This is a genomic window from Gardnerella bretellae, from assembly GCF_048545135.1.
Taxonomy (GTDB): Bacteria; Actinomycetota; Actinomycetes; order Actinomycetales; family Bifidobacteriaceae; genus Bifidobacterium; species Bifidobacterium greenwoodii.
The window spans coordinates 230686-288356 of sequence record NZ_JBKQXU010000003.1 but is presented as its reverse complement, the minus strand read 5'-3'; the positions used below and the strand labels follow the sequence as shown (position 1 = coordinate 288356).

Genomic DNA, 57671 nt, shown 5'->3' with positions numbered 1-57671 from the left:
AAGATTTATTGCCCTTCCAGCTTTCTAAAGCCTCACGAACAAGCTTTTCTCCAGTTTGCTCCTCACCACCAGAGCAGTAATACGCCCATGCGGTATCAATATGCGTACAGCCAGCATCAAGAGCTGCATGAATGGTTTCAATGCCCATGCTGTGTCCAAGATTGTTTTCGATTGTAAGCGGCATTTCACCAAAGCCAATGGCTGTTGTGTCAAACGACCCCAGTGTACGATGCATAACCATATTTACCTCTTATCTAAACAGTTTTAAAATGCCTCCAAATGCAAGCGCAATTTGAAGGCATTTCGTAAGTTATTAATTTATTTATTACCGATTAGCATTTACTTTTCGATAATTTTATGCGATTAATCTTCCTCAAATGGGTCAAAATCGCGGCGCACGCGACGACGAGGACGCTCGGTACGCTCTTCGCGAGCAGAACGATACTCATCATAGTGATCGTCATCTGCAGCGTAGCGAAGATTGCGATCGGAGCCACGGCGAGCTTCCGAATTGCGTCGGCTATTGCGCTCGTCGCGCTCTGCACGATCGTCACGATCTGCGCGATTGTCGCGATTGTCGCGCTCGTCACGCTCCTCGTAACGGTCATCGCGATGAGAAGACCTGCGCGGACGGTCATCAAAATCGCCGTCAGCGTAACGGTCGTCGCGCTCCGAACGATCTGCACGATCCGAACGACGATCATCTCGACGAGAATTGCGATCTTCGTAACGGTTGTCACGATCGGAATAGCGGCTGTCACGGCTGTCACGGTCGTCACGATCATCGCGATCATCACGCATGCGACGACGTGGACGATCATCTCTATCCGAACGATCACGGCTGTCGCGATCATCTCGACGGCCACGTCCACCGCGGTAATCATTACGAGAATCGCGATCGTCACGAGAACCGCGGCCGCGATTTTCGCGAGGAGCTGGAGCAGAAGATTCTTGATCTTCAAAACCTGGGATTGCCAAGGAAATCTTGCCGCGCTCATCTACGCTTTGAACGATAACCTCAACATTATCGCCTTCCTTAAGCACATCTTCCACAGTGTCAATTCGCTCACCATTAGCCAAGTTGCGAATTTGCGAAATGTGAAGCAAACCGTCAGTTCCAGGAGTCAAATTAACGAAAGCACCAAAGCTCGTAGTCTTCACAACCTTACCAGTGAAAGTTTCACCAGCCTTTGGAACGCGAGGATTTGCAATAGAATCAATGATTTCCTTTGCTTTCTGAGCAGCTTCGCCGCCTTCGGAAGCAATATAAACTGTACCATCATCTTCAATAGCAATCTCAGCACCAGTTTCTTCCTGAATTTGGTTAATCATCTTGCCCTTAGGGCCAATGACTTCGCCAATCTTATCAACAGGAATTGTGGTTGTAATAATGCGTGGAGCGAATGGGCTCATTTCTGCTGGGCAATCGATGCACTCGTTAATAACTTCAAGAATAGTTGCACGAGCTTCGTGAGCCTGCTGCAAAGCGGCAGCCAAAATGTCTGCAGGAATACCATCGAGCTTAGTGTCGAGCTGCAAAGCAGTAATGAACTCGGAAGTACCAGCAACCTTAAAGTCCATATCACCAAATGCATCTTCAGCACCGAGAATATCAGTCAAAGTCTTGAAGATATGCTTTCCATCAACATCTCCAGAAACCAAGCCCATAGCAATGCCAGCAACTGGAGCCTTCAAAGGAACGCCAGCAGCAAGAAGTGAAAGCGTAGAAGCACAAACGGAACCCATAGAAGTGGAACCGTTAGAACCAATAGCCTCAGAAACCTGACGAATAGCATATGGGAACTCTTCGCGGCCTGGCAAAACTGGAACCAAAGCCTTCTCTGCCAAAGCACCGTGGCCAATTTCGCGACGCTTTGGAGAGCCAACGCGGCCAGTTTCACCAGTGGAGTATGGAGGCATTTCGTAGTTGTGCATGTAGCGCTTAGTCTGTGGGCCAGAAAGCGCATCCACCTGCTGCTCCATCTTAAGCATGTTCAAAGTTGTTACGCCCAAAATCTGGGTTTCACCGCGCTGGAAGAGTGCAGAACCGTGAACGCGAGGCACAACATCAACTTCTGCAGAAAGTGTACGAATATCGCGCAAACCACGTCCATCAATTCGGTAATCTTCCGTCAAAATACGACGACGAACAATTTGACGCTGCAATTCTTTAAACGCGTTGCCGAGTTCCTTTTCTTTCTCAGCTTCGTCCATATCAGTGAATTCTTCTGCGATTGCAGCACGCACGCCTTCCTTAATTTCAGCGATGCGATCTTGACGAGGAAGCTTTTCTGCAATAGAAAGAGCCTCATCCAAGTCTTTGTGTGCGATTTCGTCAATACGCGCGTAAAGTTCGTCCGTATATTCTGGGAAGAGCTGGAATTCCTTGGTTTCCTTAGCTGCAATGCGCTTCAACTCATTTTGAGCGTCGCAAATAACCTTAATAAATGGCTTTGCAGCTTCCAAACCACCGGCTACAACTTCCTCATCCGGCTTAGTTTGACCTTCATTATAAATCAAATTCCAAGCGTTCTTGCCGGCGCCAGCCTCAATCATTGCAATAGCAACATCGCCGTTTTCAATCACTCGGCCAGCCACAACAATTTCAAATACTGCACGCTCACGTTCGCTCCAACGTGGGAAAGCAACCCACTGGCCGTCAATCAAAGCCAAACGAACACCAGAAACTGGGCCTTCAAATGGCAAACCAGAAATCATAGTAGATGCAGAAGCCGCGTTCAAAGCGATTACATCGTAAGCATCGTCAGGATTAATAGACAAAATAGTTTCCACAACCTGCACTTCGTTACGAAGAGTGTGTGGGAACAGTGGGCGCAATGGGCGGTCGATAATTCGGCATGCCAATGTTGCTTCGTTAGAAGGACGTCCTTCACGGCGGAAGAATGAACCTGGAATCTTTCCAGCGGCATACATCTTCTCTTCCACATCAACAGTAAGTGGGAAGAAGTCGTAATTTTCCTTCGGACTAGATCCTGCAGTCGTCGTCGACAAAATCATGGAATCGTCATCCAAGTAGGCAGCAACAGCACCGTCTGCCTGTTGTGCGAGTCGACCAGTTTCAAAGCGCAGCGTGCGCTTACCAAATGAACCATTATCAATAACGGCTTCTACAGCCTTAATTTCGGGACCCTCCACGGGTTCCTCCTTTTCTTAACTTACCTAATCAACCAACATGCGTAATAACATTGGCGACTTCGCGTTGTTATTATCCCTAACGATTTTTCGCAATCCTTCACGCCAATATTTCGTAGTGTTTTTTGTTTCGGTTACTTCAATCATCCGTATTTAGTTATGCTTCAATCTTAAATTATTTTAATCTTAAATTATTCTTCAATCTTTAGTTATGATTCAATTTTAAATTATGCTTTCAATTATGTATATACAAAAGCCCGAGCTTAAGCCCGGGCTAAAAGACTATCGACGCAAGCCGAGTCGTTCAATCAAAGAACGATAGCGATTGATGTCAACACGCTTCAAGTAATCTAGAAGACGACGACGATCACCAACCATGAGCAACAAGCCACGACGAGAATGATGATCGTGCTTATGCTCCTTCAAGTGCTCAGTGAGGTCAGAAATGCGCTTGCTAAGCAAAGCAACCTGCACTTCTGGGGAACCCGTGTCACCCTCGTGCGTCGCGTATTCGTTGATAATGTTCTTCTTATCTTCAGCCGTTAATGCCACGGCGTCCTCCTTAATATCACTGCGCGGTGCCACAACCTTCTGTTGTAGCGCTTGTGAATCCGCGGGCGTTACACGCCGAATTTCTATCATACAACCACTCGTCAACAAGTTGAACTACACATATGACATCTTTTAATCATATTCATAATTATGCGTCACATACATATCAGATATAGACAGTGCGTGATTAAACAATTCATATTTTGCTTTTGTAATGTTGCTCGTAGCGTTCTTAAATTTAAAATAATCAAAAAGCATTGTGGTTATCAGCGGTATGCCTTCGTCCGACAGCTTATCTTGACAATCATTACATGAAAGTGGAGCAGATTCTTGTATATTAGGTTCATGGCCAGGAGATTTTTTATGAGCAATTTCCAACGATTCTGTAATTGACCCATCAATATCAAGAGCATAATCCAAATCGTAATATTGTTGATAGTACGATTCTTTTGCGCCATTTAACATATTAAAAACGCATAGCCATACAATGATGTACACTGCCACGCATCGCAATACGATATACCAGCGCTTATTGTCTCGATTACTGTGAAATAAACCAATATGTAATTTCATATACACCTATATCTAAAAATCTTTTAGTAAAGACTCTGTAAACCAACCCAACGAGTCTTCCCACCATAATGTTTATTAGCCATTTTTACTGAAGTTGAAAAAGGCCAATCATGCCTATTCACAAACAATGCTTTTGCTATATCGCTTCATAATAAAGCCACTTTCTTTTAAAGAAGAGCGTATACATCACCCGGTATAGCACTAGATACGATTATCGTCAACAAGTTGTTATCGTTAATCAAAATTTGCCGTACAGAATATTACATTGCGGCCATAAAGCCACCAAATATCACAACTATAATTGCCAAAACTTCAACAGCGTAAAACATAATAAAAGATGCCCAGCTGCGAGTTAGTACATTTAGACGCGATTTTTTAGGAATAATAACAAGCAAACCAACGAATAATACAGCAAAAACGGCCACAGCAAATCCTGCAGAAATAATGCCAAGATTAGCTGCGTTAGCAAGCCCGGAAGCAGGACCATAAACTACGTAAGTTGAATACCAAAAACTCATACTTAACATACACAATCCCGCAATAAGCTGTTCAAAAGCTAGAAATACAACAAAAATAAATCTCCAAACCCAGCTACTTGATTCAATTAAAGCCATTGCAAGACTTGTAAAAGCAGCAACTGTAATAACCCAGGAAATAAAAACTACTCCTTGAGCAGACAGTCCTGCACAATGCGAAACAACCCACGACGTATATTGAACAGCAAGAGTGCGCCCAACCCAATACGGTAGAACAATTGCGAGCAATAATATTCCTAAATATATCCACCAACGCTTAGGATTCGCATGTTTACGCGAAAAATCGGCAATTGATAATTCTGTTTCAGGCAAATCTGAGCTTAAATACTCATCTGATACTTCTTTTACAGGCGCAGCATTTTTTGTGGGCGCGTCATTTTTTGCGGGAACATCATTTTTTGCAGGCGCAGCACTTGTAGAAGATGTTGGACGTCGTCTTACTTTTATTGGCGTAAAGCTTTTAGGACTCTCACTATGTTCATCGTTCAATGTCATAAGATAATTCTCCTGCCAATCTTTAGCATTCGCCCAATCCTTCGCAAGTTTAAGCACACCTGCGTAACAGTAATAATACTTTATCAATACTTTATTATTGTATTCAATAACTTGCGCAAGAAGTAGTGCACTTAACATGTTTGCCGTTTATGCCGACTGCTAGTCTCATTGTAAAGGCATGTTTTGCATGCGTTTTGCTTAAAAAGCGGCGTTTAGTCGCAAAAAATACGACGGGATATCATGGGATTTATTCATTTTATTGTCAACTTACTTAAGGATCCACGCTCCGCTATTGCAAGTTGGATTGCGATGGGTACAGCTCCAGCATTAGGTCTTATTTTTCTAATTATTTTTATTGAAACAGGCGTAGTATTCTTCCCATTTTTGCCGGGAGATTCCTTGCTTTTTGCGGCTGGTTTCTTTGCAGCTCCCGATGCTCAAACCGGTCACAGCGCACTGCCTCTTCCACTGTTGCTTGCGGTTGTTTGGCTAGCGCCTATTATTGGCGATCAGTGCAACTATTTTATTGGCCATTTCTTCGGCCGCAAGATTGTAGAATCCGGTAAAGTTAAGGCTCTTACTCCAGAGCGCGTTGCTAAAACCGAAGCAATGATTGAAAAATGGGGGCCTTTAGCCGTATTTTTGGGCAGATTCTTCCCATTTATTCGCACGTTCATGCCGTTTATTTCCGGCGTATCCGGAATGCGCTGGGTTCGTTTTACACCATTTTCTATTCTTGGCGGAATTATATGGTCCTCACTTTTCACGCTTCTTGGATACTTCTTTGGAAAGATTGATTTCGTACAGAAGAATTTTGAATTAGTGATTGTTGCCATTTTACTTATTTCACTTGTTCCAACTTTTATTGGCTTATACAAGGCACACAAAGCAAAAAAGGCATCTAAATAGACTGTACTTACGACACTCATGCACACTGCACTATAAGAAATATTGTTTTTATACAAGATTTGTAGTACAGTGTGCAGAGTCGTAAGACAATATATTTTTTAATTTTGGGGCTATAGCTCAGTTGGTAGAGCGCTTCGTTCGCATCGAAGAGGTCGTGGTTTCGATTACCATTAGCTCCACGAAGCCCACTGCATTCATTCCACCGCAGTGGGCTTTTTTATTCGCTTACCCCTATTGCGCACTTAATCATCTTCCTTACTACTTTTATGCTTTTTGTAGATTATTCCAGCTCCAAGAGCCACGCATAACAATGCCACAACGATTATTCCAACATACGCAAGCACTACTAGCAGATTTGACGAGCTTCTTCCACTTGTGTTTTTATCATTCAAATCGCTGCTCAAATCATCATTAGATACTCCATTAGAATCCGCTTTATTTGCATTATTTGCATTAGAATCTTGCACTTGAGAACTTGCTACATCATCATTTTTATTGTCTTTTTTGCTCCCATTTTTCTTCTTTTCTAATGCAGAAATCTTTTTTAAACTGTGTGAAATCTGCACAACTTTCACATTGTTGTATCTTAACTCTGTTATGTTTCCTGCATAATCTACAGCTTTTACAAGAACATCGTGTGCCACCCCATCAGGCTTCATTTTCAAAGACAGCACTGGCTTATTAGCCGACTTTCCTCGCCAAATATGCTTAGCTTTGCCGTCAACATTAAATGACACTAATTTCAAAGCCATATTATCTTTTGCACTAATTCTCACTAATTTTCCATCTTTTTCAGTTTTGTAAACTGAATTTTTACGCATATCAAATGCTGTTGCAAGAGGAGCAAGATGATCTACAGTAAATCGCAAAGACGCAGAAGATGCGCGTAGCGCTCCGTTAGACTCACCTGCTACTCGCTCGTTAGAGGAATGATTACCTGCTTTGTCTACGGAATTAATTAACACTCTGTAATTTGCGTTATCCGCAAAATTGCGTTGAAAAATAGTGTATGTTAAACGAGGCCAACCGCGATCTGTGCTTACAGCTACAGAAAAATCGTTTTTGCTTAAGTTTCTTTCAACGCCGTCTTGCACAACGCTTACTTTTGCAGGATGTGCCAAAGAGCTTGCATTAACTTCTTCAATACGAACATATTTCGCATGCTGCAACTGTTTGTTGTTCATTGCAGCAGTTGAACCATCTAATCTAAACGTTGATCCGGAGCTGTTAATAGAAAATTGCATACTTCCGTGAATCTCATGATTTACCACATCTTTTGCACTCCACTGCAACTGATAAATATCGTCATCGCTTGGACCGCTATAAAAAGCTTCGTACTGGACTTTTGCACTGTTATTACTAAATTTTGCAGAAGCCGGATTTACATTCTGACCACCGCGAACGCGATGCAGCCAGCACTTTACACTTTTTGGATTCAAATAATTATCACTAATAACAACCGTTGGTTTTACTCCACGAGAATAAGCTCCACCATTACTAACACCGGTAATTGAAACAGTTGGAATGCGAGTATCAATAACAAAATTGTCACTACGCGAAGAGCTGAAATTTCCCGACAAATCTTGAGCAGCATATTTAGCTTCCCAAAAAGCATCTTTATTAAACGAAATATCTGCATACCAAATATTTGGATGCAAACTGTCGTTTTTAAACTGTTGAGCAGTTAGATTAATAACTTGTTTTCCGTTCGCTTTAACAGTTGCTATTGGCGAAGAGTCTCTAAGAAGATAAGAAAAAGCAAAAGAATCATCGTCTATTATTACCCTAGCTGAACGATTCGCCTTAAAATATTTACCTCCGTAAACAGTATTGTTGTCGTAAGTAACTTTTAAACGCGGCTCAGTATTATCAATAACCACAAAGCGTGCAGAGTCTAGCATATTGCTACTTTGCGTTGAATCCGAAATATTTACAGCTAAAGCAGGAATATTTAGTATTGGCTCTTTAAAATTCATTTTATTTGTAGAAGATTTTGCTACGCGAGTAACACTAGACGCCTTATTTTCGTTCTTTTTATTTGCATTACTACCGCCCCATATGCGATGCGGCCGAATTGCTACGGGCGCAATTCGCACTGAAACGTCGCGCAAATCGTAAATTCCGCGACTTTTCAACTCAACTTTTACTACTCCTACCGGGATAGGGCGTAGTTGGTAGCGGAAATTAACTAAAGACGACAATACTTCTGTTTTAGCCAACTCAGCTTTAGAATTAGCAACTTTGTACCGTCCAATATTTACATAAACTTTGTGAATACGCTTTATTGTTGACGCATCCATTCCGTCAACCGTAACAACTAGCAAAACTGGACGCTTAGTAAACATGTACTTAGCTTTAGAGCGAACTGTTCGCTGGTTTGGCATAACAGAAATATGCCGTATGTGCAAATTGCGATCAGTGTTGACATTCTGCGTTTTTACATGGTTTTCTGTTGTTACACTAATATTCTTTGTTTGAGCGTAGGAAGCATTAATCGGCAGCAATACTGCAACAATGCTCATAAAGAAAAATGCAGAGATGCAAACACCTGCAATAAATCTTGCTAAAGGTCTTTTAATAAGTTTATTAAAAGACATCTCTGCCTTCCCCCACAAAGAATGTTTCACCTTAGCAAACCCTTCTCGATTTTGCTGTTTCATATATTCCCCCTTTTGTTAATCCCTTATTTGTTTTATTTTGTTATTACTTTGCTGTTACTTTGTTCTACTTTTATTACCTTTTATTAATTTTTATTACTTAAATTATTTTTCTGAAAAAATTGAGTTGATTTCATCTTGAATTTGACGCACACTATCAAGCGCAGCTTTTTGCCTTTTTGCAACATCATCATTCGAAGCATGTGCCTGATCAAGAAGATTTTTCGCATCATCACATAACTGTTGAACTTCTTGCTTACTAAAACCACTTCCGCGCAACATCCGCATCCAAGAATGTAAGGATTGCAGCACCAATTCACCAGTATCAATGCGAAGTATGTTCACATTATTCTGCTTCGATATTTTTATAAGATTCAGCAAATAGTTCACATACTGTTTATACGTTTCTTCATTTGGAGCATCTGTACTAACATCAACAAGACGAGCGTAGCAATCAGAAATAGCAACATAAGCCTTAAACATACTTGCTTTATTACTTGCTTCCTTGTGTGCTTCGTGCACTTGATTTTTCACTAAAGCTGATTTGGAAGCTGCCAATGCGTCAACAAACCAAGCCCTCGCCACTCGCATGCGCGAAAGCCTTTCCGTATTCGCAACTTTCCCAGAAAATCCTGCAAAATAGTACCAATACGCTTTACCAATATCGCCAGAAATACTTGCCCAATCGTTGCTATTTGAACGCAGCTGATGATCATACTTACTTATTAAGCTCATAAAATCGCGCTCCTCAACCGCACTCCACTGCTGATCTGCAAGTTGCGAGCGCAGCAAAACGCGCAAAGGTCTAAAAGACATTTGCCGAACGTAATGCTTTTGCAACATACTATTTTGGATTTTCATAGCGCGCGAAATATAGCGTTTAGCAAAATCGGAGCTACTTTCACGTTCTGCCATACGTATTAGAGAATCGTAATCTGCTTTATTTTTCTTTATTAATTTCAGGCGACTTATTTTCTCTTCTACACTTAAAGTTTTGTTCGTAGGCTTAACCGCTGCATTGCTGCTAAAAATAGGCAGGCAGTTGAATAATACGACCACAAAAAATAGCAGCAATGCAGATAAGCCTGCAGTTTTTACAGGAGTGCTAATCTGCAGGCTACGCTTTCGTCTCTTTATAGAAGATTCTCGACTTTTTCGCCTGCTAATAACAGAATTTTTATTATTTAATGAACTTCTATTGCTGCTTAATCCGCATGACTCTAGCGCAGAAAGCATCTCTTCGCAATCTTTATACCTGTGGGAAGGGTTAGAAGTAGTTGCCAGTGCAATAACAGATACTAGATTCTCAAACAATTCGCGATTTTCGCTACTTACAGTTACAGCTTGCAGACCTGCTTTAGAAGCATCGCTAGGAAATAACGCGTATCTCAATGTCATTCCAAGAGCATAAACGTCACTAGCAGGAGTTATTTCCTCACTACCATCTAAAACTTCAGGCGCTGAAAAACGTGGAGTTGCAAAACGCAAATCCGATTTCTCAAAACCTCTCATACTAGCAGATTGAAAATCAACAGATCCTTCGCGAGTATACAATTTGCTTGCGGCACCAAAGTCAATTAGACGAACTGTTCCGTCTTGCGAAATAATAACGTTTGAAGGTTTAAGATCACCATAAATAATTGGAGGATAATGCGAGTGCAAGTAAGCTAAAACCGAGCATAATTGCACTCCCCAGTTTTTAACCGTTGCAGGGTTTTGTAAACCTTCTTCGTCAACAATTGATTTAAGGGAACGTCCTTTTACATAATCTCGTACGGCATAAGCTCGACCATTTTCTTCAAAAAAATCGACGATTCTAGGTATTGCAGGGTGATCGCACTCTTTTAATACATCAACTTCAGCACGTAAAGATTGGACTATATTTTTGCGATACGATTCGTCACCTTGAAGCAAGGTTTCTTTTACAGCCCACTGTTTGTGCAGCACGGTATCAACCGCAAGAAATACGGTTGAAGTACCACCGCAACCCAGCTCTCCTAGTAACTGGTATCGCCCTCCTACACAAACCATCGTTAAGCCTCGCAATCTAAATAATGTAAATTGCTCGGCAAAATTTGGTTAATTTACTGAGCAATTAAATTACAATTGCGACTACTGTATCGATAATTTCGTGCATAAAAAAGCTTTTTTACCTATTGTGGTTAAAAGCTTAGAATCCTACAAAATACTTGGATTAATTAGTCAATATCCGCGCCAAGTGCAAGAAGTTTTCCGCGAAAATCAGCGTAACCGCGATCAATTAGCGAAATACCGCGAACATTAGATGGACCTTTAGCAGTAAGAGCTGCAATCAAGTGACTAAAACCGCCTCGCAAATCCGGAACGTCAATATCTTGACCGGTTAAAGGAGTAGGTCCAAAAATCACGGCAGAATGCTTGTAATTGCGCTGCTGGAAGCGGCAAGGAAGAGAACCCAAGCACTCACGATACAGCTGAACCATAGCACCCATTTGGACAAGAGGCTTAGTGAAACCAAAACGATTCTCGTAAACCGTTTCATGCACAATACTCAAGCCCTTCGCCTGAGTAAGCGCAACAACAAGCGGCTGCTGCCAATCCGTCATAAAACCAGGATGCACGTCGGTTTCAATAGCAACAGGATGCAAATCTCCACCCGGATGCCAGAATCTAATACCTTTATCCGTAACGTCGAATTGTCCGCCAACTTTGCGGAACACGTTTAAGAAAGTCATCATTTCCGGCTGAGTTGCGCCCTTAATAAACACGTCTCCGTGAGTAGCAAGAGCCGCCGAAGCCCAAGAAGCAGCTTCAATTCGATCGGTTAGTGAAGTATGCGTATAGCCTTGTAATTCTTTTACGCCTTCAATTCGGAAAGTACGGTCAACGTCTACAGAAATAATCGCACCCATTTTTTGCAAAACAGCTACCAAATCCATAATTTCAGGCTCAATTGCAGCACCCGAAAGCTCAGTTCGACCTTCTGCAAGAACTGCTGCAAGTAAAGTCTGCTCCGTTGCTCCAACAGAAGGATACGGCAGATGAATTTTAGTACCGTGCAAACCGTTAGGTGCAGTAATATGAATGCCATCCTCGTGATCTTTATCTACATTTGCACCAAGCTTTCGCAAGGTTTCAAGATGGAAATCAATTGGGCGACCGCCAATATTACAGCCTCCAAGCGCTGGAATAAACGCTTCTCCAAGACGATGAAGAAGAGGACCAGAGAAAAGAATAGGAATACGCGAAGAGCCGGAAAGAGTATCGACGTCTGCAACATCTGCGAGCTGCACTTTTGTTGCGTCGATTGTAACGATTCCTTCCGGACCATTTACGTCTACAGAAACACCATGCAAACGCAATAAATCTGAAACAACATGCACGTCACGAATTTCTGGAACATTTTTAAGCACAGACTTTCCAGGTGCTAAAAGAGCAGCAACCATTGCCTTGCTTACAAAATTCTTCGCACCACGCACTTTAATAGTGCCATTAAGCGGCTTACCACCTTCTACATGCAACACGTCTGCAGCATCAATGCCACTATTGTTGTTCTGTTCAGCCGTATTATGTGCGGACACGTTTACCTCTTTCGTTCGCGCTAAAAAACTATTAACTATCATACCGGCATACTTGCCAACGCGCTCAGATATATTGCTTAATAAAATACTAACTCCGCTAAACTCGCATTTTAATGGGTTTGATGCTGACGCCATCTGCGAATTAACTTAGTTAGCAATGATGGTTTTCGCAATAAATCAACCTCAGGTAAATCATGCTCAGATTCTGCGGTAAGACCATACGTATAAGCCTTTTTAGTTGATGGTTTGCCAACAAGATTGCCAAATTCCAGCATTTGCGTGCGCGGTTCAAATGGGTGACGAATATCAAATTCAAGCAAACGTACACCACGCTTTGCAGGCTCCGGGCCGTATGAACTAAATCCACAAGTAGGAGTTGCAATAAGAAGCATATTCTTTTCAGGCTCTTTACCAGCAAAAGCATTTAGATGATCGTGACCAGCAACAACAGCAAACGCGCCAACTTTAGCTAAAAGCGCAAACTCGCCGCTGTCAACATCTGGGCAACTAATACCCTCTCCCAAATAGCCGTCCGGAAGAACACGATTCTCGTCAAGAGCGTAGTAACGTCCAGAAAAAGTACGATACCCTTCAATTGCGCTTTCTTGTGCAGCAGAATCTTTAGAAACCTCACGAAGAACACGATAATACTGTTGCAACGGAAAATGCTGAAACACGAAGAAACGAGGCGGCAAAGAATCCGGAAGCTTTTCTACAAAATTAAGAGCCTTTTTAGAAGGCTGGCCGTAGCCGCCCGATTGAGAATAATCTCCTGAATCTATTAAAACAATTGAAAAAACAACATTTTCTTGACTTTCGTCCATAACTGGAAGAGCGAAAGTACCAGGCTCACAAGGCAATATAATCTGCTTGTGTAAAATACAATTCGTTGACTGCATTGCGCTTGATGAAGACGTATAGTTAGAAACACGATTCATGCAGCAAGAAAATTCACGATACAGTGAGTCAAGCTCCTCGTTACTTAATCCACACTGAAAATCATGATTACCATATGTTACAACCCATGGAATTTTGCGCTTTTCCAATGGTTCAACTAAGCGAGATATTCCGTTTTTAACCTGCTGAAGTAGCTGCTTCCTATCAAAGTCAGACATATTTTCAGACTTCTGCCAACGTCTGCGCGTAAAAGTGCTCGAAAAAACTTTTTCGTAGCCAGCAATCTGATTACCTGTAAACACAACCAAATCGGGACGCACGGCGCCGCAAGCAGATTCAATTAGTCGAATAGTATCCGACGACACTTTAGGAACATCTTGAACATCTGCACATTGAAGTACGCGAAACTTACCAGAAAGATGGAACTGTAAGCGTCCCAATCGCGCTGAAATTGATAAAGGAAGCTCTGCGTTTGCAGTAACTTCAGATTGTGCAGAATCACTCATACTTTAAGCATACGGCAGATACGAAACGACTCACTAAATTTTTTGCAGTGTTTTCAAAAATTCGCTAATTCTTGTAAAAATCGGTTTGCTTGCAAAATGATTGAGATTAGCAAAACTCGTTGATCCAACGAAAAAACAGGTGCAAACTGGTGAAGAATGGGTGGAAATCAGCAAAAATCAGCAAAAATCAGCAAAATAGTTACAAATTCACAGGAAACTTACAGGCAATCGCATTATTGCACTCAGCATAATGTGTTTATTATAGATACATCAAAAGGAAAACGAACTACAAACAAGTAGTTACGAAACCTTAAAGAACTTAACCTCTCTTCTTCTCTTTTCTCTAACCCCGGTCACGCGCCGGGGTTTTTGATTTTTAAACGTATGTGATTTTTAAACGTATGATTCTCAGAAATTTATATAGATAACAAAAAAGCCCTCGTTCTACGAGAGCTATTCGCTGGGGTACCTGGACTCGAACCAAGAATGGATGAACCAGAATCACCTGTGTTGCCAATTACACCATACCCCAATTGGCAGGCTTCGCGGCTCTTGGAACCGTTCCGTCTTCGTACCCCCGACCGGATTTGAACCGGTGTTGGCGCCGTGAGAGGGCGTAGTCCTAGGCCGCTAGACGACGGGGGCTTTCATTTATCGCTACGCCTCTTGACGCAACAAATAGCGACTTTACAACATAAAGCAAATACATGCAACCGCGGCGTGTCGAAAATATATTAAAACATAAAACAAATAAAAAGGCGGAAACGTAGCAATAGTGCCACACTCCCGCCTTATTAAAATTTTATTTGCGATTATAAATTATTTGTGATTTACAAATGCTCACGCAATCCAGCCAAACGCGCCAGAGTCATGTCCTTGCCCACAATTTCCATGGACTCAAACAGTGGAGGCGAAACGCGACGGCCAGAAAGAGCAACTCGCACAGGGCCAAACGCCAAGCGCGGCTTGTAACCAGCTTCCTCAACAAGCTTCTTGTTCAAAAGCTCATGCAAGGAATCAGTATGCCAATCAGAAGCATCAACGTCCTTCAAGGCAGCGAGCGCAGCGTCAAGAACCTCGCCTGCAGATTCCTTAAGCTGCTTACGAGCGTCGTCATCTGGAGCAATGTAGCCATCTTCACTAAGAAGGCTTCCAACCATTCCAGCAACCTCACCAAGCAAACGCACGCGAGGCTGAACAAGAGGAGCTGCAGCAGTTAGCACTTCACGCTCGCGGTCAGTTAAGGCATCCCAATTATCCGCACTAACTACGCCATCCTTATGCAAGTAAGGCACGGAACGGTTCAAGAAATCTTGAGGATCAAGCATACGAATATGCTCAGCGTTAATCGAAATTGCTTTATCCAAGTCAAAGTGTGCAGGATTTGCTTTAACGTCTCGCACATCAAACTTTTCAATCATTTCGTCCATAGTGAACACGTCACGATCAGGAGCGATCGACCAGCCAAGCAAAGCCAAGTAGTTCAGCAAGCCTTCTGGAATAAAGCCGTTATCTCTATGCAAGAACAAGTTGGACTCAGGGTCTCGCTTAGAAAGCTTCTTCTTACCTTCGCCCATAACATAAGGCATGTGTCCGTAAAGCGGAGTTTCCTTAGCAATACCCATTTCCATAAGGTAACGGTAAAGCACAATCTGGCGAGGTGTGGAGCTAAGAATATCCTCACCGCGCAAAACCACGTTCACATCCATTAAAGCATCGTCAACAGGGTTCGTAAGCGTGTAAAGCGGGTCGCCATTCGGGCGCACAATCACATAATCTGGAACAGAACCAGCCTTAAAAGTGATTTCGCCACGAATTAAATCGTTAAAAGTAATGTCTTCATTTGGCATCTTCAAACGAAGCGCAGGCTTACGGCCTTCGTCGCGGAAAGCTTGCTTCTGCTCTTCAGTAAGATTGCGATCGTAGCCATCGTAGCCAAACTCAGCTGGACGACCAGCAGCAATATTACGCTCCTTAATTTCTTCAGGAGTAGAGAAGGATTCGTAAGCGTATCCTGCTTCAAAAAGCTTTTGTGCTACGTCTTTATAAATTTCCATGCGCTGGGACTGGCGGTATGGACCATTATCTCCACCAACATCAATACCCTCGTCCCAATCAATATTTAGCCAACGAAGAGCCTCAATAATCTGCTGGTAGCTTTCCTCACTATCGCGCTCATTATCGGTATCTTCAATACGGAACAGCAACTTGCCGTGAGTATGGCGAGCCTCTGCCCAATTAAACAGCGCAGTACGAACCATACCCACGTGAGGTGTGCCGGTTGGCGAAGGGCAAAAACGCACACGAACATTCTTTGGAAGTTCAGGCTTTTCGGATTTTGCTGCAACTTGCGCAGCGTTTTGAGTTTCCTCTGTATCAGTCATAAGTTCCATTGTGCCGCGCGTTACGGACGGATTACATCAGTCCAAAGCTTGCGTAGATTCCTTATTTCCTTCTACATGCGCAAATTTTGCTGCTAACGCTTCGCGAGACTTTCTATCGTCCTCTTCTTTCGCAAGCTTCTTCGCAACTTCTGGATCCCACAACACATCTTCACGATGCTTTTGCCATTCCGCAGCTAACAAAGGCGACGCAAAATTAATTAAAGCGCTAATACTATTTTCGTTACTTTTGTTACTTTCGTTACTTTCGTTGCAGTCTACTTGCGAATTGCGCACGTAATCAACAAGCTCGCACCACTGAGTATCTTTAAACATCATGCGAGGCACTCCAGCACACTCGCATACTTCGTTAATATAAAGGAAAACCGGTAAAGTTTCTTTAATATCACTAGTTTTTGCAACTAGCTTGATAAGAATACACAAAACCAGCATAATTTTTTGCGACTCTACAGATTCCATGTATTTAGAAGATTGCTTTTTTGCGTATTCGATAGCGTTTTGCAAATCTTCAGCAACCCAATTTCCTTGCACTCCCAGCATATCTGCAGCGCTATTAATTGCATCAGCATCCGCAGAAGAGTGATAGGCAAGTTTATTAAAAATAGTTTCTATATTATTGACGTTATTATTGACGTCGTTTTCTAAAATTTCCGCTTCCGCTTCATCGTAATTAGGCTCGTAGCACGAATCCATTTCATCGTAGGCGTCCGCAGCCGCGAGCAAAGCGTCAACAATTTCTTGAGGTCTGCCCGGAATTTCATCCGCACCTTCGTACACAAATTCAGCATCCGGCACAGTAACGTCAAGATTCGTAAGCATTCGCGCTATTGCTCGCATTGAGCGCACTTCCAGATTTTCCGCGTATTTTGCGTCGTTATCTAAGTGTCGCGCTTCTGTTAACGGCCACAATGCGGTCAAATTTGCGGCAGATTGAGCTGCGTTCTTTAGATTTTCCGCGCTTTCATTTTTTGCGGTTTCAACTTCCGCGCTTTCAAAAGAATCTACCATCGAACGTCCCTTTACCTTCATCGCTTACTTACAATTCCTTTATATTACTTAACGTTTGCTGCAGGATCTACATACGTAATAGAAAGTACGCGCAAAGTCTTGCAATCGTAAGTAATAGAAGTAATTGACGCCAACGCCGTGTGGCGAAGAAGCATATTGTGCTCAGCATGGCCAGTTTCCAGCAGATGGCGGTAAGACCAAATCGGCGACTCATGCGTTACAGCCACAATTTGCTCGCCAGGATGCTTACGAACCTGCTCGCGCGCAAAATCACCAACACGAGTAGCAATACTGCGGTAGCTTTCTCCCCAACTTGGCTTCCACAAATTCGCAACAAGCTTCCAATTATTGTTTTTCCACAATGCACCTTCACCATAGCCGATGCGTTTTCCGCGGAAATTATTACCAGCTTCAATCAAGCGCTTATCTAAAATAATGTCGCTTTCATGAGATTGCACAGAAGATTGCACAGAAGATTGCACAGAATCCTCACCGCAGTGCGCTTTTACATAGCAAGAATCAGGAACAGCACGCAAAGCATCCTCGATTTCGCGCGCTGTTTCGCGAGTGCGATCAAGAGGAGACGAGTAGATTGCGCTAATCCCACGCATTTGCGGCACAGTTGCAATATATTGCGCAGTAGCTCTTGCCATTCGCACGCCTCGCACAGAAAGATGGAATCCCGGCAGACGCTCGTACAGCACATGATTCGGATTATCAACTTCCCCGTGACGCACAAAATGAATTGTTGTAGCCGGCATTACTAACTCCTACTTTTACTTCCAACCTTTTGGCGTATGATTCAGCGACCACTCACCCAACTTATGCGCAAAAGTATTGTCTTTAGCGGCATCATAACCAGGTTTTTGCGACTTTGTATCGTCTAAAAGCCACTTTCTAATAACAAAATTCCATATAGCTACAACTACTGTTGCAATAAGCTTGCCAATGTTTGTGCGAAGCATGTAAATTGCAGTGCCGCGCAAAGTTTGTGCCATTCCAAAAGTGCTAGCCCAAATAATCGCGTCGTTAATAAGCAAGCCAATAACCGCGGAAATAACGAAAATCAGCAATTCCAGCCAACGAGCCATGTCTTCGCGGTGCTTAAACACGTATTTCATGCTGGCAATGTAGTTAAAAATAAGCGAAATAATAAACGAAATAGTGCCTGCAGCAACATTATTTAAGTGCACAAGAAGCAACAAATTCAGAAGCGCAACATCAATAATAAGCGCGATAATTCCTACAATTCCGAATTTAACAACCTGTTCAATAAGCTTTTTCATATATTCCATTAAACACGCGACGGCTAACAATTAACATATAATTGTTACGTAATAAAACTTACTAAATTTAGCAAGGGAGCAATTATGCCAGTTATTCATACTCATGTTTCCGTAAGCACAACACCTGCCCAGCGCGACGCATTAAAAGCTGCTTACGGCAAGGCGATTAACGCAGTTCCAGGCAAAAGTGAGCATTGGCTTATGTGCCCGTTCGAAGATAATATGCCGATTTATTTTGCAGGAGACGATTCCAAACCTGCAGCTTACGTTGAAGTGAACGTTTTTGGCTCTAGCGTGCCTGGTTCGGCTTGGGAAAAGTTAACTGAGCAAATTATGGCGGCTTTGGAGAGCGAGCTTGGAGTGCCACAAGACCGCACTTACATTCGTTACACTGCAACCACCGACTGGGGTTGGAACGGCGGCAACTTCTAGGTAAAAACTGCAAAATATATTAAAGCCAATTACTTCTTAGTAGGAGCTGCCCCAACAGATTCACGCACGATGAGGGCAGTTCCTAGTTTTTTATGCGAAACAGGCAAAGCTTCTTCATTAAAACGTATTTGATCAATCAAACTTTCTGCAGCCAAACGTCCTTTCGAAGTAATTGGCTGATGAACCGTAGTTAATCTAGGCGTGCAAATTGTAGACAAAGGCAAATCATCATAACCAGTAATAGAAAGATCTTCAGGAACGCGTAATCCTTGCGCTTGAGCTGCTCCAAGCACGCCTAGCGCAATAATGTCACTAAACGACACAATCGCAGTAGGCCTACATTCAATATCAATGTCATTCCACATTTTGTTGAAAACATCAGCCCCACCCTGATATGTGCAAGGCGTTTCTATAACGGTAATCTCTTTATCTTCCGGCGATAAGTTGTGCTTTCTAAGCGCACGCACAACACTTGCCATGCGTCTACCAACTATTCCTTGCCATCCCGGATAATCAGTATGCGATTTCGTTTCAATTGCTGCAATACCAATATTCCTATGACCTAAATCAATAAGTCGATCTACTAAATCTTCAAAATCATGCTCGTCGTCGACTTCTACAGTTGGAACGTTAATAGGTTGAGCAGGATCAACAATCACTACAGGAACATGCTTATTCAAAATTTCAACAACTTCTGCACGCTCAGCTTCCAAGCCGCAAATTATAAAACCGCTTACTGCAGCTGTAGGAATAGCTTTTAACATTGAACCTCTTAATGGAGGGACAAGCATCAAAGTGTAGCCTTCCGACTGGCAAACCTGCCCAATGCCTTGAATCAAAAGTGAATAATAAGGATTTTGCAAAATCGTATCAATACCTTGCGGAAGCAACAAGCCCAAAGCATTCGAAGAATTTGTACGCAACGCTCTAGCTGTTGCACTTCGCACATATCCCATTTCTTCAGCAGTTTGCATAATATGCTCAACCGTCGCCTCAGACAGTTTTGACGGATCATTATATGCAAAAGATACTGCAGACTTGGAAACATTAGCTTTCTTTGCAACATCTTTAATAGTCACTCTACGAACATTCATAGCTTCCCCACTGCTTCACCTTCATACATTATGATGGATTTTTCTCCCATACGGTATTGATTACCTATTATACTTGGCACACCAAATAGCGCACGATCCATACGCACTGGCAAATCATCACAATTGATGTAAGCTCCAGATCCGCGATGCACTAAGCATAAGCACGCACGCCCTGAAGGCAAAGTACGCGTAACACACACAGTATGTTTACCTAAAGCAGCTACATGCTGCCTGCCATATTGGAGAGCAGCATTTTCTCTACGCAGACGCATTAATTTGCAAACTGTTTTACGAACAGATAAATTCCAAGCATTCTCATCCCAAATCATAGGAGCACGACAACCCGGATCATTTTCTCCTTCCATGCCATTTTCATCGCCGTAATACACCATAGGAGCTCCATCAGCAGCAAATAGCAGAACGTAAGCTAAATTCTCAGCGTCTTCAGCAGGTGTATCCCAAGCATATTCATGAGCCTTTGTGCGCGTAAGCAAGCGCTCAGTATCATGACTACCAAGCAAATTCAACATACAAGAGCGATGCTCTTCCGGAATATCGTTATACAAAGCATTCATGCCATCTGCAAAATCATAAGCATCCAAAGTTTCATCAGCGCAAAAACCTAGGACTAAATCACGAACAGTATAATTCATGGTTCCATCCATAAGTTCAGGAGTAAGCCATTGAGAAGGGTTACGCCATTCTTCAGCTACTAAGTATTTATCATCTCCAAAAGATTTCACTATATTATGGAAACCTTTCCAAAATGTTTTATTTACGAAATATGGAACATCTAAACGCCAACCATCAATACCACGATTCAACCAATATTTAGCAACGTTATAGTGATGTCTACGAACTTCTGGATTATATACATTCCATTTTGGCAAATAGTAGCAACCTGAACATGTTTTATAATTCGGTTCCGGATGAGACACTACAGGAAATCCCTCTACCGAAAACCAATTAACATATTGCGATTGTTCGCCATTACGCACAACATCTTGGAAAGCCCAGTGGCCTATTCCACAATGATTGAATACACCATCTAAAACTACACGAATCTGCAATTCATGAGCGCGCTTAATAAATTCATCAAAATCTGCGTCATTCCCAAGTCGAGAATCAATTTTGAAATAATCAGTAGCGTCATAGCGATGATTCGTATCTGCTTGGAAAATTGGAGTGAGGTATAAAGCATTGACACCCATATCCGCAAGATATGACAGATGCTCCCCAATCCCTTTCAAATCACCACCGAAAAAATTATCTCTAGTTGGAGATTTATCCCATGATTCTACAGGATTAGGGTTGATAGAAGCATTTGCATTTGCGAAACGCTCCGGAAAAATCTGATAAAATACACTTGATTTTACCCATTCAGGTTGCATGACTTGTTCCTAACAAATAGTAAATTTTACAAATTACGAAAGTTTTATCACTTCTTCAATCTTTAAGACCCGTAGAAGCTATTCCTCGTTCAAGAGCTTTTTGGAAGAAGAAGAAAATAATAATTGATGGCAAAGTTGACGTCAAAGTTCCAGCCATTAAATAGTTCCATGAAGTACCATAACGTCCAACAAAACCGCTTAATCCGATTTGAATAGTACGCATTTCTTCTGCATTTGTAACCAGCAGAGGCCACAAGAAATCATTCCATGCAAATAGGAATGAGAATACACCAAGAGTTGCAAGAGCAGGCTTAGAAAGCGGCAGAATAACTTTAATAAAAATACCAAGACTTGAACATCCATCAATTCGTGCAGCTTCATCCAACTCACGCGGGATAGTAGTAAAATGCTGTCGCAGCAAAATAATGCCGAATACATCAGCCAAACGTGGAACTGTTAAGGCTGCCATAGTATCAATCCAACGCAACTGAGCGATAATACCGTACATAGGTATAACTGTTACGAAGGCTGGAACCATGAAAGCAGAAAGTAGCAGCACGAATAATATTTTCTTTCCAGGAAACTCTAATCGCGCAAAAGCAAAAGCTGCCATAGCATCAAACGCAAGGTGACCAATTACAATAATTGCCGACATAATCAAGCTATTAATATAATAGTTTGCAAATGGAGCGCTTTGCCAAGCATGCAAATAATTTTCCCAATGCCATGATGTTGGAATTACTGATTGAACAGCATACGTTTCGGCTTTTGTTTGCAACGAGGTTGTAAACATCCACATAAATGGAATAAGTACCGAAGCTGCACCAATAATGAGCACAATATGTCGAGCAAGATGCAATGAACGCAATCTCGTAAAGACTTTACTTATTTTCTGCATTGCTTACCTTCCATTGCACAAGAGTTACGATAAGTACCAATACCAGCGACGCTATTGCGATTGCTGTGCCATAACCAAAATTGCCTAACCTAAATGCTTGACGATACATAAACATTCCTAGTACGTCAGTGCCCCCTCGAGGACCACCTTCAGTAAACACGTAAATTAAATCAAATGATTGGAAACTACTAATCAGCGCTTGCACAACCACGAAGAATGTCATTGGTCTTAACAGAGGAACTGTAATATAACGCAGCTGTTGCCAGCTCGTAGCACCATCAAGACTTGCAGCTTCATAAGTTGACTTAGAAAGAGATTGCAAAGCAGTCAAATATAGAATGATATTAAAACCGAGGTTCTTCCAAACCGTAAGAAATATAGTAGCAAATAATGCTAGCCACTTATCGTGGAGCCAGTCGGGTCCTGCAATACCTAGGGATGAGAGTACAGAATTTACAAGACCCGATGGATCCAACATATATTTCCACACAATTGCTACAGCCACCGAGGAGGTAACGACAGGAAGGAAATATATGGTGCGATACAATCCGCGAGCGCGAATTGGCGCATCTAGTAATACCGCAAAAATCAAGCCGGAAACAACCGATAACACAGCTACGCCAAACGCATATATAACAGTCACAGTTAGACTATTCCAAAATTCTGGATCTTGAGATAGTTTTACATAATTCTTCATTCCAATAAAATCTGGATTTGCAGAAAAACCGTTCCAGTTCGTTAAGCTCGTGTACGCTGCAGAAACAATTGGATAAAAAGTGAAGATGACGAGAATCACTAATCCCGGAAGCAACAATCCCCATGCTGTGAGAATTTGCTCCCATTTTCCTACAGTTTTACGACCATTTCGCATCAGCTTACTACTGCCACTTTTTACGTTGTCAATAGCATCTGTCTGCTTATTTTTTAGCTGTGTTATCGGGTTACGCATGATTACTTACCTTGCGCTATTACGTCGTTGACTGCTTTTTCTGCATTCTTTAATGCAGTATCAACATTTACTTCGCCAGAAAATGCTTTTTCCATTTCCTTTGCGAATGCCAACGAAATCTGTGGATATAGCTTAGTATTCGGGCGAGTATGAGCAGTTGCCATTTGTTCAATGTATGGCAGCAAGCGAGGCTCTTTCTTCTCAACCCAAGAACGATACTCTGCGTTGCTAGCTGCACTCTTTGTTGCAGGCAGGAAGCCGGTAGATTCACACCAATCAAGAACTTGTTTATCTTGCAAGAACCAAGTCACAAATTCAGCAGCGGCTTTTACTTTTGCATCATCATTATTAAATAGCATTGCTTGTTCTCCGCCAAGGTTGGTAGATGGCTTACCACCTTCAGGGGTTGGCAATGGCGCTGCAGCAAAATCAAACGGCGGATCAGCAGCCCAAATACCTACCATCCATGAACCTTCCTGTGCAGAACCACCTTGACCTTTTTCGAACTTGCCCCATCCAGCATATGGGCTCACTCCACTTTTAATAAGATCCATCCAGAAGTTTGCAGCTTTCTTACCTGCAGGAGTGTTAAATGCTGCAGCAGAGTTATCTTTCTTTAAGAATTCGCCACCAGCTTGCCAAAGATTGACTTGGAAGTTCCAGGTAAGAGCCTCACCGCTGTCTCCTGCTTCAGTTGGCAAATCGTAACCTGGAAGACCAGTCTTATCTTTAATCTGCTTGGCCATTTGCTTTAATTCATCCCAAGTTTTTGGCGGCTTATCTGGATCTAAACCAGCCTTCTTAAATACTGTGCGATTGTACATGTACGCAAGATTATTGACTGACATTGGAACTGATACTAAATGACCGTCAATTGAACCGAAATTCTTTAATGCTGGGTTAATATTATCAATTACTTCAGGCTTGAGAAGCTTTTTTAAGTCTGCAGATTTGCCAATTTGCGCCATTTGAGGCATCCAAATCAAATCACCTATGGCCATATCAGGCAAAGTATTTGACGTAGCAGATGCACGTAATTTTGTTAAGAAATCAGCATTAGGAACATTTGTAGTTTTAATCTCAATGTTCTTGTGCGAAGCATTAAATGCTTTTACTTTTTTATCAAAAGCATCCGCATTAGCACCATCCCAGTAGTGCCAAACAGAAACGGTTGTTTTACCTTGAGTATTACTTGTAGAGCTTGTGCCGCCACCGCATGCAGTAAGAGACAGCGCAGCAGCGAGCATCATAGAGATTGCTCCAAACTTTTTTAGTTTCAACATCGTTGTTCTTCCTTAGAAATATTTAGAGAAACTTAAAGGTTCTTGGACATACCGCCCAATGAATCATTTGATATATAGCAACGCCAGACTTATGCTGCAAACAGCGTCGTTTACTCCTTTCACTCATGAACAACCACTTTTGCTAATGCCTCAACATCGAGCATTAGACGCGTGCCTTTTGTATCTTGCTTTACTGGCTAAGCGAGAATTACTTTAGATTGCACATTATTTTGTTCGTTATTGAAATATACTAAATCGTTCCAATAAATAAGTCAAGTGCGCGTTTTAACAAAAATCGCCATATCTTGTTACGTAAAATACGCATCAAAATATGGCGATTATTATGACGTCTACGCGACGCTACAAAACTTTAGGATTGCTCACTAAAATTAGGTTCATCAACGTTCGACTTAGCGAAGTCAGCAGGCTCGTTAAACTCAGCATTGCTTGAAGAATAATCATCGTCGCTAGCAACGCTGCCTTCAAGATCTGGGCCAGAAGCTGCACGAGCCACTTCTTCCATGCCTTTGTTGTCACATAAAACCATGCGCACATAGCCAACAACAAATCCAACAACAGCTGGGCAAACCCAAGCCATGCCAAATTCCGAGAACGGCAACCAGTTTTGAGCAACAATCAACATATCGTTCATATGCAATGCGTTGCGCAAAGCTGTTGGCGAACTATTCAAAAAGTCAAATACAGCTGCAACGCCAGTAAAACCAAGTGTCCAAGCGTACACGACTTTGGAATTTCCAAAAAGTCGACCGCACAAAGCCAAAAGAATAAGCACGATTGACAGTGGATACAAGAACATTAATACTGGAACAGCGTATTCGATGATTGCGCTCAAACCAAAGTTTGCAAGGCCGAACGAAACAAGCGTAATCAACACAGCCCAAACACGGTAGCTAGGGCCCTTAGGGAATAACTTAGAGAAAGTTTCCGAGCAGCTTACGATTAAGCCAACCGCAGTCTTTAAGCATGCAAGAGTTACAGTTGCAGCAAGCACGAATAAGCCAACGTTACCAAGATGGTAGCGTGCAACTTGCGCCAAAGTTACGCCACCGTTTTCCGCAGGTGGGAACAGCGCGCGGCTACGCACGCCAACAACAACAATCGCAACATAAATCACTGCCATAAGCAAGCAGCTAAAGAATCCAGAACGAGCAGTATTCACTGCCACATCTTTAGGATCCTTTACACCAAATTGGCGAATAGTACTAACAACCACAATTCCAAATGCCAAGCTAGCTAAAGCATCCATTGTGTTGTAGCCATCTAAGAATCCTGTAAAGAATGACTTATTAACGTAATTTCCCATAGGAGCAGCATCCGCAGAAGCGCCACTTACAGGAGAAAATAGTGCTGTAAATACCAAAATCGCTAGGAACACAAGGAAGATTGGCGTAAGAACTTTACCAACCCACGTAAGTATGCCGCTTGGCTTCATAGCAAAGAAGAACGCAAGCGCAAAGAACACTACTGAGAACAAGAACAAGTAAAGCTGACCGTTTCCATCTTGCGGAACAACACGCTCTAAGCCAACAGTGTACGAAGTTGTTGCGCAGCGCGGAATTGCGAAGAACGGGCCGATTGTTAAATACAGCACACAAGTGAAGAACATGCCGTACTTTTTGCTAGCTTTGCTTGAAAGCTCAAAAAGGCCGTTTGCGCGGCTCATTGCGAGTGCTGTAACGCCAAGCAATGGCAAGCCAACGCCAGTAACAATAAATCCTAATGCTGCAGGCGCAGAATTAGTGCCTGCATTAGCTCCAAGAAACACAGGGAAAATCAGATTTCCTGCGCCAAAGAACATGCCAAACAACATGACCGCCACGTATGCGGATTCAATAATTGTCAGGTTCCTTTTTTTCGGGGCACTGTCTGTGCTGACACTTTGTGTTGTGACGCTCATGCTTACACCTCCTATATGGTGAAAAATTGTTTAAGCATATTATTCAGCCAAATCCCTGACTTTCTTGTGGATTTAAAGCGAAAATAATATTAGGGGGTATCTTAATAAATCACATGTACTTAATCGGCATAAATTTACAATCTCGCGCGTGTCTTCTTATCAAAAAATAAGTAGGACGCTGGCATATTACCAACGTCCTACTTAATCAAAAAATGCTATACGTTTTTGCTCTAAATCTTATATAAAATAAGCAAAATCACATCTTTTCTGGAGCAGAAACACCAAGCAAATCAAGGCCTTCTGCAATTACTGTGCGCACAGCCTCGTTAAGCTTTAAGCGAGCTGCAGCACGAGCTGGCTCTGGACACTTTGCAATGCGAGCCGCTTCGCGCTCAGCTTCTGGCAAACGATTTTCTGGGTCGCTCAACTCCATTGGCACCACGCGCTCAAGGTTGTACCACTTGTGGTAGCTGGCAGCCAAATCCTCAAGATAATGCGCAACGCGGTGAGGAGCGCGCAAATCGCCAGCTTGTGCCAAAGCTGCAGGCCATTGCGCCAAAGCAGCCAGCACTTCGCCATCTGCCTCGGTGTTAAGCAAGCTTAAATCAGCGCCATCTTGCGTAATTCCAGCATCCGCTGCGTTTCGAGCCACATTGCAGCTGCGCGCGTGAGCGTATTGCACGTAGTACACAGGATTATCATTGCTGTGAGAAGCGAGCAAATCCAAATCAATATCAACGCTTGTGTTGTAGTCTGTACGAGCAAGAGAGTAGCGCGAAGCGTCAACGCCAATTGCATCAACTAAATCGTCAATAGTAATAACGTTTCCAGCACGCTTACTCATGCGCACTGGCTTGCCGTCTTTCATAACGTTTACAAGCTGGCCAATAAGAATCTGCATGTTTTCGCCAGGATTATCTCCAAAAGCAGCGCACATTGCCATCATTCGACCAATATAGCCGTGATGATCCGCGCCGAGCATGTAGATTGCTACGTCTGCAGGATTCTGTTCGCGGTGGCGCTTGTTGCGATAGTACGCAATATCTGCAGCAAAGTAGGCGTAGTTGCCGTCGGATTTAATAATTACGCGATCCTTGTCGTCGCCATGCTTAGTGGATTCAAACCAAGTTGCTCCGTCTTTTTCAAAAATGTCTCCACGCTCACGCAAGTCTGCAATAGCGCGTTCGACTTCGCCATCCTCGTACAGGCTGTTTTCGTGGAACCACACGTCGAAACCAACGCGAAAATCGCGCATGGACTTGCGAATTTCGGCAAACATCATTGGCACTGCGCGCTTGCGGAACTCTTCGCGCTGCTCGGAATCTCCTTCGCCAAGCGGCAATCCTTCCTCGTCTTTTCCAAGATCGACTCTAGGCAAAGAAAGAATATCAACGCCATCCGCATTCGCTTCTTTTATAACAGCGTCCGCGATTTCGTTAATATACGCGCCTTTGTAGCCGTCTGCAGGCGTTTCTTCGCCATGAGCTGCCGCAACTAAAGACTTTGCAAAACGGTTAATTTGCTCGCCGTGATCGTTGAAGTAGTATTCGCGCACAACTTTTGCGCCGTTTGCTTCCAAAACTCGAGCCATTGAATCACCAACTGCAGCCCAGCGAGTTCCACCAATATGAATTGGACCAGTTGGGTTTGCTGAAACAAACTCAAGATTTAAGGTTTTGCCGCCCAAGTGAGCATTCTTACCAAAATCCGCACCCTGCTTTAAGACTTCGTCTACGACTGCCGCCGCAGAAGCAGAATCAAGCGTTATGTTAATAAAGCCAGGACCTGCCACTTCTATAGATGCAATACCTTCCGCTTCTTGCAAGCGCTCTGCAAAAAGTTCAGCTAAATCGTGAGGCTTCATACCAGCTTTTTTAGCAAGCTGCATAGCAACGTTCGTAGACCAATCGCCGTGTGCGCGATCTTTTGGCCTCATAACTGCAAGTTTTTCGGCAGCAGGAATCAAATCTTCTGTTAGACTGCCAGCTTTACCGTTTGCTACTAAATCTTTAGCAATTTTTTCAATTAATTCACTTAAGCTTTCTGGATTCATGGTTTACAGTCTAGCGTTACCGCGCGATGCTTAGCGATTAAATACACAAAAAGCGCTGGAGTCGAAGATTGACTTCCAGCGCTTTTGTTTTGCAATTAATTATTTTCGATTACTTGCAATTACTGGCAATTACTTCTTTTTTGCAGGAGCTTCGCCAAGTTCGCTTTGAGCAACAGAAACGTTTACGTTAGCTGCATCAGATTCCGCAGATTCAGATTCAGAAGAATCTCCAGCATCTGCTGCCTTAACAGCGTTAAGCTTTACTTCTCCGGTAACGCGTCCCGCTTCAGCAACGTCATCCAAAGTAGCCTCAACAGCCTTATAAGCGTTTTCTGCTACGTTCAAAGTCACTTGCAAAATAGGAGTCTTCATAGAAACTTTTGCTTCGGACTTAATCTTGCGCAAAGTAGCCAAAGCCTCACCTGCATAAGCCAAAGTGTCTGCAGAAACACCGTTTGCAGCAGCCTCGTAAGCCTTAGCGCATGGCCAGCTTGCACGATGCACAGAACCTTCGCCGTCATGCATCCAGCTCCACACTTCTTCCGTAGCGTAAGGCAAGTAAGGAGCAAGCAGGCGAGCCAATGCGTCGAGCGCAAGGCCAAGAGTTGTGCGAGCAGACTTTACAGCAGCTTCGCTTGGAGTACGTCCAGTGGATTCTGCAGTACCGTAAGCACGATTCTTTGCAAGCTCAATATAGTCGTCGCAGAACTCCCAGAAGAAGGTTTCAATTGCTTCCAAAGCCTTAGAATGCTCGTAAGATTCAAGCGCATCAGTTGCAGTACGAATAACGGATGCAAGCTTTGCCATAACAGAGCAATCCAAAACTTCCGTAACGTCTGCAAAATTCCAGTCCGCTGTAGCAGACTCAAGAACCTGATGTTCCCCATCTTCGCGGCCAATTGCGAGCGCAAACTTCGTAGCGTTCAAAAGCTTAATCGCAAGGCGTCGGCCAATTTTCATCTGACCTTCGTCGTAAGTTGCATCCAAGCCGAGTTTTGCAGAAGTTGCCCAGTAGCGTACAGCATCCGCACCAAACTCTTCGATTGGCTTATTTGGCACGACCACGTTGCCTTTAGATTTAGACATCTTCTTGTGGTCTGGGTCAAGAATCCAGCCAGAAAGCGCAGCATGCTTCCAAGGTAAGCAGCCGTTTTCAAGATGCGCGCGGTCAACTGTGCTAAACAGCCATGTACGAATAATATCCTGACCTTGTGGGCGCAAATCCATTGGGAAAGTAGCCTTAAACAAAGCTTGATTTTCCTCACCCGGCTCTTCCCAGCGAGTCACGATTTGTGGAGTTAAGGAAGATGTTGCCCAAGTGTCCATAATGTCTTGCTCAGCAGTAAAGCCGTTTGGCTGATCTCGCTGAGATTCGTCGAATCCTTCTGGAACGTCAATAGTTGGGTCGATTGGCAAACGATCTTCGCTAGGAGTCAAAGGATGCTCGTAATCCACTTCCCCATTTTCGTTTACTGGATACCAAAGTGGGAATGGTACGCCGAAGAAGCGCTGGCGAGAAATAAGCCAGTCACCGTTCAAGCCGTGAACCCAATTCTCGTAGCGCACGCGCATAAAGTCTGGGTGGAAGTTAAGTTCCTTGCCACGTTCAATAAGCTCAGCGTTCAGCTTTTCGTCCGTGCCGCCGTTCTTTAAATACCACTGGCGAGAAGTGACGATTTCCAAAGGCTTATCGCCCTTTTCGTAGAAGTTCGTCATACGCTTTGTTGGCTTTGGATCGCCTTCCATATCTCCAGCAGCTTGCAAAGCTTCAACAACTTCCTTGCGAGCAGAGAACGTGGTTTTACCAGCAATTTTCTCAAACATTTCACGGCCAGACTCATCCGTAATCCAATCAGGAGTGGTCATCACAATGCGGCCGTTACGCTGAATAATTGGTCGAGTTGGCAAACTCAAGTCGCGCCACCACTCAACGTCTGTTACGTCACCGAAAGTGCAGCACATTGCAATGCCGGCACCCTTGTCCATTTGAGCAGCAGAATGAGCCAAAATCGGAACCTTCACCTTAAACAGTGGCGAATAAACTTCCTGACCAAAGTACTTCTTGTAACGCTCATCTTCTGGATTTGCAATCAAAGATGTGCAAGCAGCAAGTAATTCTGGGCGCGTGGTTTCAATATAAATTGGCGTACCATCTTCGAAACGGAACGCAATCTTATGGTAGAAACCAGGATATTCGCGCGATTCAAGCTCAGCCTGAGCAACAGCAGTCTGGAATGTAACATCCCACAAGCCTGGAGCATCTTTCTGATATGCTTCTCCGCGAGCAAGATTGCGCAAGAATGCTTTTTGTGCAACTCGGCGAGGCTGCTCGCCAATCGTGTGGTAAGTTTGCGACCAGTCCACAGAAAGACCGAGCCTACGCCACAAAGCTTCAAACAGCTTCTCATCTTGAGAAGTTAAGCGTTCGCAAAGCTCAATAAAGTTCTGTCGGCTTACAGGAACCTGATCTTTTGCCTCAATCTTCTTACCTTCAGTGCCTTCAAAAGGCGGCTTAAAATCAGGATCATATTTAAGCGAAGTGTCTACGCGCACGCCGTAATAGTTTTGAACGCGGCGCTCTGTTGGTAAGCCGTTATCATCCCAACCCATTGGGTAGAACACGTCAAAGCCTTGCATTCTCTTATAACGCGCAATCACATCCGTATGCGTGTAAGAGAATACGTGACCTACGTGCAAGTGGCCACTAACTGTTGGAGGTGGAGTATCAATAGAATATACGGCCTTGCGGTCGCGGGAATTGTGGAAAGCGTAAGTCTTGGCTTCTTCCCAATTATTACGCCACTTGTCTTCAAGACCATCAACACCAACCTTGTTAGGCAATGGTGTTAAATGTGCGTTTTTTACTGCGTTATTATCCTGTTCACTCATGAACTGAATATTAGAAACTCAGTTCGACAACGCAAATCTTACGCTTTCTACTTCACGCTTACATCGTGCAATGGAAGCAGCTGATCAGTCATATTCTTTGTGTAACCACTTATATTAGATTTCACAGCCATTATGCTTTTACGAGCATAAAGCCAGTGTGCTGCAGCATTATTGCTTACTTCACGCGCATAAGCACGAACGTTTGCTTCATATTCTGAAGCATTTCTTGAGTGGACTGCATTCGCCCAAGCCTGCTGAGCTCTAGAATCCTGCAAAACAAACGGCGAGCCACTTTCTGCAAAAGCACCTTCATCTAAAGTATTACTCAAAGTTGTAAGAGCAATATCATATTTGCCTTCGCTTATACGCTGTTGCAAAGTTTTTTGATCAACCTCTTCAAGATTGACCTTAAAACCACTTACAGAGCTAATTTGCTTAGACAGTTCGCGGCCAACATCGCCTTCACCTTGCGGAACAAGGAAGCTAATAGTTCCTAAATAACTTGAGCTGAAGTAATGGAAAAGTGGGCCAGCTTTTGCAGGATTATAAGGATACAATCCAGTTAAATCTTCATATCCTGTTGAAAGAGGGTCAATAGGTCCACCTACAGGAACACCACCATTACCATCGGCAGACATCACTGTTTGCACATTCATAGCGTATCTAGCAGCTTTACGCGCTTGCTCATCGCAGAAAATAGATGCAACAGTCGAGTTAAATGCAAGGAATCGAACGCGAGTGCTTTGGCCTTCAACCATTTTTGTATCCGCAATAGCAGCAAGACGCTTGTTTTCATTGCCTTCAAGCGGAACAGCCATCTGAATATTGCCTTTTTCCATAGCATCTGCCAAAGCGGTATCACTATCAAAATATTGCAAAGTAATACTTGCGCAAGATGCAGGCGTACCCCAATATCTATTATTGCGCACAAGCACCAAAGAATGTCCTTTATTGTAACTGCTAACAGTAAAAGGACCAGTTCCTAAAGCACCATTCGCATAATCAATAGCAACAGCTTTAGTGTCATACACTATTCCAGCTCTACCCGAAAGTCGACGTAAAAGTAAAGCGTTAGGCTTTGTGAGCGTAAAAACTACAGTATGATTATCTGGGTTAGCAACTGTTTTAATAGTGTTTAAAGCTTCATAACCTGGATAATTATTAGTAATTCCTTGCTGCAATGATTGCAACACAGAATCAGAATTCATAACGTCACCGTTGGAAAATCGCACACCTTGGCGCAAATTAAAACGATACGTTAATCCATCTTGAGAAACATCCCAAGATTGTGCCAAGCCAGGCTGCAAACTGTTATCGTCACCACGTTTTACGAGAGTTTCATACACGTTGCCAATTAACGCCTGCTGCAAAGAATCGCTGCTATCTTTACGAATATCAAGAGAATCCGGAGCCGTTCTTAAACCGACTTTTAACACCGAATTACCAGCAGGATGCGTAAAAGAATCAATAGGCGAACGCCCTTGGTATATCTGCCATCCAAGCCACAAAACACCAATCATTACTACAGAAACAACCATGAATACAACCCATGGAACCCAACCTGCACTAGAACGACCATGAGATGATCTGTAAGTACGATATGCGTATTTGCCTGTTCTTGACATAGTTCATAGTTTATATCAACAACTGAATGTAGAACAACACGCAATTGCCCTAAATGAATATATTAGACGAAGGACATGTTGTTTTTAGAGGGCATGAAGCGCACTTAGGATTGCGAGCAGTGCATATTTTTCTGCCGTGCAAAATAAGACGGTGAGAAAGATTAGTCCAATCTGCAGGATCAAAATAAGATGTTATTTCCTTCTCAATAGATTCTGGATTTGCATACTTTTTAGACTTATTGCAATCTTTACGCCAACCTAAACGGCCTGTGACGCGTATTACGTGAGTATCTACAGGAAAACCAGGCAATCCAAAAGCGTTTCCTCTAACAACATTAGCCGTTTTACGACCAACTCCAGGCAAAGATGTTAAATCTTCCATTCTTGAGGGAACTACGCCATGAAAAGCGCTTTCCAAACGTACAGACAGCGCAATAATATGCTGAGCTTTTACTCGATAAAATCCAAGAGGTTTAATAATAGATTCGACTTGCTCAACTGAAGCCGCAGAAAGCGAACGTGAATCTGGAAAAGTATCAAAAAGTTCCGGAGTTACAGAGTTAACTCGCTTATCGGTTGTTTGAGCGCTTAAAACAGTAGCAATAAGCAGCTCAAAAGGATTAGAAAAATTAAGCGCACATTTAGGATCAGGTATTTCCTTGCAAAGAAGATCATACTCTTCGTGTATACGCGCAAGTTTTTCCTGTTTTGATTCTTTCATACTACAAATTTATAAGTTCGTTGAAGAAGAATCTGAATCGCTTGGAGCATCTTCATCCGCATCGCTATTTTCTTCCGCCTCAGACGGATCAAAACGATACCCAACATTTCTTACAGTACCAATTAAATGCTCGTACTCAACACCAAGCTTAGCGCGAAGACGTCGAATATGAACGTCAACTGTTCGAGTTCCACCGTAGTAGTCGTATCCCCAAACTTCCTGAAGCAAATGTGCTCTAGTAAACACTCTCCTAGGATTCTGCACAAAATACTTTAGTAATTCAAATTCTTTATAAGCTAAATCAACAGGACGGCCATGCAAACTCACGGTATAACTGCGCATATCAACAACAAGATCACCCGAGCGCATTGTTCCATCGTCAACAGCAGAATCACTAATTTGAGAATCTTGAGATTGCGCAAACGACCCATTACTTGCAATACGCTGAGAAGCTAAGCGCAATCTTCCTTCTACTTCTGCAGGGGAAGCGCTTGTAAGAACAACGTCATTAATATTCCACGAGGAATTTACTACAGTAAATCCACCTTCTGTAAGAACTAATACGACTGGAACTGTAATATTTTCAGCGCGCAAAAGAGCGCATAAAGATTTAACCAAAGCCAAATCTTCACGAGCATCAATTAGAAGAACTGTTTGCGCAGGAAGTTTAGATAAACTCGCAGAATCTAATGAAAGGACGCGCACTCTATGAGAAAGCAGCGCTAGCGAAGGCAAAACAGTTGCCGGAGAAGCGCACGAAGTCATCAACGTAATATCGGTCATGTGATGCCTCCATCCAACAAATAATGCAATGCCAAATACAAGCCTTTACAGGAATTGTAAACCATGCTACGAAAAATATCGACTTACCTTTAATTTATTTCGCATAAAGTTGCGTCAACAATACAGCAATCCAAAAGTTCTGTGTAATCAACAAGCACAAACAATAAGTGCAGGTTGTAAGCTACATTAGTAATAAGAAATAAGTAATATGCATCAAGTTTATACACATATTACTATTCATAAGAGCGAATATTTACCTTAAATAGGAGTGCTATGAGCGACGAAACACATATCTGCAATAAACAAGTGCAGAACGATGCTACTTCTTGTACTAGCACTCAAAAACAAGCACATATTCCTCACACTAATTTTCTAGCAATGATTGCAAGCCAGATTTTTGTTGTGATACTAATTGCAGGAGCATCTGCACTACCAATAGCAACAGCAAAAATAACTCTTGTTGTGTGTGCGCTTATACTTTTAACTTTCCTTACTTTTTGGCCGCTGCACGGAAATGTTATTGATCGAGCTATTGCTTTACTATCCTGCATAGCTTCAGCATGGTGCGCAACTCTTGCGCTAAAAGGCTGGCTTCCACAAAGCGTTATTATTGACAATGAAACTGTTTCAATGAGTAAATTCATTGCAGCAATACGGCCTTATGAGCGTTGGGCTGTGTCGTTTGCACTAATTCTTGTAGCAGCAACATTCATAACTTTCTTAAGACAAATGCTACGCGAAAACCGCACAAATTTAGTTAGAAACCTTTCTCACACTCTAACAGCAAGTATTGCTTGTGCAGCTCTTCCTGGCTGGATGTTTTTGCCTTCTATTATTAGATTTATGCCATCTTTGCGCAACACAGACGGCGGAATATTTGTTGCTGCACTATGCATATTGATGGTAATTTTGCTTTCCGGACTTTCGTATTTGTGGGTTAGGAATAATTGCAAAAATTACTACGAAAATAACGTAACTCGCGACGTTGCTATTTCGTTACTTCCAATAATGTTTTCAGGAATGTTGATTTATATTGCGGGACTTGGTATGCTGTTAGTTGCATGAAAATGCATTATAGGTTTCCCCTGTGAGTTTATTTTTTTAACTATTTTTTCCATGAACTCGCAGGGGATTTTTTATTCAAAAAGCAAAACCTACTTTTCGCTTTCTTCCAAACGCTTGCGAGCTTCGACGATTTCCTTCTCAGCCTGCTCTACACCAGCCCAGAAGTCACCAGGAAGGACTTCCTTACCCGGCTCCAAAGCCTTGTACTGCTCGAAGAAGTGCTTAATTTCTGCCTTGTGATATTCGTTCACATCATCAACATCCTTAATGTCGTCGAAACGAACGTCTGCTGGAACGCACAAAACCTTATCGTCTCCGCCAGCTTCATCAACCATGTGATACAAACCAACAGCGCGGCACTCAACAACGCATCCTGGGAATACGGAGTTTGGAATCATAACAAGAGCGTCAAGAGGGTCGCCATCTTCGCCCAAAGTTCCTTCAATGTATCCGTAATCATCTGGGTAACCCATTGCAGTGAAAAGTGTGCGATCCAAGAAAACACGACCGGTTTCGTGATCCACTTCATACTTGTTCTTAGAACCACGTGGGATTTCTACCACAACGTTAAAAGTTTCTGCCATTTTGGCTCCTTTATTATCTTTAATAACAATTGACACAACTGTTATATTTCACTTTAGCGCGCACTAAAGAAAGCATTATTTCAAAACACGCTTTGAGGTTCAAAAGTGTCGAAAGACACAGTTATTATGGCTCTGTTTTACACACAATATGTGCACACACAAAAGCATGGTTGACGAAGCGCAGGCAAGATGACAAAGAAGAAACGCGTGAATACTTCCACTGTTTCACCGGCCAATAGAAACTTCCGCCAAAAGGAAGCTGAGGCCGCAAATAATGCTAGTAAAACACTCGTAAATAAAAAGCTTGCAAATGAAAGCGCTAAATCAACTAATACTGTTAGTGAAGTAAAAAATCAGATTGAATCTAAACGAAATCCTGCAATAGATGGCTTGCGCGCTTTAGCAATTATTGGAATTGTTTGCTTCCATATGCGCCCAAGCACACTTTCTGGAGGATTTTTAGGAGTAACGCTATTTTTAGTTTTAGCTGGATACTTTTGCACACATTCAATACTTCGCTATTTAGACTCTCAAAAAAGTGCCGAAACTAGCAGCAGCACAAGCGCTAACACAAACGGAAACATAAGTAGCAATGCAAACAGCATTGAGAAAAGTAAAACAAAAACTGGCGAATTTAAAAGATTAATCACTTGCTACTTTAACTACATTTGGCATCGTTTAAAGCGAATTTGGCCACCAACACTTGGAATTATTGGAGTTAGCGCACCAATAATGTGGCTTTTTTCGCCAAGTCTACTTCCAAAATTACAAGCGGATGCTTTTTCTGGAGCTGGCTTCTTTAGCAACATAATGTACGTTGCGCGCAAACTATCGTATTTTGAGCAAACAGGATTACCTTCCCCAATTAAACACTTATGGTATCTTGGCTTAATCATGCAAGCATTCGTTGTGTGGCCACTTATTCTTACGGCCCTCGTGAAGCTTGTTAAACGCGCAATTACTCGCATGTATATTACTGCAGGATTGGCGATACTTTCTACAATACTTACGTTTACCTTTGCCTACATGTTTGGCGATTACACTACTCCAGCTCGCGTCTATTATTCTCTTGACACAAGAGCATCGGAATTCTTGCTAGGCGCAATGCTGGCAATGTATGGGGCTTGGTTTACCAAACATTCATTACATGCTTGGATTATTCGCGTATTTTATTGGATTCGTGGCAATAAGCATGCAATAGTTAAGATTTCCACAATATTGCCGAAATCTGGTATTACTAGCTCTTCTTCAAACGAAACTTATGCTGAAAAGAACACAAGCAACAAGCAGGTTGATGAAAATGCTGCAAAATCTCCTGCTGAAAATAGTATTCCAGAAGATTTGCGAGCTGGATTACAAATTGATTTGTCTGACAATGCTGAAATTTTGCAAGATGACTACAAGAATACAGATTTAGAAGATTCTTCTAAATCTGAAATACACGAACTTCCAGATAACGTATTTACCGCTCCAAAAACAGTGTTTTACAACCCTTTGCACGCGTGGCAAAGATCCTTAATAGGTATTGTTACAACAATAGTTCTGATTTTGTGCTTTGTTTATGCAGACGGCACATCCTCGGCATTTACTTTTGGAGGATACACAATAACCGCAGCAGTCTGTGCACTAATACTGTGGTCTTGCACTCAGACTGATAATATTTGCTCAAGAATTTTCGCATTTGCGCCGTTATCTTATCTTGGAAAGCGCGCATTTGCTATTTATTTAGTACACTTCCCAATTTTAGAATTGTGCAATCCTGCCACAAGAACAACAACTGTTTCTTGGGAAGAGCAGATTTTGCAAGCTGTAATAATTGTTGCAGTAGCAGAATGTTTCTATCAACTATTTGAAAAACAAACAGAAAAATATCTGCAAAAATTAGTACATTTCGTAGCATTAGCAATAGCTTGCGTAATAACTATTTTCTTAATTGCTTTGCCATTGAATTGGAATAGTATTGCTCAACAACGCGCAATACAAATTCGACCTGAACTAACTGTAAATGCTGCTAAAAATGCTGAAGCAGAAAAAACAAAAACTAATAAAAAGGCAAACGCATCCGCTTCAAATAAGAAAACAAAAGGATTGCACAAGGCTGTAGTAAAACAAGCGCTTCCTCCAACACCATCAAAGTATCCTGTGCTTTTCCCAATTGCAGAAAAAGTTCCGCAAAATCTTTCCGCATCACACACTCGTATTGATAAAAAGCACAACACTTGCTCAGTAAACTTAACTATGGTAGGCGATTCTATTACCGAAGGCGCAAAACCATACTTGCTGCAAGTAATGCCTAATGCTTATATTGACGGAAAAGTAAGCAGGCAGATTTTCCACGGAGCTGACGAATATGCTCAAGATATTTCGAGCAAACATGCTGGGGATGTTGTTATTTACGCGCTAGGAACAAACGGCCCGCCTCACGATGACAGCGTTCTTCAGCACATGGTAGATGTTGCTAAGGGTAAGCCTGTTTATTTCGTTACAACTAGAGTTCCACAGCCATGGCAAGATGTTACCAACGACCGACTTCGTAAGTTTGCTCAAACGCATCCTAATGTTGGCATTATTGACTGGAATGGTTTCAGCAAAGATCATTCTGAATATCTAACCGACGATGGCGTGCATTTAACCCCAGTTGGCGGTCCAAAATACGCAAAAATGATTCGACTCGCGCTATGCGGAGCCTGATTTATCAATAACGCGAATTTTGGCATAACTACAAGTATTTTGCGCACGATACAAGCAAATCCTATAACGAATCTCAATGAAAATAACGACTCGTGTAGGAAAAATAGCAGCGAAATATTACGATAGTATGTATGACTGAGTTGAGGATTCCTTTTAACACGCAACACACTGCTGATGATGCGTCTGCGTGGACGAACCCATTACGAGATCCTAGAGATTTACGTTTGGCTCGCATTGCCGGCCCGTGCAGTTTAGTAATTTTTGGTATTACTGGTGATTTAGCACGCAAAAAACTTATGCCAGCCGTATACGACTTGGCTAATCGAGGGCTTTTGCCACCAGGATTTGGTTTAACTGGTTTTGCGAGAAGAGACTGGACTGATGAGCATTTCGTAAATTTTGTGCGCGAAAATATTGAGCAACACTGCCGCACACCATTTCGTGAGTCAACTTGGATTAATCTTGCAAAAGGAATACGCTTTGTGCGCGGCACTTTTGACGACGCGTCTGCGTTTGAACGTTTAAGCAAAACAGTAAATGAATTAGATAGAGATCGCGGCACGCGCGGAAACCACGCATTTTACATGTCTATTCCTCCTTCAAGCTTCCCTATTGTTGCTCAACAGTTGGCAGCGTCTGGACTTTCTCACTCTTCCGAGCACGCGTGGCGTCGCGTAATTATCGAAAAGCCTTTCGGGCATGATTTAACGAGCGCTCGCGAATTAGACCGCGTTGTTTCAGAAGTTTTTGATCCTAATTCCGTATTTAGAATCGACCATTACTTAGGTAAGGAAACCGTGCAAAATTTGCTGGCTTTCCGTTTTGCCAACGCAATGTACGAGCCAATTTGGAACGCAAATTATGTTGATCACGTGCAAATTACGATGGCTGAAGACATTGGTATTGGTGGACGCGCCGGATACTACGACGGAATTGGTGCTGCGCGCGATGTTATTCAAAACCACTTGCTTCAACTTATGGCTCTTACTGCTATGGAAGAGCCTGTAAGTTTCCGCGCTAGCGATTTGACTGCTGAAAAAACGAAAGTTCTATCCGCAATCCGACTACCTCAAGACTTGGCTGCCAATACTGCTCGAGGACAGTACGCAGCAGGCTGGCAAGGATCTTACAAAGCAGTTGGTTACTTGGAAGAACAAGGAATCGACCCTAAAAGCACTACTGAAACGTATGCTGCTGTGCGACTAGACGTTGACACTCGCCGATGGGCTGGAGTGCCATTCTATTTGCGCACTGGCAAACGTTTAGGCAAACGCGTTACGGAAATTGCAGTGATTTTTAAGCGCGCTCCGCACTTGCCGTTTGAATCAACTGCTGTTCGAGAGCTTGGTAGCAATGCTATTGTGATTCGCGTGCAGCCAGATGAGGGCGTTACTATGCGTTTCGGAGCGAAAGTTCCTGGCGGAACTGCTATGGAAGTCCGCGACGTTTCTATGGACTTTAGTTACGGACGTTCATTTACTGAAAGTTCACCTGAAGCTTATGAGCGTCTGATTCTTGACGTTCTTCTTGGCGAGCCTCCACTGTTCCCAACTACTGAAGAAGTAGATTTGAGCTGGAAGATTCTCGATCCTATTGAGGAATTTTGGAGTTCACTTGGCACACAACCACAGCCGTATCGCGCTGGAACTTGGGGTCCTAAAGAAGCAGACGACATGCTTGCTCGTAATAATCGTCATTGGAGGCTGCCATGATTATCAACCTTCCTGATACTAATACCAGTAAAATTTCGCAAAAAATCGACGAATTGCACGAAGAGCGTGGAGAATCCGCAACTGGGCGCGTGCTTACTCTTTTAATAGACACAGATCTTCAAGAATTAGAACATGCTCTCGAAGCTGCTAATGCTGCAAGCCGCGAGCATCCTTGCCGCGTTATTGCTATGGTTCGCGACTGGTCTAGCGAGCATGCTGCTGAGCGCGGCGAAATTGTGCCAAATCTTGACGCTCAAGTGCGTTTTGGTGCTGATGCTGGAGCTGGCGAGATTATTATTTTGTATCCGCATAACGGTTTGGTTCGTCACCCGGATACGCTTGTTATTCCGCTACTTGTGCCAGATGCGCCGATTGTTGCTTGGTGGCCGACGAACGCTCCGGAAGACCCTGCTCACGATTTGCTTGGAGCTATGGCAAGTAGCAGAATTACTGATGCTCAGCGCGCAGACGACACTCTTAAAACTGTTCAAAACTTACGCAAAAACTGGTCTCCGCAAGACGCAGACTTATCTTGGACGCGTCTTACTCCATGGCGTGCGCTTTTGGCTTCTATGCTCGATCAACCCCCGCATTTGCCAATTACTAGCGCAAAAGTTACTGGCCCTACGCACTATGTTTCTTTGCATTTACTGGCAGCTTGGCTTAAGAGCAGTTTGCGAGTGCCTGTAGAAATAGTTGAGAATCCTGATGCTAAAGCTATTACTTCCGTAACTTTAGAGCGTGAAGACGGCACTTTATCTCTTACTCGCCCTGCTGGCGGAGATCAGGCTTTAATTAGTCTTCCCTATCAAACCGCTCAACCTATTGCGCTTCCTATTCGTACTTTGGATGATTGCTTAAGTGAGGAATTGCGACGAATTGATCCGGATGAAATTTACGCACAGCTGGTTCGAGATAATCCTGCAGAAAACAATTAAGTCTATAAAAATACACAACGCGTGAAACAACTTGTGAAACAGCGTGTGAAACATTTTTAATTGCATAAAAGGAATGACATGACAGATAATGAAGTTACTTTTGCACACAACGCAAACATCTACGGCTACAATAATCCCGATGTACTTTCAGCCGTCGCAGCTCAACGCTTAGTAACGTTTATTATGGAGTCACAAAATAATGTGCAAAATCTAAACAAACCATTCCATTTACTTCTTACTGGCGGCACGGATTCAATACGCATGTTCCAAATGCTTGCTAGCAACCCACTTTTGCCAGCGATTAATTGGAATTTAGTGCATATTTGGTGGGCAGATGAGCGTTTCGTAGCTTACGATAGCGAGGATCGCAACGCACGTAAAACTCGCGAAGCTTTGCTTAACTTACTTACTTCTAACAAAGCTTTGGCAGAATCTCATATTCACGAGATGCCTGCAGATGAGCGCAGCGCGGAGGAAATTGCAGCAGCCAGCGACGCTGAAAATGACGCTATTTTAGATGCGGCAGCGCACGACTATGAGGAAGAAATTATAGGATTACTTGGACCAGAGCCGGTGTTTGATTTAGCAATTCTTGGCATGGGCCCGGACGCACATATGGCTTCGCTTTTCCCAGGATTGCCACAAGTTAACAATCGCGAGCGCATTGTTGTTGGAGTAAACCACTCCCCTAAACTTCCGCCAATGCGATTGTCTCTTACAGTTCCTGTGCTATCTCACAGCCGTCGCACTTGGTTCTTGACTGCCGGAGCAGAAAAGGGAGCTGCTTTAATGAACGCACTTTCGGGAGCTAATAATCCAGATTATCCTGCGTCTTTTGCAAACGGAACTGACGAAATCTCTTGGCTAACCACCGCCGAAACACTGCAAGCTGCTATTAAGTAACTGCATAATATTCAGCACAATAAAATACAGGCTTCTGCATAACAAATACAGAAGCCTGTTATCTATAAATATTATTTGATTTAATCTTGCTTTACTTCTGGGCGATTAGGATCTGCCCACAAAGTGTGGAATACGCCCGGCTCGTCAATGCGACCGTAAGTGTGCGCACCGAAGAAATCACGCTGAGCCTGAATAAGCGAAGCTGGCAAACGCTTGGAACGCAATCCATCGTAGTACGCAAGCAAGCTAGAGAATGCTGGAACAGGCACTCCATGCTCAACTGCACGCGCAATAACACGACGCCAAGCAGCTTGAGACTTTTCAATAGCATCCTTAAAGTACGGTGCAAAAAGCAAAGAAACGCTTGCTTCACCAGACTCAAAAGCCTCGGAAACGCGGTTCAAGAACTGAGCGCGAATAATGCATCCGCCTCGCCAAATGCGAGCAACAGCAGCCTGGTTAATCTTCCAATCATGCTCAATTGCAGCAGCCGCAATCTCATCGAAGCCCTGAGCGTAAGAAACAATCTTAGAAGCGTACAGAGCTTGGCGAATATCCTCAATAAACGCCTTACGCTCAGCATCATTCAAATCAAAATGCACATCCGGACCAGTCAAACCCTGGTTTTCAGCAGCTTCACGCAAAGCAACTTGGCTTGAAAGTCCGCGAGCAAACACAGCTTCGGCAATACCCGTAACTGGTATTCCAAGCGAAAGCGCAGACTGTACAGTCCAAGTACCAGTGCCCTTCATGCCAGCGTGATCCACCATCATCTCAACCAAAGGCTTACCAGTCTTAGCATCCTTTTGGCGAAGCACATCAGCCGTAATCTCAATCAAATAAGAATCAAGCTCGCCTTTATTCCACTCGCTAAATACGTCCGCAATTTCGTCGGACTTCATACCCAAGCCGCGAAGCATTAAATCATAGCTTTCAGCAATAAGCTGCATATCTGAGTACTCGATACCGTTGTGAACCATTTTTACAAAATGACCAGCACCGTCGGTACCAATATGCGTTACGCAAGGCTCACCTTCTGCAACAGCCGCAATAGACTTCAAAATAGGCCCAAGAGTCTCCCAAGATTCCTCAGTTCCACCAGGCATCATCGAAGGGCCGCGCAAAGCACCTTCTTCACCACCGGAAACACCGCAACCAACGTAATGAAGACCACGCGCACGAATGCTGCGCTCTCTGCGAATCGTGTCTTCAAAATAAGAGTTTCCGCCATCAACGATAATATCTCCAGGCTCCATAGCATTTGCAAGCTCTTCAATAACAGCATCCGTAGGAGCACCAGCTTTTACCATAATAATCGCCGTGCGCGGACGCTTTAGAGAGGCCACAAATTCTTCAACAGTTTTAGCTGGAACGAAAGCACCCTCAGTGCCGTGCTCATTCATTAACGTTTCAGTTCGCGAATAATGACGATTATAAACTGCCACAGTATTTCCGTGATGCGCAAGATTTCGCGCTAAATTAGATCCCATTGCAGCCAAGCCAACAACGCCAATATTTGCCTGAGCTTGAGTCATTACGACACCTCTTATCTTGTTGTTATATTTTCGTTTCTGCGTTACTCCCCTTCAGGAAACACACTTTTTAATTTTATCGGCCTATATGCACAAGATTTTCGATGCAAAAAATGCAAGTTACACTAAGTAAATTTTGTGATATAAATTACATTTTTAATACAAACAAATCGTTCTCAAAATCTCCAAAAAAGTACGACACGCTTACAAACACGCGGATTTTGTAAATATAAACAATAACTATATGTAGTGTTTGAATAATCGACACACCACTACAAATAGTAATTATGAGTAGTATGCTGACTTTTGGCTTTTGTGCTAACACCGCGGAATCTAACGATTCCCCATCACCAGAGGAGATTGAAATGACAATTACAGTGTTTACAAAACCTCATTGCCCACAGTGTGATGCCACTAAACGACAGTTCACAAAACTTGGCGTGAACTTCGAAACTGTAGACTTATCAAAAAGCCCTGAAGCACTGGATCAGTTGCGCAACGCTGGATACCGTCAAGCACCTGTAGTTATTGCGCCAGACACATCATGGAGCGGTTACCGCCCAGATTTAATCGCGCAAATTGCGGATAAACTAGGAACTTCCTCAGAAACAGCAAAAGAAGCATGATAAATGTGTGAACAAGAAAGAATCCAACAGCCAAGCGAGCCAGAATCTCGCGCACAAGGCGAATCAATCGGAGCTGTAGTCTACTTTTCATCAGTTTCCGAAAACACATTACGCTTCGTGCAAAATTGCGATTTTCCTAGCAACAATGTAAACGTGTATCGCATACCGCTTCGACCAAAAGACCCGGAATTAAATGTGCGCGAACCGTACGTGCTAATCGTACCAACTTACGGCGGCGGAAATATTGCAAAAGCAATACCAATGCAAGTACGCAAATTCCTAAACAATCGCGAAAATCGTTCGTTTATTCGCGGAGTAATTTCTTCCGGAAACACGAATTTTGGAGACGCTTATTGCGCTGCAGGCGGTCAGATTGCAGGAAAGTGCGCAATCCCAAATATGTATTCGTTTGAGTTGACAGGAACTCAAGAAGATATTGAAAAAGTAGCGCAGGGAATACCTAGATTTTTAAAGCAATTAAAAGAAGCAGAAGAAACTAAATAATCAAAATAAGTAAAAGAATCAAAAAACAATCAGCGTTTGAAAAGCAAAAATAACGCATGAAGAAAGGAATCAATCAAATGAATAGCACGGATCCGATGAGCGAATCTACTTCGCTTAATCTTGATCACACTGACTCCAGCGAAACTGCAAACGCAGCTGCTAGCAGCACAGCAGAACGCATTCGCAACAGCCGCGATTACCACGTTCTTAACGCTATGCTCGGTCTTTTCGATCCAGAAAAAGGCATTCAGTTCGACAAGGACCAGGAAGCAGAAAAGCTTTACGTTTCGGGTTACGTGCAAGAACACAGCATGAAGTTTGCTTCAACTCGCGAGCGCTTGAACTATTTGATTGACAACTACTACTACAACGGCAATGTGTTCGGAAAGTACAGCGACGAGTTTCTAGATAAGTTCTACGAGCACGCAGAATCCGCTCACCACACTTTTGGCACTTTCTTGGGCGCTTTTAAGTTCTACACTTCTTACGCTTTAAAGACTTTTGACGGCAAGCAGTATTTGGAAAACTTCGCTCAGCGCGCAGCTGCTGTGGCTTTGGAGCTCGCAGATGGTGACGAAAAAGCAGCGCTCAACTATTTGGACGAGATGCTTGCAGGACGCTTCCAGCCAGCCACTCCAACGTTCTTGAATCTTGGTAAAGCCCAGCGCGGAGAGGCTGTAAGCTGCTTCCTCGTGCGTTTGGAAGATAACATGGAGTCTATTGCGCGCGGAATTAATTCCGCTTTGCAACTTTCTAAGCGCGGCGGCGGCGTGGCTCTGCTCCTTACGAATTTGCGCGAGCTTGGCGCTCCTATTAAGCGAATCGAAAATCAGTCGAGTGGCGTTGTGCCTGTTATGAAGCTTTTGGAAGATTCATTCTCTTACGCTAATCAGCTTGGCGCTCGACAGGGTGCAGGTGCAGTGTATATTAGCGCTCACCACCCAGATATTATGCGTTTTTTGGACACTAAGCGCGAGAACGCAGACGAGAAGATTCGCATTAAGTCACTTTCTTTGGGTGTTGTGATTCCAGATATTACTTTCGAGCTTGCTAAGCGTAAGGAAAAGATGGCTTTGTTTAGTCCTTACGATGTTGAGCGCGAATATGGCAAGCCTTTTGCAGACATTTCTGTTACAGAGCATTACGATGAGATGGTTGCAAATCCTCGTATTCACAAGAAGTACATTGATGCTCGCGAATTCTTTATGACGATTGCGGAAATCCAGTTTGAATCTGGCTACCCTTACATTTTGTTTGAGGATACTGTGAATCGCACGAATCCTATTGAGGGCCGCATTACTATGAGCAACTTATGCTCCGAGATTTTGCAAACTCAAGAAGCAAGCACTTACAATGCAGATTTGTCTTATAGCCACGTTGGTCGCGATATTTCTTGCAATCTTGGCTCTCTTAATATCGCTAAGGCGATGGATGGAAACTTGGGTGCAAGCGTTGAGCTTGCTGTGCGCGCGCTCACTTCTGTTTCGGAGCACACTTCGATTGATTCTGTGCCTTCGATTCGTCGCGGCAACGAAGAAGGTCATGCTATTGGCTTGGGTCAAATGAATTTGCACGGTTTCCTTGCTCGCGAGCACATGCAGTACGGAAGCGAGGAAGCGCTTGACTTTACGGACATGTACTTTATGACTGTTGCTTACCACGCTTATAAGGCTTCTCACGCTTTGGCTGTGGAGCGTGGCCGCGCTTTTGCAAGCTTTAAGACGAGCGCCTACGCTAAGCCTGCAGGCAAAGGCAACTACTTCGATAAGTACACTGACGGCAGCCGCTCGCTTGAGCCTAAAACTCAAGCGGTTCGCGATTTGTTTGCTCGTTTTAACGTTGCGATTCCAACCGTTTCGGACTGGGAGCAGTTGCGCGACGATATTTTGCGCGACGGCATTTACAACGAGTATTTGCAAGCTGTCCCTCCAACTGGTTCCATCTCGTACATCAACCATTCCACGAGTTCGATCCACCCGATTGCTTCGCGCATTGAGATTCGCAAAGAGGGCAAAGTTGGGCGCGTCTACTACCCTGCCGCTTATATGACGAACGACAATATGCAGTACTTTAAGGATGCTTACGAAGTTGGTTGGAAGGCGATTATTGACACTTACGCTGAAGCAACTCAGCATGTGGATCAGGGATTGTCGCTTACTTTGTTCTTCCCAGACACTACGACTACTCGCGATTTGAACAAGGCTCAGATTTACGCGTGGCGTAAGGGAATTAAGACTCTTTACTACATTCGTATTCGCCAAAAAGCTTTGGAAGGTACGGAAATCGAGGGTTGCGTAAGCTGCACGCTGTAAATCGCAGCGCTAAAAATCGCAGCGAAGTAAATCTATCAGCGTAAATCTTTTGCAAATTAAATCAAAAACTTAAAAATTTTATAAACGTAAACACAAGATCAGGAGTAATTATGACAGAACTCGATCCAACAGCACTACGCAGTAGTCTCGATAAGCCTTTCGGCACGAACCGCGTAATCGCAGATGACTCTATGATGGCAGCCTCCATTACACCAGCTCAATACCGCTACCATCACGGCTCACGCGTGCGCCCAGTTAATTGGAACAATATTGTTGACGACAAGGATTTGGACGTTTGGAATCGTCTTATCGCTAACTTCTGGCTTCCAGAAAAAGTGCCACTGAGCAACGATATTCCTTCTTGGCGTTCCCTCACCGATCTTGAACGCAAGACAACTACTCGCGTTTTTACAGGATTGACTTTGCTTGATACCAGTCAGGCAACTATTGGTGAGCTTTGCCAGATTGAGCACGCTCGCACTGAGCACGAGCAGGCTATTTACACGAATATTGCTTTTATGCAGTCGATTCACGCTCGCTCCTACTCCTCTATTTTCTCCACTCTTTGCTCTAGCGAGGAGATTGACGAAGCTTACCGTTGGGCTGTTGGCAACGACGTTTTGCAGCAGCGAGTTACCACTGTGCTTTGCGAGTATGAGAGCGAAGATCCGCTTAAGCGCAAGATTGCAGCAACTATGCTTTCTTCATTGCTTCTTTACGCAGGCTTCTACCTTCCGCTTTACTTTGCTTCTCGCGGAAAGATGATGAACACTGCCGACATGATTCGTTTGATTTTGCGCGATAAGGCAATTCACGGCTATTATTCCGGCTACAAGTTCCAGCGCGGTTTGGAGCTTAGAAGCGAGAACGATAAGAAGAATCTTGAAAAGTTCACTATGAACTTGCTTGACACTTTGTACGATTTGGAAGTTGAGTATTCTGGTCAGATTTATGAAGGATTTGACTTCCACGATGACGTTTTTGACTTCGTGCGTTACAACGCTAACAAGGCTTTGATGAACCTTGGCTACCCTGCTAAGTACAGCGAAGAAGAAACTCACGTAAGCCCTGAGATTCTTGCGGCTCTTTCTCCTGCAGCCGACGAAAATCACGATTTCTTCTCCGGCTCTGGTTCCAGCTACATTATGGGCAAGTCGGTTGAAACTGACGACGACGATTGGGACTTCTAATCGCACAGCTGGCTAACTGACTGATTTACTAAATAACTGAATAACTAACTGATTGGTTAGCTAATTATCTTAATTAGCTAACCAATTTTAATTTAGTTAGGTTAATTATTGCAGCAAAATAGATCCTATATAAAAGCTAGAAGTCAAAAAATAACACAGGTCACTCAGCCTTTATGCTACACTATGTGAAAAGGAACTGGTCTTGTTGATTTGTTTATGCAAAAATCAGCAGTGCCGTCACTCCTACTCACGTTCAAACCAAGATTTTTGAACTGAACTGAGCAGGCACTAAAGTTGGAGTTCAAGTTTATAAAGATGACTAACATCCGTTAGACGCATCTAGAAGAAGAAAGAAGTCCATTTATGGGGAAAATGACTTATAAAAAATTACTTTGTGTTGTAGTGCTCTTCAGCTCGCTGGTTGGGCTAGCAGCCTGCGGTAACTCCAAAGCAAACAAACCAGTGCCAACAAAAATAAGCCGTCATTCTACTAAAAAACATTCAAAACCAGTCAAAAAAGCCTCAAAAAAGAAAATCACCGAAGCTTTTGTAAAGGGACAAGAAGGTACTTTGGAAGCCCTAGGCGAAACTAAACGCGTTATTTGGGACGCTTATCCTGATCAGTTGGCTTACGTGAAAGATGCTTTCTATCACTGGACTCTTCAAGACGACTGGTTCCAGGTTGATACTGGCCATTACATGGTTGTCGACCGTTTGAACAGTTCAGGCATCTTATTAAAGAAACTCCAAAAAGGCATGCCAGTTAAATTAAACGGCAAAGATTACAAAGTGGCGGATTATAAAGACTTTGAGGGTGGCGGAAGCGCGGATAAGTTGCTAAAAGTATTCAAAGAGTACGTTGATCAATTCCCTAAGTCTGCTTACTTTATTCAAACTTGTCTCGATGCCAGAACTTATGGCGGACAACGTCTAGTAGTTCTTGACGTAGCAAAATAGTAAACGATTTAGCCGCAAAATTTAGATTATTCACCAAATTTTGTTGTTTTGAAAATATTGCCTGTGCATCGACGAGGTTGATGAACAGGCAATGTTTTTTAACTGATTACGCGACAATAGTCACGACCATATCGCGCAGCCGAAATCACGCGTTATCGTGGCAAAAATTGCAAAATTCGCAAAAATTGCCACGATAACTCGTATAACATAACAACGAAACAGCACTATGTGTCACAGATTAACCGCCTACTTACATCTGCTGCGCAAAGCTTCGTCCAAATACTCGATTAAAAAGCGTCCAAATACTCGGTCGAAATACATCCAAGTACTCGATTAAAGCGCAAGAAAGCACAATAATTTATTCTTGCACAATGGCTATTTCTCTACATGAAGTGGAACGTGTACATTAATAATCCACGAATCTCCATCTTCAATAACTTTAAAAGTTCCGCCAACTCGTTCCGCAAGCATCTTATGAAAACGCAGTCCATATCCTAATTGCAAGTTAGAAAGAATACCGCGTTGCGCACTATTTATACACGTAATATGACATTCATGGTCATTAAGCATTACATTCATAGCGTATTCTTTAGGCTTTGCAGCATGCTTTTTTACGTTTGCAAGTAGTTCTCGGCAAATATATTCAATTTGAGCACATTCTTCAAAAGGCAAATGGATTGACCGAGAATCTTCAGCAGTTAAATCACTACTCAAGTCAATGGAACCAATATAGCCAAGCTTTTCAAATGACTTTTGTTCACAGTCAAATAAAACACGTAAGCCTGTGCAAAAATCTTTATAACATGTAGTAGATTGCATAACATCGCTAGTGCTTGCAGTTGTAGCATTGTCAAGAAGAGAAATAATATTACGTGCTTTATGAATAGTTGTAGTAGCACATTGAAGAATCTCTCGAGAATTTTCATGCTCTTGTTCATGAGTTGTTTGAGGTTCAATAGACTGTTGGGCCATCATCATAATACTGGAAAGCTCATTAGTTACTTCATCGTGCATGCGAATTGCTGCAATAGTGGTATATTTTTGAAAAACGTTGTAACGCTGTGCAAATAACTGTTCCTGTTGCTGATGAATAGTAGAAATATAGTATTTTACAATTGCGCTAGAAATAAGAGTGATAAGAAGCCACCACGCTAACACATAAGCGTTTTGAAAATCGCAGATAATAAAGAACCATGAAGATACTCCGCAAGAAGAAAGCACAGTGTACCAAGGTTGAGTAATTACAGCAATTGCCAAACAAATCAATATAGTAAGCATCATAGATGAGTAGTTGATATTTGGCGCAATAATTACCAACGGCATCCAAATAAGCACAATAAAAGATGCTTTACGAGGCCAGATTGCAATACATAAGCAGATTACAATCCATACTATTTCAACCGTAATTGCATGCCAATTAGAGTAGTAATGAAGATTATTATAGGAACAAATTTCAAGAATCAAAGTACAACTTATGATTGCACCAATTCCAATTTTCTGCCAAGCATCATGCGGCAAAAAATTGATCATACGTGTTAATAATTTCATAACTACCTACTTTTACACGTTAATTTCTTACACGTTATATGTCATGCGAATATTTTGCTAGCGCAGCAAGCGCCTGCATTCGACTTCGGACGTGAAGTTTTCCATAAATACGCCGTAAATGCGTGTTGACTGTTGAAACTTTCACATTAAGCTGATCTGCAATCTCTTTCGTAGAATACCCCTGTTTGCACAAGCGCATAATTTCCGATTCTTGAGGAGACAAAACTGAAGTCTTCGTAAGTTGAGAAATCATATTAAATGATTCTTGCGGAGTGTGAAAATAGTCAATATATTGTGGCAATTCTGGGCACCCGTAGCTTGTTGTGCGCGATTGGATAGCTGCAACTACGTCTGATAAATTGTCTTTATGTATTAACGCTTGACCACCCGACTTAGCAACTTGCAATACGTATTCATCTAACATGTAGGAAGTAATGCCGATTAAAACAATATTGCTATTGCGCTCGCGAATTGCCTTAATTACATCAACGCCACTCATTTCTCTCATTGACATATCTACTAAAAGTACGTCAGGAGTATTTTCTGTAACGCAACGATGAATAGCTTGTTTTGCAGAAGAACACATCCATGCACAAACAAAGTTTTCAGGCAAACGACTTTTTAGAAGAAGTTGCATGTACCGCAATACAAGCGTGTCATTATCAACAATTGCGTAGGTAGTGTTCATACAATATATGGTATCTTGTTTTGGAATCCACTTATCAAGAGATGTGCGATTGTATTGTTTTTCTCAAATTATCAAGATTGTACACATTAAAGTGCCATACGCTAGCACTTTCCGTTGGCACACTCCATTCTTCGGTTTTGCCATTCGCAGTAAAACGAATTATTTGAGTTGTTGGCTTACTTATAACTTCAAAATTAGTGAGTTGATTCCACGCAATACGACGAAGATACTTATCGTCTAATTTAGCTAGATTACCCGAGCCTAAAATGACATTCGGATTAACAATAATAAACTCATTATTAGTGGCAGCAATAATACGCGCAACAACGCTTTGCGCTACATAGAATAATTTAGGTAACAAAAATAGTTTGATTAAATCTTTCCACCAAGGGTCGTACTTCATAGTAAGCACATACGTTTTGCCAACTGAAAGATTATGCGCTTTAAAGTACTTAACAATATCCTCTTCTCGTATACCGCGCAAAGGATTAGTCATAATAAGCACCTCCTCGTGATTCTTGTTTTGTAAATTACCAACATACTAACGTGCAGATTTTATCTACACAAATAGGCGTACCTATTTTTAACGATAGTGCTTTTAGAAAACTTTTTAAAAAACTTTTACTATTAGCAGTTTGCATATTCTCAACAATCAACATTTAAGAATATTTCCGTTTTGGAAATATTCTTAAATAGAGGCATACTTATGGAGTTATCATGGCAGTTTTTGCTAATTTTGCAATTTTTGTCACGATAACTGATATGACTGTTTACTTATTATTGCAAAACTGTATCCTACAGGATAAAATATTTTTATGGAGATACTTAAAACAGATGAGTATCGCAATTGGATGAAGAAATGGTAAATATAAGTAAATGGGATGCGAGTGAGTATCTTGAGGACGATGATGATGTTATTGCATATCTCAATGCCGCAGCAGAACTTAACGATCCTCGCTTGCTGCAAGCTGCTATAGGCGATATTGCAAAAGCTAAAGGAATGAAAGAGATCGCTCAAAAAGCCGAGGTTGGAAGGGAAAGCCTTTACAAAAGCTTAAGACGAGACGGCAATCCTAGCTTCCAAACTATTGCGAAGGTTGTTCAAGCGTTAGGTGGACGCATTGCAATAGAACCAGCAAATGCGTGACATACACAGTTATCGTGGCAAAAATTGCAAAATTAGCAAAAACTGCCACGATAACTCGGTTTTTGTGTTTTATAAGTCCTGTAACGCAATTCTTTTATCTTCTGCAGACTGTTTAGATGACTTATCGTCTTTCTTAAGAGAATGCGCATAGCGAATAAGACTTCTTGCAATAAAGAACACTAAAGCACATATAACAAGTGCGATAAGAATGTCAATTATCGGACCAAATAATGCATAGCTCATGATTCATCCTTTCTTTTTCTATATTCGTTTATGAGTGTTCGAGCTGTGTCAACATCGTATTTATCGTCAATAGCAAGACTCTTTACTAAAAGAACGAACGGGTCTTCTGGTTCATTGTCGCTTATTCGAATTTTTTCAATGAGCCTGTTAAGCCTGATTCTCATCGTTGGGTAAGAGACTTGATACATTTGCGACATTTCTTTTAACGATCCAGACGATAATACAAAGTTCTTTATAAACGACATATCTTCATCTGTGAGATTAGCCATCCATTTTGGAATATGATCCATATCACCCCTTTCTTCAGCCTATAAACTTTAATTAAATTAAACTTTTATTAAAAATATTAAAATTGTTGTATGAGTTTGTCAAGCATGAGCATGATAGATATGGCACAAAGCGACATTTTTATGTCGCCAAAATTGCCGTCTTGCCGCCAAAATAATAAAGATATATATTTACGTAACATATGAGAACATGGAGCTATCGTGGCAGTTTTTGCTAGATTTGTGATTTTTGCTAATTTTGCAATTTTTGCCACGATAACGTGCGATTTGAGCGCTACTAGTTTAGCGGAATAACAACATTGACCAACCAAGTGTCATCATCTTTTTGAGCGCTTAAAGATCCGCCTAAGCGTTCCACAGATTTTTTGTGGAACAGTAGTCCTTTGCCAAAAACAAGCTTTTCACCAAACTTATTCAACGTCGAAATCGAATTCATACACATTATTTTGCATTCACGCTCATCAACCGTAACATTCATAGAAAAATCAACGCTAGTACTGCAATGCTTACGAATATTAGTAAGCAGCTCGCTGCACATGCGAATAACACATTGAGCTTTTTCGCCATTAACGATTGCAGATACAGCAAAATCGTTACTTCCCGAACTTTCATCATTTACTGTTATAGAGCCATAATACCCAAGCTGCTCGCAAATTTTACGCTCAGATTGCAATCGTGCGCGAATATTGCATAGAAAATCAGCCAAAGTCATGCAATTATTGCCATTAGAACCATAAATAAACTGCGTGCTAGCAATATTTGAATCTAAAGAATCATCATACTTTTGTTCAGCTTGCTCAAGCAGGCTGATAACAAGTCTCGCTTTGGAAAGTGCATTACGCGAATGTTCAATAATCTGCTCTAACGATTCTTTTGTATGATCACTTTTCTCAGCATATAAAGCATCCGTTGCAAGCAACGTAATATCAGTAATCTCATTGTTCACATCGTCGTGCAATTGCAATGCAACAGACGCAATATAAGACTGGAATTCGCTGCGCACAATATCCATTTTTGCGCGACTGTTTTCCTCCAACATGGTCAAATACTTGCGCAAAGCGTAACCGCAAATCATGGAAATAAGAATAAAACAAGGGAAAGTAAGCGGAATGTACGCCATTTTTGCAAAGTACATAATATTCAACGAAACTATGTATGCACAAAGCAAATACTTCCACGAATCGTAAAAGCCTGCAACAAACATGCTAGCAATCAATGAAAAAAGAAAGCAAGTTGCATTTACTCCTGGCATTGCTAGCGTTAAACAATACAAAATCGGAGTTACGAGTGATATTTGACGCGGAAAAGCAATCATAAGAAAAGTTGCAAACATCCAAACGTATTGGCACACAGATTGCTGCGGGTTATGCCACAAACCAGCTGTATTGCAAGATTGCACGTCCATTGATACTACAAGAATCGCCAATATTATGAATAAAGTTCGCTGAATTTTCCAGCTTTTAACCAACTCGATAACGCGCGAAAATGTGTTCATTAACATGCGTTATCCGTTTCTTGCAAAAAATTTGGATGATTCTGCGGCGAATCATTCAAATATTGCAGATTACTATCTTGCTCACGATTTTGCATTGCAGCAAACGCGGATATTGCTTGCACTCGGTTAGAAACATGCAATTTTTTGTAAATTCTATGAATATGCGTGTTAATAGTGTTTGGCATAAGGCCAAGTTGAGCCGCAATCTGATTCGTTGTGTAACCTTTAGCAAGCAGATCCATGATTTTCAGTTCTTGAGGCGGCAAAACGCTGCGCGACCTTGATTTAGAAAGCCTAATAAAAGATTCTTGCGGTGTAGCAAAATCGTAAGCAACGTCTTTAACGCAACGGCAGCCATACACATTCTGCTTATCGCAATATTGCAAAGCTTCTGCTAGCCCTTTGAAATTGTCTTTAGCAACCATCGCTTGCCCGCCAACTTGCGAAACCATCGAAGCGTAGGATCTACAATCGTAAGAAGTCATACCAATTAAAATAATGCTGTTGTTTTTTTCGCGAATTGCGCGTATTACTTCTACTCCAGACATGTCTTTCATTGACATATCAATCAAAATATAATCTGGAGTAGTTTTTGTTACTTGGCAGTATTCCAAAGCTTGCACGCCTGATTTTACGCACCATTTGCAAGCGTACTCATTTGGCAAAAGCTTGCTGAGCACGTTTCGCATAACCGCTAAAACTAATGGGTCGTTATCTACTATTGCATACGTTTTTTGCATAATGGCTTTCTTGCAATCTTATGCTACTTTTCTTATATTCTACTTTATAAGCATGCGCAAAGTAGAGCAAATCGTGTAGTAATAAATGATTACAAGTAATGCATGTAAATCAAATGTGATTATAATAAGTAACAATATGTGACTTTTGGTTGCGTTGAAAATTCATTTTTAATAATGATTGCAGCAGGATTATATGACAAAACGACTAGTAGTATTGCACTCCGCAGAAGTAGCTGCGATGGCGTTTGCCTCAGCAGCTGCTTTTATGCGTAGCTTTGACCTTTTCGCTTTGTGGCTTGTTCTAGGACTTCTTTCTGTTGCAATGTATTCTTGTGCATATTTTTTCTTGCTCAACAGCGTTATTAAAGCAAAAAATGCGTATATAGAAAATAATATATCTAAGCTTAGCGGCGCGGGCGCTAACAGCATAAGTAGTGACGTTGAGAATACAGAGAACAACAAAGATTACATAATTACTCTTGAGCAAGAACGCAAAAAAGTCGAATCACAAAATAAGCAAATACTCAACAATTACTCAAATAATTTAATAAATATTATTTCATGCTTTATTTGTGGGCTTATTCACGTTCCTTGGATTTATTACTACGGAATTGCAAATGGCGTTTTAACATTGGTGATTTTGTGGCGAGTAATAAAGCGCCCACAAGGTCACCCTATTGACGAAAGCGATTTCTAAGGAATTAATGCTTATGTTGCTTTTCTATTGCAACGTTAAATCCTTTTGCAGCTTTGTGAAAATCTTCCATGCGATCTCCATAACCGTCTGCAATAATAGCATCATCTTTTACAACAAAAGAGCCATTTTCTAGCACAATATATTTTGTAAAGAATTCTTCTAATTGCTTAGCTAATTCATCAATTTCATCTTGCGAAAGCTCTTCGCTACTATTTTCCGCAAGTTTATCTTCCTGCTCTTTAGTTTGATTGACAGTATTTTCACTATCCATATTTGTGCTATTCATGTTTGTATCTCCTTATATTTGTAATATATTCGCAACTTATATTCGCAACTTATTTGTGCGTTGCTTTAAGTCTAATTACAAACATTTTCCGCGCAATCTTGAGTACTGAGTTTTGAGTACATCATATTGCTGCAAAAAATTGCAATATTTATACTAGAAATACAAAATACGTATGAACGAGAAGCAATGTACGCGAATTAGCTACAATGCTCACAAACAAAACAGCAAATTGGAAGGGAAACAACTCATGAGCAAGTACTATATAAAACTTATTAAAGAAACGCTTATTTGGATTCTTAAGTGGGCAATATTTACATCATTCGAATTCTTTATTTTGTACGTTGCGATTATTTCTTGGAATCATGATTTTGTACAGTTCATGCACGAATACAGTAATGCTATTATTCCATTTATAGCAACTACCGGAGCAAGCACAGCAACGATGACTCGAAACGAAGGCACTATTTTTGAAGTCAAAGAGTAAGATAGCTATGGTACTAAAACGCAATATTGCAAACAATAAGCAATTTATGATATAATTTCGTTACGCCGTGACTGCGCCATATTGCAGGTTTGAGGTTAATCTTCAACACGGCGTCTATTTTTATTATTTCAATTTTCAATAATGCGGCTACCATTAGGCACGGCGACTACTCCGAATCCTTCCGCCTTACCTTGACTATTTCTACGAACGTTATTTCTTATCATATTATAAAAAGTTGAATCTCTTTTAGAGCATTTTCTATAAACTGCTCCTGCAACTAAATCTGCAAACTGTACACCTACGCTGTGATGCGAAGCTGCTATAAATAATCCTTCAATTAAATTGTTATAATCAGCTCGATGTGAGTCATGATTATTAAGCAGATCAAAATGGAAATCATCAAGTTGCTTATTTTGCTTACTATTACGAGCATCAATAACTATCATTCCGTAAATTAGATTATGTAAATATT

The 57671-nt window shown here is 42.2% G+C and carries 50 protein-coding genes and 3 tRNA genes (2 of these 53 only partly in view); 16 read left to right on the top strand and 37 right to left on the bottom strand.

The genetic code is table 11. The annotated features are described in order from the left end of the window. The 5 genes from ACJV7B_RS03955 to ACJV7B_RS03935 form a co-directional block, all read right to left on the bottom strand. Positions 1 to 241, bottom strand: the 5' portion of a protein-coding gene (locus ACJV7B_RS03955) for an aldo/keto reductase (RefSeq protein WP_004135784.1). The gene continues 623 nt to the left of window position 1, outside the view; 241 of the gene's 864 nt are visible here — the first part of the coding sequence; the start codon lies at positions 239 to 241; its stop codon lies beyond the left edge, outside the window. Between the two features lie 122 nt (positions 242 to 363). After that, positions 364 to 3156: a polyribonucleotide nucleotidyltransferase gene (locus ACJV7B_RS03950; RefSeq protein ID WP_004135786.1), complete on the bottom strand. Its 2793-nt coding sequence runs from the start codon at positions 3154 to 3156 to the stop codon at positions 364 to 366. A gap of 279 nt (positions 3157 to 3435) precedes the next feature. Beyond that, the gene (rpsO, locus tag ACJV7B_RS03945) at positions 3436 to 3705 is read right to left on the bottom strand and encodes a 30S ribosomal protein S15 (RefSeq protein ID WP_375169118.1); all 270 of its coding nucleotides are present in this window, start codon (positions 3703 to 3705) and stop codon (positions 3436 to 3438) included. Between the two features lie 132 nt (positions 3706 to 3837). Next, positions 3838 to 4209, bottom strand: a complete 372-nt coding sequence (locus ACJV7B_RS03940) for a hypothetical protein (protein WP_419389011.1) — start codon at positions 4207 to 4209, stop codon at positions 3838 to 3840. A 329-nt stretch (positions 4210 to 4538) separates the two neighbouring features. After that, the gene (locus ACJV7B_RS03935; RefSeq protein ID WP_419389025.1) at positions 4539 to 5309 is read right to left on the bottom strand and encodes a hydrolase; all 771 of its coding nucleotides are present in this window, start codon (positions 5307 to 5309) and stop codon (positions 4539 to 4541) included. Between the two features lie 240 nt (positions 5310 to 5549). Between ACJV7B_RS03935 and ACJV7B_RS03930 the strand changes: the two genes are divergently transcribed. Next, positions 5550 to 6218: a DedA family protein gene (locus tag ACJV7B_RS03930; RefSeq protein WP_004129588.1), complete on the top strand. Its 669-nt coding sequence runs from the start codon at positions 5550 to 5552 to the stop codon at positions 6216 to 6218. 106 nt (positions 6219 to 6324) lie between these two features. Further along, positions 6325 to 6397 (top strand) — tRNA-Ala (locus tag ACJV7B_RS03925). Positions 6398 to 6460: 63 nt separating this feature from the next. On the opposite strand, the gene ACJV7B_RS03920 is transcribed toward ACJV7B_RS03925, so the two are convergent. The 10 genes from ACJV7B_RS03920 to ACJV7B_RS03875 form a co-directional block, all read right to left on the bottom strand. Next, positions 6461 to 8878, bottom strand: coding sequence for a hypothetical protein (locus tag ACJV7B_RS03920; protein ID WP_419389010.1), 2418 nt, complete (start codon positions 8876 to 8878; stop codon positions 6461 to 6463). Positions 8879 to 8980: 102 nt separating this feature from the next. After that, on the bottom strand, positions 8981 to 10906 hold the full coding sequence (locus ACJV7B_RS03915) for a serine/threonine protein kinase (RefSeq protein WP_419389009.1): 1926 nt from the start codon (positions 10904 to 10906) through the stop codon (positions 8981 to 8983). 167 nt (positions 10907 to 11073) lie between these two features. After that, positions 11074 to 12435 (bottom strand): UDP-N-acetylglucosamine 1-carboxyvinyltransferase, encoded by a 1362-nt coding sequence (murA, locus tag ACJV7B_RS03910; protein ID WP_050543282.1) that lies wholly within the window; start codon positions 12433 to 12435, stop codon positions 11074 to 11076. Positions 12436 to 12545: 110 nt separating this feature from the next. Continuing rightward, entirely contained in the window at positions 12546 to 13838 is a 1293-nt protein-coding gene (locus ACJV7B_RS03905) for a metallophosphoesterase (protein WP_419389008.1), read from the bottom strand. A gap of 460 nt (positions 13839 to 14298) precedes the next feature. Next, positions 14299 to 14370: transfer RNA gene (locus ACJV7B_RS03900), tRNA-Gln, on the bottom strand. Between the two features lie 40 nt (positions 14371 to 14410). Next, positions 14411 to 14483, bottom strand: a tRNA-Glu gene (locus tag ACJV7B_RS03895). A gap of 185 nt (positions 14484 to 14668) precedes the next feature. Continuing rightward, the gene (gene gltX / locus ACJV7B_RS03890; RefSeq protein WP_419389007.1) at positions 14669 to 16231 is read right to left on the bottom strand and encodes a glutamate--tRNA ligase; all 1563 of its coding nucleotides are present in this window, start codon (positions 16229 to 16231) and stop codon (positions 14669 to 14671) included. A 27-nt stretch (positions 16232 to 16258) separates the two neighbouring features. After that, on the bottom strand, positions 16259 to 17248 hold the full coding sequence (locus tag ACJV7B_RS03885; RefSeq protein ID WP_419389006.1) for a hypothetical protein: 990 nt from the start codon (positions 17246 to 17248) through the stop codon (positions 16259 to 16261). A 44-nt stretch (positions 17249 to 17292) separates the two neighbouring features. Beyond that, on the bottom strand, positions 17293 to 18009 hold the full coding sequence (locus ACJV7B_RS03880; protein WP_419389005.1) for a histidine phosphatase family protein: 717 nt from the start codon (positions 18007 to 18009) through the stop codon (positions 17293 to 17295). 15 nt (positions 18010 to 18024) lie between these two features. Next, complete coding sequence (locus ACJV7B_RS03875; RefSeq protein WP_419389024.1) at positions 18025 to 18534, bottom strand: GtrA family protein; 510 nt, start codon at positions 18532 to 18534, stop codon at positions 18025 to 18027. Positions 18535 to 18618: 84 nt separating this feature from the next. On the opposite strand from ACJV7B_RS03875, the gene ACJV7B_RS03870 reads away from it, so the two are divergent. Next, on the top strand, positions 18619 to 18966 hold the full coding sequence (locus ACJV7B_RS03870) for a phenylpyruvate tautomerase MIF-related protein (protein ID WP_419389004.1): 348 nt from the start codon (positions 18619 to 18621) through the stop codon (positions 18964 to 18966). A gap of 29 nt (positions 18967 to 18995) precedes the next feature. Here the strand turns inward: ACJV7B_RS03870 and ACJV7B_RS03865 are convergent, their stop codons facing one another. The 11 genes from ACJV7B_RS03865 to ACJV7B_RS03815 all read right to left on the bottom strand — a co-directional run bounded on the left by ACJV7B_RS03865 (position 18996) and on the right by ACJV7B_RS03815 (position 34570). Then, complete coding sequence (locus ACJV7B_RS03865) at positions 18996 to 20060, bottom strand: LacI family DNA-binding transcriptional regulator (RefSeq protein WP_004134179.1); 1065 nt, start codon at positions 20058 to 20060, stop codon at positions 18996 to 18998. Further along, the gene (locus tag ACJV7B_RS03860; protein ID WP_419389003.1) at positions 20057 to 21451 is read right to left on the bottom strand and encodes a glycoside hydrolase family 13 protein; all 1395 of its coding nucleotides are present in this window, start codon (positions 21449 to 21451) and stop codon (positions 20057 to 20059) included. Before ACJV7B_RS03860 ends, ACJV7B_RS03865 begins: the two co-directional genes overlap by 4 nt. A 55-nt stretch (positions 21452 to 21506) precedes the next feature. Next, positions 21507 to 22349 (bottom strand): carbohydrate ABC transporter permease, encoded by an 843-nt coding sequence (locus tag ACJV7B_RS03855; protein WP_004135807.1) that lies wholly within the window; start codon positions 22347 to 22349, stop codon positions 21507 to 21509. Continuing rightward, a complete protein-coding gene (locus ACJV7B_RS03850; protein WP_004135808.1) occupies positions 22333 to 23298 on the bottom strand; it encodes a carbohydrate ABC transporter permease in 966 nt (321 codons plus the stop codon). The genes ACJV7B_RS03855 and ACJV7B_RS03850 overlap by 17 nt, the downstream gene beginning before the upstream one ends. A gap of 2 nt (positions 23299 to 23300) precedes the next feature. Further along, positions 23301 to 24581: an ABC transporter substrate-binding protein gene (locus ACJV7B_RS03845; RefSeq protein ID WP_419389002.1), complete on the bottom strand. Its 1281-nt coding sequence runs from the start codon at positions 24579 to 24581 to the stop codon at positions 23301 to 23303. A 370-nt stretch (positions 24582 to 24951) separates the two neighbouring features. Further along, positions 24952 to 26499, bottom strand: coding sequence for a branched-chain amino acid transport system II carrier protein (brnQ, locus tag ACJV7B_RS03840; RefSeq protein WP_308582093.1), 1548 nt, complete (start codon positions 26497 to 26499; stop codon positions 24952 to 24954). Positions 26500 to 26755: 256 nt separating this feature from the next. Then, on the bottom strand, positions 26756 to 28552 hold the full coding sequence (argS, locus tag ACJV7B_RS03835) for an arginine--tRNA ligase (RefSeq protein WP_419389001.1): 1797 nt from the start codon (positions 28550 to 28552) through the stop codon (positions 26756 to 26758). 129 nt (positions 28553 to 28681) lie between these two features. Further along, positions 28682 to 31441, bottom strand: a complete 2760-nt coding sequence (valS, locus tag ACJV7B_RS03830) for a valine--tRNA ligase (RefSeq protein ID WP_419389000.1) — start codon at positions 31439 to 31441, stop codon at positions 28682 to 28684. A 47-nt stretch (positions 31442 to 31488) separates the two neighbouring features. Next, positions 31489 to 32979, bottom strand: coding sequence for an ABC transporter substrate-binding protein (locus tag ACJV7B_RS03825; RefSeq protein WP_419389023.1), 1491 nt, complete (start codon positions 32977 to 32979; stop codon positions 31489 to 31491). Positions 32980 to 33115: 136 nt separating this feature from the next. Continuing rightward, the gene (gene nth, locus ACJV7B_RS03820; protein ID WP_419388999.1) at positions 33116 to 33787 is read right to left on the bottom strand and encodes an endonuclease III; all 672 of its coding nucleotides are present in this window, start codon (positions 33785 to 33787) and stop codon (positions 33116 to 33118) included. Positions 33788 to 33796: 9 nt separating this feature from the next. Next, positions 33797 to 34570 (bottom strand): winged helix-turn-helix transcriptional regulator, encoded by a 774-nt coding sequence (locus tag ACJV7B_RS03815; RefSeq protein WP_419388998.1) that lies wholly within the window; start codon positions 34568 to 34570, stop codon positions 33797 to 33799. Positions 34571 to 34843: 273 nt separating this feature from the next. On the opposite strand from ACJV7B_RS03815, the gene ACJV7B_RS03810 reads away from it, so the two are divergent. After that, positions 34844 to 35635: a beta-carotene 15,15'-monooxygenase gene (locus ACJV7B_RS03810; RefSeq protein ID WP_419388997.1), complete on the top strand. Its 792-nt coding sequence runs from the start codon at positions 34844 to 34846 to the stop codon at positions 35633 to 35635. Between the two features lie 89 nt (positions 35636 to 35724). On the opposite strand, the gene ACJV7B_RS03805 is transcribed toward ACJV7B_RS03810, so the two are convergent. Next, complete coding sequence (locus tag ACJV7B_RS03805; protein ID WP_116794376.1) at positions 35725 to 36219, bottom strand: inorganic diphosphatase; 495 nt, start codon at positions 36217 to 36219, stop codon at positions 35725 to 35727. A 189-nt stretch (positions 36220 to 36408) separates the two neighbouring features. Between ACJV7B_RS03805 and ACJV7B_RS03800 the strand changes: the two genes are divergently transcribed. The 4 genes from ACJV7B_RS03800 (at position 36409) to pgl (ending at position 42463) form a co-directional block, all read left to right on the top strand. Then, a complete protein-coding gene (locus tag ACJV7B_RS03800; RefSeq protein ID WP_419388996.1) occupies positions 36409 to 38910 on the top strand; it encodes an acyltransferase family protein in 2502 nt (833 codons plus the stop codon). A 131-nt stretch (positions 38911 to 39041) separates the two neighbouring features. Then, on the top strand, positions 39042 to 40622 hold the full coding sequence (gene zwf, locus ACJV7B_RS03795) for a glucose-6-phosphate dehydrogenase (RefSeq protein ID WP_004135828.1): 1581 nt from the start codon (positions 39042 to 39044) through the stop codon (positions 40620 to 40622). Then, positions 40619 to 41560, top strand: coding sequence for a glucose-6-phosphate dehydrogenase assembly protein OpcA (locus ACJV7B_RS03790; RefSeq protein ID WP_308582057.1), 942 nt, complete (start codon positions 40619 to 40621; stop codon positions 41558 to 41560). Before zwf ends, ACJV7B_RS03790 begins: the two co-directional genes overlap by 4 nt. Positions 41561 to 41638: 78 nt before the next feature. Then, on the top strand, positions 41639 to 42463 hold the full coding sequence (gene pgl, locus ACJV7B_RS03785) for a 6-phosphogluconolactonase (protein ID WP_419388995.1): 825 nt from the start codon (positions 41639 to 41641) through the stop codon (positions 42461 to 42463). Positions 42464 to 42543: 80 nt separating this feature from the next. Here the strand turns inward: pgl and gndA are convergent, their stop codons facing one another. Continuing rightward, entirely contained in the window at positions 42544 to 43998 is a 1455-nt protein-coding gene (gndA, locus tag ACJV7B_RS03780) for an NADP-dependent phosphogluconate dehydrogenase (RefSeq protein ID WP_116794380.1), read from the bottom strand. Positions 43999 to 44360: 362 nt separating this feature from the next. Here gndA and nrdH point away from each other — a divergent pair, with 362 nt between their 5' ends. The 5 genes from nrdH to ACJV7B_RS03755 all read left to right on the top strand — a co-directional run bounded on the left by nrdH (position 44361) and on the right by ACJV7B_RS03755 (position 49584). Next, complete coding sequence (nrdH, locus tag ACJV7B_RS03775; protein ID WP_004129649.1) at positions 44361 to 44621, top strand: glutaredoxin-like protein NrdH; 261 nt, start codon at positions 44361 to 44363, stop codon at positions 44619 to 44621. 3 nt (positions 44622 to 44624) lie between these two features. Further along, a complete protein-coding gene (gene nrdI, locus ACJV7B_RS03770) occupies positions 44625 to 45125 on the top strand; it encodes a class Ib ribonucleoside-diphosphate reductase assembly flavoprotein NrdI (protein ID WP_004135836.1) in 501 nt (166 codons plus the stop codon). Positions 45126 to 45202: 77 nt separating this feature from the next. Continuing rightward, entirely contained in the window at positions 45203 to 47437 is a 2235-nt protein-coding gene (gene nrdE / locus ACJV7B_RS03765; RefSeq protein ID WP_419388994.1) for a class 1b ribonucleoside-diphosphate reductase subunit alpha, read from the top strand. A 110-nt stretch (positions 47438 to 47547) separates the two neighbouring features. Next, a complete protein-coding gene (gene nrdF, locus ACJV7B_RS03760) occupies positions 47548 to 48627 on the top strand; it encodes a class 1b ribonucleoside-diphosphate reductase subunit beta (RefSeq protein ID WP_004129655.1) in 1080 nt (359 codons plus the stop codon). A 363-nt stretch (positions 48628 to 48990) separates the two neighbouring features. After that, entirely contained in the window at positions 48991 to 49584 is a 594-nt protein-coding gene (locus ACJV7B_RS03755; RefSeq protein WP_419388993.1) for a hypothetical protein, read from the top strand. Between the two features lie 375 nt (positions 49585 to 49959). Here the strand turns inward: ACJV7B_RS03755 and ACJV7B_RS03750 are convergent, their stop codons facing one another. From ACJV7B_RS03750 to ACJV7B_RS03740, 3 genes are read right to left on the bottom strand one after another with little or no spacing between them, the layout of a single operon-like run. After that, a complete protein-coding gene (locus tag ACJV7B_RS03750) occupies positions 49960 to 51132 on the bottom strand; it encodes a sensor histidine kinase (RefSeq protein ID WP_419388992.1) in 1173 nt (390 codons plus the stop codon). A gap of 34 nt (positions 51133 to 51166) precedes the next feature. Next, a complete protein-coding gene (locus ACJV7B_RS03745; protein ID WP_004135846.1) occupies positions 51167 to 51820 on the bottom strand; it encodes a response regulator transcription factor in 654 nt (217 codons plus the stop codon). 34 nt (positions 51821 to 51854) lie between these two features. Next, positions 51855 to 52316: a hypothetical protein gene (locus ACJV7B_RS03740; protein ID WP_004129675.1), complete on the bottom strand. Its 462-nt coding sequence runs from the start codon at positions 52314 to 52316 to the stop codon at positions 51855 to 51857. A gap of 363 nt (positions 52317 to 52679) precedes the next feature. On the opposite strand from ACJV7B_RS03740, the gene ACJV7B_RS03735 reads away from it, so the two are divergent. After that, positions 52680 to 52967: an addiction module antidote protein gene (locus ACJV7B_RS03735; protein ID WP_116712287.1), complete on the top strand. Its 288-nt coding sequence runs from the start codon at positions 52680 to 52682 to the stop codon at positions 52965 to 52967. Positions 52968 to 53036: 69 nt separating this feature from the next. Here ACJV7B_RS03735 and ACJV7B_RS03730 read toward each other — a convergent pair whose 3' ends face one another. The 4 genes from ACJV7B_RS03730 to ACJV7B_RS03715 all read right to left on the bottom strand — a co-directional run bounded on the left by ACJV7B_RS03730 (position 53037) and on the right by ACJV7B_RS03715 (position 55732). Then, entirely contained in the window at positions 53037 to 53210 is a 174-nt protein-coding gene (locus ACJV7B_RS03730; protein ID WP_004129684.1) for a hypothetical protein, read from the bottom strand. Next, complete coding sequence (locus ACJV7B_RS03725; RefSeq protein WP_004129686.1) at positions 53207 to 53500, bottom strand: DUF2089 family protein; 294 nt, start codon at positions 53498 to 53500, stop codon at positions 53207 to 53209. The genes ACJV7B_RS03730 and ACJV7B_RS03725 overlap by 4 nt, the downstream gene beginning before the upstream one ends. Before the next feature lie 274 nt (positions 53501 to 53774). Continuing rightward, the gene (locus ACJV7B_RS03720) at positions 53775 to 54998 is read right to left on the bottom strand and encodes a histidine kinase (RefSeq protein WP_419388991.1); all 1224 of its coding nucleotides are present in this window, start codon (positions 54996 to 54998) and stop codon (positions 53775 to 53777) included. Beyond that, positions 54992 to 55732, bottom strand: coding sequence for a response regulator transcription factor (locus tag ACJV7B_RS03715; protein ID WP_004135855.1), 741 nt, complete (start codon positions 55730 to 55732; stop codon positions 54992 to 54994). Before ACJV7B_RS03715 ends, ACJV7B_RS03720 begins: the two co-directional genes overlap by 7 nt. A 193-nt stretch (positions 55733 to 55925) precedes the next feature. On the opposite strand from ACJV7B_RS03715, the gene ACJV7B_RS03710 reads away from it, so the two are divergent. After that, the gene (locus ACJV7B_RS03710) at positions 55926 to 56429 is read left to right on the top strand and encodes a hypothetical protein (protein WP_032841559.1); all 504 of its coding nucleotides are present in this window, start codon (positions 55926 to 55928) and stop codon (positions 56427 to 56429) included. 4 nt (positions 56430 to 56433) lie between these two features. Here the strand turns inward: ACJV7B_RS03710 and ACJV7B_RS03705 are convergent, their stop codons facing one another. After that, on the bottom strand, positions 56434 to 56700 hold the full coding sequence (locus ACJV7B_RS03705) for a hypothetical protein (RefSeq protein WP_375169579.1): 267 nt from the start codon (positions 56698 to 56700) through the stop codon (positions 56434 to 56436). Between the two features lie 262 nt (positions 56701 to 56962). On the opposite strand from ACJV7B_RS03705, the gene ACJV7B_RS03700 reads away from it, so the two are divergent. Next, a complete protein-coding gene (locus tag ACJV7B_RS03700) occupies positions 56963 to 57199 on the top strand; it encodes a hypothetical protein (RefSeq protein ID WP_419388990.1) in 237 nt (78 codons plus the stop codon). Between the two features lie 128 nt (positions 57200 to 57327). Here ACJV7B_RS03700 and ACJV7B_RS03695 read toward each other — a convergent pair whose 3' ends face one another. Beyond that, a protein-coding gene (locus tag ACJV7B_RS03695) for a DUF3800 domain-containing protein (RefSeq protein ID WP_308583057.1) crosses the window boundary here: on the bottom strand, positions 57328 to 57671 show its 3' portion. It continues 34 nt past the right edge of the window; only the last 344 of its 378 coding nucleotides appear in the window; its start codon lies off the right edge, out of view; its stop codon occupies positions 57328 to 57330.

Bases quoted from the DNA above. Each gene is read 5' to 3' on its own strand.
- ACJV7B_RS03935 (WP_419389025.1), bottom strand. From the start codon at position 5,309: ATGACATTGAACGATGAACATAGTGAGAGTCCTAAAAGCTTTACGCCA.
- ACJV7B_RS03930 (WP_004129588.1), top strand. From the start codon at position 5,550: ATGGGATTTATTCATTTTATTGTCAACTTACTTAAGGATCCACGCTCC.
- ACJV7B_RS03920 (WP_419389010.1), bottom strand. From the start codon at position 8,878: ATGAAACAGCAAAATCGAGAAGGGTTTGCTAAGGTGAAACATTCTTTG.
- ACJV7B_RS03915 (WP_419389009.1), bottom strand. From the start codon at position 10,906: ATGGTTTGTGTAGGAGGGCGATACCAGTTACTAGGAGAGCTGGGTTGC.
- ACJV7B_RS03905 (WP_419389008.1), bottom strand. From the start codon at position 13,838: ATGAGTGATTCTGCACAATCTGAAGTTACTGCAAACGCAGAGCTTCCT.
- gltX (WP_419389007.1), bottom strand. From the start codon at position 16,231: ATGGAACTTATGACTGATACAGAGGAAACTCAAAACGCTGCGCAAGTT.
- ACJV7B_RS03885 (WP_419389006.1), bottom strand. From the start codon at position 17,248: ATGGTAGATTCTTTTGAAAGCGCGGAAGTTGAAACCGCAAAAAATGAA.
- ACJV7B_RS03880 (WP_419389005.1), bottom strand. From the start codon at position 18,009: ATGCCGGCTACAACAATTCATTTTGTGCGTCACGGGGAAGTTGATAAT.
- ACJV7B_RS03875 (WP_419389024.1), bottom strand. From the start codon at position 18,534: ATGAAAAAGCTTATTGAACAGGTTGTTAAATTCGGAATTGTAGGAATT.
- ACJV7B_RS03870 (WP_419389004.1), top strand. From the start codon at position 18,619: ATGCCAGTTATTCATACTCATGTTTCCGTAAGCACAACACCTGCCCAG.
- ACJV7B_RS03865 (WP_004134179.1), bottom strand. From the start codon at position 20,060: ATGAATGTTCGTAGAGTGACTATTAAAGATGTTGCAAAGAAAGCTAAT.
- ACJV7B_RS03860 (WP_419389003.1), bottom strand. From the start codon at position 21,451: ATGCAACCTGAATGGGTAAAATCAAGTGTATTTTATCAGATTTTTCCG.
- ACJV7B_RS03855 (WP_004135807.1), bottom strand. From the start codon at position 22,349: ATGCAGAAAATAAGTAAAGTCTTTACGAGATTGCGTTCATTGCATCTT.
- ACJV7B_RS03850 (WP_004135808.1), bottom strand. From the start codon at position 23,298: ATGCGTAACCCGATAACACAGCTAAAAAATAAGCAGACAGATGCTATT.
- ACJV7B_RS03845 (WP_419389002.1), bottom strand. From the start codon at position 24,581: ATGTTGAAACTAAAAAAGTTTGGAGCAATCTCTATGATGCTCGCTGCT.
- brnQ (WP_308582093.1), bottom strand. From the start codon at position 26,499: ATGAGCGTCACAACACAAAGTGTCAGCACAGACAGTGCCCCGAAAAAA.
- argS (WP_419389001.1), bottom strand. From the start codon at position 28,552: ATGAATCCAGAAAGCTTAAGTGAATTAATTGAAAAAATTGCTAAAGAT.
- valS (WP_419389000.1), bottom strand. From the start codon at position 31,441: ATGAGTGAACAGGATAATAACGCAGTAAAAAACGCACATTTAACACCA.
- ACJV7B_RS03825 (WP_419389023.1), bottom strand. From the start codon at position 32,979: ATGGTTGTTTCTGTAGTAATGATTGGTGTTTTGTGGCTTGGATGGCAG.
- nth (WP_419388999.1), bottom strand. From the start codon at position 33,787: ATGAAAGAATCAAAACAGGAAAAACTTGCGCGTATACACGAAGAGTAT.
- ACJV7B_RS03815 (WP_419388998.1), bottom strand. From the start codon at position 34,570: ATGACCGATATTACGTTGATGACTTCGTGCGCTTCTCCGGCAACTGTT.
- ACJV7B_RS03810 (WP_419388997.1), top strand. From the start codon at position 34,844: ATGAGCGACGAAACACATATCTGCAATAAACAAGTGCAGAACGATGCT.
- ACJV7B_RS03805 (WP_116794376.1), bottom strand. From the start codon at position 36,219: ATGGCAGAAACTTTTAACGTTGTGGTAGAAATCCCACGTGGTTCTAAG.
- ACJV7B_RS03800 (WP_419388996.1), top strand. From the start codon at position 36,409: ATGACAAAGAAGAAACGCGTGAATACTTCCACTGTTTCACCGGCCAAT.
- zwf (WP_004135828.1), top strand. From the start codon at position 39,042: ATGACTGAGTTGAGGATTCCTTTTAACACGCAACACACTGCTGATGAT.
- ACJV7B_RS03790 (WP_308582057.1), top strand. From the start codon at position 40,619: ATGATTATCAACCTTCCTGATACTAATACCAGTAAAATTTCGCAAAAA.
- pgl (WP_419388995.1), top strand. From the start codon at position 41,639: ATGACAGATAATGAAGTTACTTTTGCACACAACGCAAACATCTACGGC.
- gndA (WP_116794380.1), bottom strand. From the start codon at position 43,998: ATGACTCAAGCTCAGGCAAATATTGGCGTTGTTGGCTTGGCTGCAATG.
- nrdH (WP_004129649.1), top strand. From the start codon at position 44,361: ATGACAATTACAGTGTTTACAAAACCTCATTGCCCACAGTGTGATGCC.
- nrdI (WP_004135836.1), top strand. From the start codon at position 44,625: ATGTGTGAACAAGAAAGAATCCAACAGCCAAGCGAGCCAGAATCTCGC.
- nrdE (WP_419388994.1), top strand. From the start codon at position 45,203: ATGAATAGCACGGATCCGATGAGCGAATCTACTTCGCTTAATCTTGAT.
- nrdF (WP_004129655.1), top strand. From the start codon at position 47,548: ATGACAGAACTCGATCCAACAGCACTACGCAGTAGTCTCGATAAGCCT.
- ACJV7B_RS03755 (WP_419388993.1), top strand. From the start codon at position 48,991: ATGGGGAAAATGACTTATAAAAAATTACTTTGTGTTGTAGTGCTCTTC.
- ACJV7B_RS03750 (WP_419388992.1), bottom strand. From the start codon at position 51,132: ATGAAATTATTAACACGTATGATCAATTTTTTGCCGCATGATGCTTGG.
- ACJV7B_RS03745 (WP_004135846.1), bottom strand. From the start codon at position 51,820: ATGAACACTACCTACGCAATTGTTGATAATGACACGCTTGTATTGCGG.
- ACJV7B_RS03740 (WP_004129675.1), bottom strand. From the start codon at position 52,316: ATGACTAATCCTTTGCGCGGTATACGAGAAGAGGATATTGTTAAGTAC.
- ACJV7B_RS03735 (WP_116712287.1), top strand. From the start codon at position 52,680: ATGGTAAATATAAGTAAATGGGATGCGAGTGAGTATCTTGAGGACGAT.
- ACJV7B_RS03730 (WP_004129684.1), bottom strand. From the start codon at position 53,210: ATGAGCTATGCATTATTTGGTCCGATAATTGACATTCTTATCGCACTT.
- ACJV7B_RS03725 (WP_004129686.1), bottom strand. From the start codon at position 53,500: ATGGATCATATTCCAAAATGGATGGCTAATCTCACAGATGAAGATATG.
- ACJV7B_RS03720 (WP_419388991.1), bottom strand. From the start codon at position 54,998: ATGTTAATGAACACATTTTCGCGCGTTATCGAGTTGGTTAAAAGCTGG.
- ACJV7B_RS03715 (WP_004135855.1), bottom strand. From the start codon at position 55,732: ATGCAAAAAACGTATGCAATAGTAGATAACGACCCATTAGTTTTAGCG.
- ACJV7B_RS03710 (WP_032841559.1), top strand. From the start codon at position 55,926: ATGACAAAACGACTAGTAGTATTGCACTCCGCAGAAGTAGCTGCGATG.
- ACJV7B_RS03705 (WP_375169579.1), bottom strand. From the start codon at position 56,700: ATGGATAGTGAAAATACTGTCAATCAAACTAAAGAGCAGGAAGATAAA.
- ACJV7B_RS03700 (WP_419388990.1), top strand. From the start codon at position 56,963: ATGAGCAAGTACTATATAAAACTTATTAAAGAAACGCTTATTTGGATT.